This is a genomic window from Saccharopolyspora sp. NPDC050642, from assembly GCF_040654735.1.
Classification (GTDB): Bacteria; Actinomycetota; Actinomycetes; order Mycobacteriales; family Pseudonocardiaceae; genus Saccharopolyspora; species Saccharopolyspora elongata.
This window is the reverse complement of record NZ_JBFAIN010000029.1, coordinates 54,405-103,730: the sequence shown is the minus strand read 5'-3', so window position 1 is coordinate 103,730 and position 49,326 is coordinate 54,405. Positions and strand designations below refer to the sequence as shown.

At 69.4% G+C, this 49,326-nt stretch carries 51 protein-coding genes, 1 tRNA gene and 1 pseudogene (1 of these 53 cut by a window edge); 16 read left to right on the top strand and 37 right to left on the bottom strand.

Annotated elements, in window-relative coordinates; translation table 11 throughout:
- Positions 1 to 118 precede the first annotated feature (118 nt).
- The 7 genes from AB0H93_RS32495 to AB0H93_RS32465 form a co-directional block, all read right to left on the bottom strand.
- Positions 119 to 847 carry a hypothetical protein gene (locus AB0H93_RS32495; protein ID WP_358577852.1) on the bottom strand — a complete coding sequence of 243 codons (729 nt, stop codon included), beginning with the start codon at positions 845 to 847 and terminating at the stop codon, positions 119 to 121.
- A gap of 153 nt (positions 848 to 1,000) precedes the next feature.
- Entirely contained in the window at positions 1,001 to 1,777 is a 777-nt protein-coding gene (locus tag AB0H93_RS32490; protein WP_358577850.1) for a serine protease, read from the bottom strand.
- Between the two features lie 47 nt (positions 1,778 to 1,824).
- Positions 1,825 to 2,754 carry a hypothetical protein gene (locus tag AB0H93_RS32485; protein WP_358577848.1) on the bottom strand — a complete coding sequence of 310 codons (930 nt, stop codon included), beginning with the start codon at positions 2,752 to 2,754 and terminating at the stop codon, positions 1,825 to 1,827.
- 80 nt (positions 2,755 to 2,834) lie between these two features.
- Complete coding sequence (locus AB0H93_RS32480; protein WP_358577846.1) at positions 2,835 to 3,704, bottom strand: ABC transporter permease subunit; 870 nt, start codon at positions 3,702 to 3,704, stop codon at positions 2,835 to 2,837.
- The gene (locus tag AB0H93_RS32475) at positions 3,701 to 4,576 is read right to left on the bottom strand and encodes an ABC transporter ATP-binding protein (protein WP_358577843.1); all 876 of its coding nucleotides are present in this window, start codon (positions 4,574 to 4,576) and stop codon (positions 3,701 to 3,703) included. Before AB0H93_RS32475 ends, AB0H93_RS32480 begins: the two co-directional genes overlap by 4 nt.
- Positions 4,573 to 4,965, bottom strand: coding sequence for a GntR family transcriptional regulator (locus AB0H93_RS32470; protein WP_358577841.1), 393 nt, complete (start codon positions 4,963 to 4,965; stop codon positions 4,573 to 4,575). Before AB0H93_RS32470 ends, AB0H93_RS32475 begins: the two co-directional genes overlap by 4 nt.
- A gap of 193 nt (positions 4,966 to 5,158) precedes the next feature.
- On the bottom strand, positions 5,159 to 5,788 hold the full coding sequence (locus AB0H93_RS32465) for a helix-turn-helix domain-containing protein (RefSeq protein WP_358577839.1): 630 nt from the start codon (positions 5,786 to 5,788) through the stop codon (positions 5,159 to 5,161).
- Positions 5,789 to 5,915: 127 nt separating this feature from the next.
- Between AB0H93_RS32465 and AB0H93_RS32460 the strand changes: the two genes are divergently transcribed.
- Positions 5,916 to 7,133: an MFS transporter gene (locus tag AB0H93_RS32460; RefSeq protein WP_358577837.1), complete on the top strand. Its 1,218-nt coding sequence runs from the start codon at positions 5,916 to 5,918 to the stop codon at positions 7,131 to 7,133.
- A 102-nt stretch (positions 7,134 to 7,235) separates the two neighbouring features.
- Here the strand turns inward: AB0H93_RS32460 and clpB are convergent, their stop codons facing one another.
- Complete coding sequence (gene clpB, locus AB0H93_RS32455; protein WP_358577834.1) at positions 7,236 to 9,818, bottom strand: ATP-dependent chaperone ClpB; 2,583 nt, start codon at positions 9,816 to 9,818, stop codon at positions 7,236 to 7,238.
- Between the two features lie 199 nt (positions 9,819 to 10,017).
- Here clpB and AB0H93_RS32450 point away from each other — a divergent pair, with 199 nt between their 5' ends.
- Positions 10,018 to 11,580, top strand: coding sequence for an alanine/glycine:cation symporter family protein (locus tag AB0H93_RS32450; RefSeq protein ID WP_358577832.1), 1,563 nt, complete (start codon positions 10,018 to 10,020; stop codon positions 11,578 to 11,580).
- A gap of 162 nt (positions 11,581 to 11,742) precedes the next feature.
- On the opposite strand, the gene AB0H93_RS32445 is transcribed toward AB0H93_RS32450, so the two are convergent.
- From AB0H93_RS32445 to AB0H93_RS32425, 5 genes are all read right to left on the bottom strand, one after another.
- Positions 11,743 to 12,594: a YceI family protein gene (locus AB0H93_RS32445; RefSeq protein WP_358577830.1), complete on the bottom strand. Its 852-nt coding sequence runs from the start codon at positions 12,592 to 12,594 to the stop codon at positions 11,743 to 11,745.
- A gap of 163 nt (positions 12,595 to 12,757) precedes the next feature.
- Positions 12,758 to 15,373 carry an MFS transporter gene (locus tag AB0H93_RS32440; RefSeq protein WP_358577827.1) on the bottom strand — a complete coding sequence of 872 codons (2,616 nt, stop codon included), beginning with the start codon at positions 15,371 to 15,373 and terminating at the stop codon, positions 12,758 to 12,760.
- The gene (locus AB0H93_RS32435; RefSeq protein ID WP_358577825.1) at positions 15,370 to 15,864 is read right to left on the bottom strand and encodes a MarR family transcriptional regulator; all 495 of its coding nucleotides are present in this window, start codon (positions 15,862 to 15,864) and stop codon (positions 15,370 to 15,372) included. Before AB0H93_RS32435 ends, AB0H93_RS32440 begins: the two co-directional genes overlap by 4 nt.
- Positions 15,865 to 16,030: 166 nt before the next feature.
- Entirely contained in the window at positions 16,031 to 16,513 is a 483-nt protein-coding gene (locus tag AB0H93_RS32430; RefSeq protein WP_358577823.1) for a MarR family transcriptional regulator, read from the bottom strand.
- 150 nt (positions 16,514 to 16,663) lie between these two features.
- Positions 16,664 to 17,467 carry a pyridoxamine 5'-phosphate oxidase family protein gene (locus tag AB0H93_RS32425; RefSeq protein WP_358577821.1) on the bottom strand — a complete coding sequence of 268 codons (804 nt, stop codon included), beginning with the start codon at positions 17,465 to 17,467 and terminating at the stop codon, positions 16,664 to 16,666.
- Between the two features lie 301 nt (positions 17,468 to 17,768).
- On the opposite strand from AB0H93_RS32425, the gene AB0H93_RS32420 reads away from it, so the two are divergent.
- A complete protein-coding gene (locus AB0H93_RS32420) occupies positions 17,769 to 18,872 on the top strand; it encodes an FAD-binding oxidoreductase (protein WP_358577817.1) in 1,104 nt (367 codons plus the stop codon).
- 184 nt (positions 18,873 to 19,056) lie between these two features.
- Here the strand turns inward: AB0H93_RS32420 and AB0H93_RS32415 are convergent, their stop codons facing one another.
- The 5 genes from AB0H93_RS32415 to AB0H93_RS32395 form a co-directional block, all read right to left on the bottom strand.
- Entirely contained in the window at positions 19,057 to 19,509 is a 453-nt protein-coding gene (locus AB0H93_RS32415; protein WP_093263994.1) for a helix-turn-helix transcriptional regulator, read from the bottom strand.
- Between the two features lie 2 nt (positions 19,510 to 19,511).
- Positions 19,512 to 20,687, bottom strand: coding sequence for a molecular chaperone DnaJ (dnaJ, locus tag AB0H93_RS32410; protein WP_358577815.1), 1,176 nt, complete (start codon positions 20,685 to 20,687; stop codon positions 19,512 to 19,514).
- Between the two features lie 25 nt (positions 20,688 to 20,712).
- Positions 20,713 to 21,423, bottom strand: a complete 711-nt coding sequence (gene grpE, locus AB0H93_RS32405; RefSeq protein ID WP_358577868.1) for a nucleotide exchange factor GrpE — start codon at positions 21,421 to 21,423, stop codon at positions 20,713 to 20,715.
- Positions 21,424 to 21,440: 17 nt separating this feature from the next.
- Entirely contained in the window at positions 21,441 to 23,312 is a 1,872-nt protein-coding gene (gene dnaK / locus AB0H93_RS32400; RefSeq protein WP_358577813.1) for a molecular chaperone DnaK, read from the bottom strand.
- Between the two features lie 270 nt (positions 23,313 to 23,582).
- A complete protein-coding gene (locus AB0H93_RS32395) occupies positions 23,583 to 24,542 on the bottom strand; it encodes a DUF4097 family beta strand repeat-containing protein (protein WP_358577811.1) in 960 nt (319 codons plus the stop codon).
- A 248-nt stretch (positions 24,543 to 24,790) separates the two neighbouring features.
- Here AB0H93_RS32395 and AB0H93_RS32390 point away from each other — a divergent pair, with 248 nt between their 5' ends.
- Entirely contained in the window at positions 24,791 to 25,462 is a 672-nt protein-coding gene (locus tag AB0H93_RS32390) for a DUF4232 domain-containing protein (RefSeq protein WP_358577809.1), read from the top strand.
- 87 nt (positions 25,463 to 25,549) lie between these two features.
- Here AB0H93_RS32390 and AB0H93_RS32385 read toward each other — a convergent pair whose 3' ends face one another.
- From AB0H93_RS32385 to AB0H93_RS32370, 4 genes are all read right to left on the bottom strand, one after another.
- Positions 25,550 to 26,071, bottom strand: a complete 522-nt coding sequence (locus AB0H93_RS32385; RefSeq protein ID WP_358577806.1) for an O-acetyl-ADP-ribose deacetylase — start codon at positions 26,069 to 26,071, stop codon at positions 25,550 to 25,552.
- Positions 26,072 to 26,169: 98 nt separating this feature from the next.
- Positions 26,170 to 26,790 (bottom strand): TetR family transcriptional regulator, encoded by a 621-nt coding sequence (locus AB0H93_RS32380; protein ID WP_358577804.1) that lies wholly within the window; start codon positions 26,788 to 26,790, stop codon positions 26,170 to 26,172.
- Positions 26,787 to 27,110 carry a multidrug efflux SMR transporter gene (locus AB0H93_RS32375; protein ID WP_358577802.1) on the bottom strand — a complete coding sequence of 108 codons (324 nt, stop codon included), beginning with the start codon at positions 27,108 to 27,110 and terminating at the stop codon, positions 26,787 to 26,789. The genes AB0H93_RS32380 and AB0H93_RS32375 overlap by 4 nt, the downstream gene beginning before the upstream one ends.
- A gap of 80 nt (positions 27,111 to 27,190) precedes the next feature.
- Positions 27,191 to 27,628 carry a DUF1707 domain-containing protein gene (locus AB0H93_RS32370; RefSeq protein WP_358577800.1) on the bottom strand — a complete coding sequence of 146 codons (438 nt, stop codon included), beginning with the start codon at positions 27,626 to 27,628 and terminating at the stop codon, positions 27,191 to 27,193.
- A 398-nt stretch (positions 27,629 to 28,026) separates the two neighbouring features.
- Between AB0H93_RS32370 and AB0H93_RS32365 the strand changes: the two genes are divergently transcribed.
- The 6 genes from AB0H93_RS32365 (at position 28,027) to AB0H93_RS32340 (ending at position 33,286) form a co-directional block, all read left to right on the top strand.
- Complete coding sequence (locus AB0H93_RS32365; RefSeq protein WP_358577798.1) at positions 28,027 to 30,255, top strand: (Fe-S)-binding protein; 2,229 nt, start codon at positions 28,027 to 28,029, stop codon at positions 30,253 to 30,255.
- A 181-nt stretch (positions 30,256 to 30,436) separates the two neighbouring features.
- On the top strand, positions 30,437 to 30,892 hold the full coding sequence (locus AB0H93_RS32360) for a YbaB/EbfC family nucleoid-associated protein (protein WP_358577795.1): 456 nt from the start codon (positions 30,437 to 30,439) through the stop codon (positions 30,890 to 30,892).
- Positions 30,893 to 30,894: 2 nt separating this feature from the next.
- Positions 30,895 to 31,212, top strand: a complete 318-nt coding sequence (locus AB0H93_RS32355) for a type VII secretion target (RefSeq protein ID WP_358577792.1) — start codon at positions 30,895 to 30,897, stop codon at positions 31,210 to 31,212.
- Positions 31,209 to 31,910, top strand: coding sequence for a hypothetical protein (locus tag AB0H93_RS32350; protein WP_358577790.1), 702 nt, complete (start codon positions 31,209 to 31,211; stop codon positions 31,908 to 31,910). The genes AB0H93_RS32355 and AB0H93_RS32350 overlap by 4 nt, the downstream gene beginning before the upstream one ends.
- A 6-nt stretch (positions 31,911 to 31,916) precedes the next feature.
- On the top strand, positions 31,917 to 32,687 hold the full coding sequence (locus AB0H93_RS32345; RefSeq protein WP_358577788.1) for an EndoU domain-containing protein: 771 nt from the start codon (positions 31,917 to 31,919) through the stop codon (positions 32,685 to 32,687).
- A gap of 5 nt (positions 32,688 to 32,692) precedes the next feature.
- Entirely contained in the window at positions 32,693 to 33,286 is a 594-nt protein-coding gene (locus tag AB0H93_RS32340; protein ID WP_358577865.1) for a hypothetical protein, read from the top strand.
- An 81-nt stretch (positions 33,287 to 33,367) separates the two neighbouring features.
- Here the strand turns inward: AB0H93_RS32340 and AB0H93_RS32335 are convergent, their stop codons facing one another.
- The gene (locus tag AB0H93_RS32335; protein ID WP_358577785.1) at positions 33,368 to 34,573 is read right to left on the bottom strand and encodes an MFS transporter; all 1,206 of its coding nucleotides are present in this window, start codon (positions 34,571 to 34,573) and stop codon (positions 33,368 to 33,370) included.
- Positions 34,574 to 34,769: 196 nt separating this feature from the next.
- Here AB0H93_RS32335 and AB0H93_RS32330 point away from each other — a divergent pair, with 196 nt between their 5' ends.
- Positions 34,770 to 35,354: a TetR/AcrR family transcriptional regulator gene (locus AB0H93_RS32330; protein WP_132481953.1), complete on the top strand. Its 585-nt coding sequence runs from the start codon at positions 34,770 to 34,772 to the stop codon at positions 35,352 to 35,354.
- A gap of 14 nt (positions 35,355 to 35,368) precedes the next feature.
- Here AB0H93_RS32330 and AB0H93_RS32325 read toward each other — a convergent pair whose 3' ends face one another.
- The 3 genes from AB0H93_RS32325 to AB0H93_RS32315 form a co-directional block, all read right to left on the bottom strand.
- Positions 35,369 to 36,124 (bottom strand): hypothetical protein, encoded by a 756-nt coding sequence (locus tag AB0H93_RS32325; RefSeq protein ID WP_358577781.1) that lies wholly within the window; start codon positions 36,122 to 36,124, stop codon positions 35,369 to 35,371.
- Positions 36,125 to 36,220: 96 nt separating this feature from the next.
- Positions 36,221 to 37,369, bottom strand: a complete 1,149-nt coding sequence (locus AB0H93_RS32320; protein WP_358577778.1) for an epoxide hydrolase family protein — start codon at positions 37,367 to 37,369, stop codon at positions 36,221 to 36,223.
- Between the two features lie 123 nt (positions 37,370 to 37,492).
- Entirely contained in the window at positions 37,493 to 38,902 is a 1,410-nt protein-coding gene (locus tag AB0H93_RS32315) for a sugar porter family MFS transporter (RefSeq protein WP_358577775.1), read from the bottom strand.
- Positions 38,903 to 39,172: 270 nt separating this feature from the next.
- Here AB0H93_RS32315 and AB0H93_RS32310 point away from each other — a divergent pair.
- Positions 39,173 to 39,373 (top strand): annotated as a pseudogene (locus AB0H93_RS32310) (isochorismatase family protein); the annotation flags it as partial.
- Here AB0H93_RS32310 and dcd read toward each other — a convergent pair.
- Entirely contained in the window at positions 39,342 to 39,923 is a 582-nt protein-coding gene (dcd, locus tag AB0H93_RS32305; RefSeq protein ID WP_358577772.1) for a dCTP deaminase, read from the bottom strand. The pseudogene AB0H93_RS32310 and the gene dcd overlap by 32 nt on opposite strands.
- An 87-nt stretch (positions 39,924 to 40,010) precedes the next feature.
- Here dcd and AB0H93_RS32300 point away from each other — a divergent pair.
- Positions 40,011 to 40,081, top strand: a tRNA-Gly gene (locus AB0H93_RS32300).
- A 321-nt stretch (positions 40,082 to 40,402) separates the two neighbouring features.
- Here the strand turns inward: AB0H93_RS32300 and AB0H93_RS32295 are convergent.
- The 7 genes from AB0H93_RS32295 to AB0H93_RS32265 all read right to left on the bottom strand — a co-directional run bounded on the left by AB0H93_RS32295 (position 40,403) and on the right by AB0H93_RS32265 (position 44,554).
- Positions 40,403 to 40,879, bottom strand: a complete 477-nt coding sequence (locus AB0H93_RS32295) for a redoxin domain-containing protein (protein ID WP_358577769.1) — start codon at positions 40,877 to 40,879, stop codon at positions 40,403 to 40,405.
- 112 nt (positions 40,880 to 40,991) lie between these two features.
- A complete protein-coding gene (locus AB0H93_RS32290) occupies positions 40,992 to 41,546 on the bottom strand; it encodes a sigma-70 family RNA polymerase sigma factor (protein WP_358577766.1) in 555 nt (184 codons plus the stop codon).
- A gap of 423 nt (positions 41,547 to 41,969) precedes the next feature.
- On the bottom strand, positions 41,970 to 42,131 hold the full coding sequence (locus AB0H93_RS32285; protein WP_358577763.1) for a hypothetical protein: 162 nt from the start codon (positions 42,129 to 42,131) through the stop codon (positions 41,970 to 41,972).
- Positions 42,132 to 42,134: 3 nt separating this feature from the next.
- A complete protein-coding gene (locus AB0H93_RS32280; protein ID WP_358577760.1) occupies positions 42,135 to 42,497 on the bottom strand; it encodes a hypothetical protein in 363 nt (120 codons plus the stop codon).
- 149 nt (positions 42,498 to 42,646) lie between these two features.
- The gene (locus AB0H93_RS32275; RefSeq protein ID WP_358577757.1) at positions 42,647 to 43,429 is read right to left on the bottom strand and encodes a DUF1963 domain-containing protein; all 783 of its coding nucleotides are present in this window, start codon (positions 43,427 to 43,429) and stop codon (positions 42,647 to 42,649) included.
- Positions 43,430 to 43,631: 202 nt separating this feature from the next.
- Complete coding sequence (locus AB0H93_RS32270) at positions 43,632 to 43,970, bottom strand: tRNA-binding protein (RefSeq protein ID WP_358577755.1); 339 nt, start codon at positions 43,968 to 43,970, stop codon at positions 43,632 to 43,634.
- Between the two features lie 182 nt (positions 43,971 to 44,152).
- A complete protein-coding gene (locus tag AB0H93_RS32265) occupies positions 44,153 to 44,554 on the bottom strand; it encodes an SSI family serine proteinase inhibitor (RefSeq protein ID WP_358577752.1) in 402 nt (133 codons plus the stop codon).
- A gap of 219 nt (positions 44,555 to 44,773) precedes the next feature.
- Between AB0H93_RS32265 and sigJ the strand changes: the two genes are divergently transcribed.
- Positions 44,774 to 45,661, top strand: a complete 888-nt coding sequence (gene sigJ, locus AB0H93_RS32260) for an RNA polymerase sigma factor SigJ (protein ID WP_358577749.1) — start codon at positions 44,774 to 44,776, stop codon at positions 45,659 to 45,661.
- Positions 45,662 to 45,708: 47 nt separating this feature from the next.
- On the top strand, positions 45,709 to 46,146 hold the full coding sequence (locus AB0H93_RS32255) for a carboxymuconolactone decarboxylase family protein (protein ID WP_358577746.1): 438 nt from the start codon (positions 45,709 to 45,711) through the stop codon (positions 46,144 to 46,146).
- A gap of 61 nt (positions 46,147 to 46,207) precedes the next feature.
- Here the strand turns inward: AB0H93_RS32255 and AB0H93_RS32250 are convergent, their stop codons facing one another.
- The 3 genes from AB0H93_RS32250 to AB0H93_RS32240 form a co-directional block, all read right to left on the bottom strand.
- Positions 46,208 to 46,708, bottom strand: coding sequence for a DinB family protein (locus AB0H93_RS32250; protein ID WP_358577743.1), 501 nt, complete (start codon positions 46,706 to 46,708; stop codon positions 46,208 to 46,210).
- Positions 46,709 to 46,723: 15 nt separating this feature from the next.
- A complete protein-coding gene (locus AB0H93_RS32245) occupies positions 46,724 to 47,644 on the bottom strand; it encodes an LCP family protein (protein ID WP_358577741.1) in 921 nt (306 codons plus the stop codon).
- A gap of 338 nt (positions 47,645 to 47,982) precedes the next feature.
- Positions 47,983 to 48,165: a hypothetical protein gene (locus AB0H93_RS32240; protein WP_358577739.1), complete on the bottom strand. Its 183-nt coding sequence runs from the start codon at positions 48,163 to 48,165 to the stop codon at positions 47,983 to 47,985.
- 408 nt (positions 48,166 to 48,573) lie between these two features.
- Here AB0H93_RS32240 and AB0H93_RS32235 point away from each other — a divergent pair, with 408 nt between their 5' ends.
- Positions 48,574 to 49,326, top strand: the 5' portion of a protein-coding gene (locus tag AB0H93_RS32235; protein ID WP_358577737.1) for a serine hydrolase domain-containing protein. Its footprint extends 378 nt past the window's final position; only the first 753 of its 1,131 coding nucleotides appear in the window; its start codon is at positions 48,574 to 48,576; its stop codon lies off the right edge, out of view.

Here is a 49,326-nt window from a genome sequence, read left to right as displayed (position 1 = left end):
GCCAGCCCCGGCAAAATCGGCGACATCGTCCAAGCCGCACTCGTCCTCACCCACCACGAACACGGCTACACATAACCCCCACTGAGATCACCTCAATGGAAATTGCGGACTCCCGAAGTCAGCGCGAGCGTTCCGACGGCTCCGGCTCGGCGTCGACGAGTTCGTCGTCCTCCACCGCGGCGTTGGCGCCGTCGCCCTCGTTCGGGTCGGTGTCGAAGGGGTCGATCAGGTCGGCGAGTTCGCCGAGGTCGCGCAGCAGCCGCTCCAGGCGCGCCGGGTCGGCGTCGTCGGGGTGCAGCGCCGCGAGCACCCAGTCGTTCTCCAGCCACACCACCGTGACGTCGTGGCCGATCTCCTCGGTGGCGTCCACCAGGTCCGGCGTCACCAGCGGCCGGGCCGCCGCCACCTCGGTGACGAACGCGTACCGCGAGCCGACCGGGCCGAGCAGGTCCAGCTCGGAGTCCTGCGGCACCGGGACGTCGGGCAGCCACAGCTCGATGGTGGCCGGGGCGGACCGGCGGCAGCGGATGGCGGCCAGCACCGCGGCCGCCTTGCCGTTGACGTCGAGGTCGAGGACGTACACCTGGCGCCGCCCGTCGGCGGTGAACGTGGACCCGGCCACCACGTCGGTGGCCGTCACGCCGCCGAACTGGGCCAGCACGCCGCGCTCCCACCTGGTCGGCAGGACCTGGTCCACCTCGGCGAACTGCCAGCCGCGCAGCGCGGCCCAACGGCGTCGCTCGCGGTTGTTCGACGCGCGCTGGGATCGGTCGGCGATCAGCAGCACGACGCCCGCACCGATGGCGACGACGGCGATGACGAACCAGAGCCACGCAGGTATGCCCACACAGCGCAGGGTAGTCCGATCATCGCCGAACACGAAGATCACCTGGGCATCCGGTGCGGAACCGCTCCATCGGCTGATATTGACCTGGGAAAACACGTCACGGAGAGGTGCGGCCGGGGCGACGTGCACCGGCCGCACCTCCGATCAGGTGGTTCAGCCGCCGATCGTCTGGCCGATCCAGTCCCGGACCGCGACCGGGTCGGCGAAGATGTCCGGCTCGCCGCCGCAGACCGCCTCCTCCGCAGTGCCGCCGAACCGGCTCGTGATGCCGATCTGCTCCCAGCGCCCGGCCGCGTCGCGGATCAGCGCCGGACCGCCGGAGTCGCCCTGGCAGACGGAGTCGCCGGTGGCGGGCGGCCGAACGCAGGCGTCGACGCTGCCGTCGGTCTTGGCGCACTCGGCGTCGTCGCCCACCTCGGCGTCGTACTGCTTCAGCTGGCGCGGGAAGGCCGGGACCTCGCCGCAGTCGAACTCGCTGCACTCCCGGCCCCAGCCGATCAGCCGGGTGTCCTTGCCCGGCACCTGCTCGGCGTCCGCGATCCGCACCGTCGGCAGGTCGACGGGCCGGTCGAGCTTCAGCAGCGCGAAGTCGTACTGCGCCAGGTACTCCTTCTTGTACTGCGGGTGCAGGACCTTCTCGGTGATCCGGCGCTCCTCGCCGCCGGTGGTGCGGTCCGGGCTGCCGACGCGCGCCGTCAGCTGCCCCGCGTCGAACGAGTCGACGCAGTGCCCGGCGGTCAGCAGCCAGCCGTCGTCTATCAGCGTCGCTCCGCAGTGGAACCTGGGCTCGTCCGGCACCTGCAGCGACGCCATGAACGGGTACTGCTCGTCCGCCGGAGCGCCACCGACGATCGCGCCGGCGCTACCGGCGGTCGCGATCCCGACCAGCGCCGCGCCGAAGGCGGCAGCGAGCAACTTGGTGATGCGCATGGTTTTTCCTCTCGATTCGGTGAAGGTCCCGAGCGAAGCCCGGAAGATCAGATCGCCTTGCGGCGCAACAGCCAGCAGGTCAGCGCGATGCACGCCGCGGCGAGCACGAGGAACACCCCGGCGTCGACGAACTGGAGCGTCCAGAACCGGCTGCCGGGCTGGACGAGCACGATTTGGGTGTAACCGGCCGCGCTGAGCTGGTCGATCTCGGCCGTGCCGATGGAGTTCGGCGCATGCGGAACGCCGCTGGCCCGGAGCGCCCCGAAGATGTCGAGCTCCTCGCCTTCCGGGCTCCGGTAGACGAACTCGGTCACCCAGCCGCGCGGCCCCCGGTAGTACTCGTCGGTCGTGAGGCGCTGCGGCGACATGTAGTGCGGTCGCAGCCACGCCACGACGGGCAGGAAGACGGCCAGGAAACCGACCAGCGACAACGCCATCCCGACGAGGAGGTGCTTGGTCACCGTTCCGGCCAGGACGCCGAGCGCGAAACCGAACACGCACGTCGCGGGGAAGGACGGCAGCACCATGCCGAAGGCGTCGAACCAGCTCCACTCCGGCACGGCCGGCTGGAAGTACCACACGTACGCCGCCGAGAACACGGTGCTGAGCACGGCAATCGCGCCGCCGAGCAGGAACACCTTGCTGAACAGCCAGTGCTCGCGGGAGATCCCCTGCGTCCAGGCGTAGCGGAAGGTTCGCTGCTCGATCTCCCGCGTCAGCATCGGCGCGCCCAGGAACGCGCCGATCAGCGCCGGCAGCACGGGAAGCAGTGTCCCCTGCAGGCTGCTCAGCAGGCTGAGGGACGAAGTCCACTCACCGCAGTCGATCCCGATACCGATGCAGTCGACCAACTCGGCCTGTCCCAGCGAATCCCGCATTCCGTTGCCCAGCAACAGGAACCACGCGGCGAAACCGAGCAGGACCGCGCCGACCAGGGCGACCATCAACCGATGTTGCCGCCAGGTCAACCAGATCATTCGTACCTCCGGTTTTGGGGGTTTTTCCGGGCAGCATCGGTCGGGGCGCGATTCGCGCCCTCGTCTCGCCCGGAATCAGGTCAGCTGAATTTGCGGCGCAGCCAGTAGAAGGCCAGCGCCAGACAAGCGATGGTCAACGCGAGGTAGATCCCCGCTTCGATGAACTGGAAGGACCAGAAGCGGTCCGCCGGGTGGTAGGTGACGATGCTGACCGGCGCGGGTTCGCCTTCTCCCCAGACCGCCGAGCTCCCGGTCCCTCCCGAGCTGTCGCGGAAAACCGCACCGAGGTAGTACACATCGTTGAGCACGTCCTCGGATCCGGACTGCCCGTCGACCGGTTCGAGCGGCCGGGCGAGGGTCATCGGCTCCATGTAGTTCGGCCGCAGCAGCCAGGCCATCACCACGAAGACGGCGCCGCCGCCGAACAGGGTCGCGGCCATCGCGGGCACCGTCCGCTTGAGCAGCGTTCCGGCGGCGACTCCCAGCGCGAAGGTGAACAGGCAACTCATCGGGAACGCCGGGACCGACTGGTTGAAGAACTTGAACCAGCCCATCTCGGGAACCATCGGCGCGAACCAGCTCATGTGCACGAGGGAGAAGGTCGTGCTGAGCACCAGAACCGCGGCCCCGACCAGGAGCACCTTGCCGCACAGCCAATGACTCCGCGAGACGCCCTGGGTCCACGCGTAGCGGAACGTGTTCTGCTCCAGCTCCCTGGACACCAGCGGAGCACCCGCGAACATGCCGACCAGCAGCGGCAGCGGCAGCAGGAAGCTGCTGACGTCCTCGCCGAACTTGACCAGGCGCGAGAACCCGTACGCCGCGGTGTAAACCGTCGAGGCATCGGCGCCGAGCGAGCCGGAGAAGAGGTAGATCGCCGCCACGCCGAGGAAGACGACGGCGAATCCGGCCAGCCCGAGCCGGTGCTGCCGCCAGGTCAACCAGGTCATGCGGCGGCCTCCCGGATGCGCTGCGGCGCCGAAGCCGTCAGGTAGTGCATGACGAGCGTTTCCAGGTCGACGCGCTGCACGTCCCACGCAGAGCCGGGAGCCGGGGGATTCCCGCGCACCAGCAGGGAAACCCGGTCCTCGCGCTCCTCCCGGTGCACGATCTCGCCGGTCACGCCCGCCGCCGCGCCCTTCGGTCCGATCAGGACGTGGTGCTGCTCCAGCAGGTCGTCGATGTCCTCGGAGAGCTTGACCTGGCCGTGGTCCAGCACGATCAGGTGGTCGCAGAGCCGCTCCAGCTCGGAGACCACGTGCGAGGACAGGACCACGGTGCAGTCCCAGGTGGCCTTCGTCTCCATCAGGACGCTCATCAGCTCCCGCCTGGCCAGCGGGTCGAGGCTGGCCACCGGCTCGTCGAGGATGAGCAGCTCGGGCTTCTTCGCCAGCGCCACCGCCAGCGCGACCTGCGCCCGCTGGCCGCCGGAGAGCCCGCCGATCCGGCTCTCCAGCGGGATGTTCAGCTCGGCGAGGCGGTCCAGCGCGATCTGCTCGTCCCAGCGCTTGTTCAGCATCCGCCCGGCCTTGAGCATCTCGCGCACCTTGAAGTTCCGGTACAGCGAGTGCTCCTGGTCGAGGTAGGCCACGCGGTCCAGCACGGTGCCGGGGCCGACGCGCTCGCCGAGCAGCGTCAGCTCGCCCTCCGTCGGCGCGAGCAGGCCGACCATCAGGTTCAGCAGCGTGGACTTGCCCGCGCCGTTCGGGCCGACGAGGCCGACGACCCGGCCCGCAGGCACCTGCAGCGAGCAGTTCCGCAGGCCCCACTTGCGGCCGTACCGCTTGCCGAGGCCGGTCGCCGTCATGGCGGTTTCAGTCATTGGTTCCCCTCAGGACAGAAGTCGTGCAGCACCGTCGCGATCAGCGCGGAGATGCCTTCGGAATCCATGCCGGCCCGGTACGCCCCGGTCAGCCACCGCTCCAGGCCGGCGCGCAGCTCGGCCTGCTCCTCCGCGGGCAGTCCGGTCAGGCCCCGTTCGATGAAGGTGCCCGCCCCGGGACGGCCCTTGGCCAGTCCCTTGTGCTCCAGCTCGCGGTACGCCTTCAACACCGTGTTCGGGTTGATGACGAGGTTCTTCGCGACTTCCTTGACGGTGGGCAGGCGGTCGCCGACCTGCAGCTGCCCGAGCCGGAGGGCGTGCTCGACCTGATGCACGAGCTGCCGGTAGGGCGGCACCCCGGTACCGCTGTCGACGCGGAACTCGATCAAGCACTTCCCCTATCACTCTATTAACCTACGATCATAGGATAACTATCGGCCGATCTAGGTCAAGCGGAACCCCGAAAATGCCCCTGAACAGCGAAAAGCGCCCCAGCTGAACGCTGAGGCGCGGGATGCCCGTCCGGGCTAGGTGATGTTTTGCCCGGTCGGAAACAGGCTTTGGCGGCCGGTCGTTCGGCGGTCAGGACATGGCGAAGTTGTCGCAGAGGGCCTGCCACTCCGCCCGGTCCGGCGGCGGCCCCGGCAGCTCCGCGCCTCCCGCGCGCAGGCCTTCGAGCACCAGGGCCAGGTAGCGCGCGCGGAACTCGGCCCGCCGGGCCTCGCTCGTCGGCAGCGCCGGGTTGAGGTGCTTGAGCAGCAGCAGGATGTCCGTCCAGTCCACGTCCGCGCGCAGCTCGCCCGCCCGCTTCGCGGCGTCGACCAGGGCCTCGATCTCCCTCGCGACGCCCTGCTGCAGCTCGCGGAACTCCGCGGAATAGGTGTGCTGCTGGTCCATCGGCGGCAGCACGGTGCCGATCCCGGAGCCCTCCCGCAGGCAGCGGCGCATGAACCGGACCAGGGCCTGCCACGGGTCGGATTCCTCGGCGCGAGCCGATTCCGCCTCGCCGATGATCCGCCGGAACGCGGTGATGCGGACCTGCTCGACCAGCTCCTGCTTGCTCGGGTAGCGCCGGTACACGCTCGCCACCCCGACTCCCGCGCGCTTGGCGACCTCCGACATCGGCGCCGCGAAGCCCTGCGCGGCGAACACCTCGCGCGCGGCGGCGATGACCTGGTCGTCGTATCGCGCGGACCTGTCCGGTGTGGGCATGGCCACAGCATACGCGGGCAGCGGAATGATCCATTCCGCTGCCGGGTTGGACCGGACCGGAATCACTCATTCCGCTGCGGCCCGCTGCGAGCAGGGCGATCCGCGGCCGTTGGAAGCAGAGGAAGGCATGACCACAACGGAGCTCGTCCAGCCCCGCAGCGGAACCCTCGGCCGCGGCGCGCTGTCCCGGCCCGCGTCGTTCTGGTTCATCGGCGGGGTGTACGCCCTGTTCCTGATGGCCTCCACCGCGCCGTCCCCGATGTACTCGATCTACCAGCAGCGATGGCACTTCACCACCACGGTGCTCACCGAGGTCTTCGCCGTCTACGCGGTCCTCATCCTGCTCGCGCTGGTGCTCTTCGGTTCGCTGTCCGACCACATCGGCCGCAGGCCGGTGCTGCTGACCGGGCTGGTGCTGGAGATCGCCTCGATGCTGGTGCTCGCGATCGCGCCGAGCGTCGGCTGGCTGCTGGTTGGCCGGGCGCTGCAGGGCCTGGCCACCGGGATCGCGACCAGCGCGATCAGCGGCGCCCTGCTGGACTTCCAGCGCCCGGGCACCAACCGCGGATCGCTGATCAACGGCGTCGCCGCCGGGCTCGGCATGGCGCTCGGCTCGCTGCTGGCGGGCGCTCTGGTGCAGTTCGTGCCCGGGCCCACGCTGACCAGCTACCTGCTGCTGATCCTCGGCTTCCTGCTCGCGATCCCGGGCGTGCTGCTGATGCCGGAGCCGGTCGCGCGCCGCAGCGCGCTGCGCGAGGTGCTGCGCCCGCAGCGGCCGACCGTGCCGGCCGGGAAGGGCGCGACGTTCGCGCTGATGGCGACGACGCTGCTGGCCTCGTGGATCGTCGGCGGCATGTTCATGTCCCTCGGGCCGTCGGTGGCCAAGGGGCTGGTCAGCGGAAACTCCTACCTGGTGGGCGGTTTGGCGGTCGCGGCGCTGGCCGGGTTCGGCGGGCTCGCGCAGCTTCTGCTGGGCGGCTGGGAGGCGCGGCGCGCGGTGCGGGTCGGCGCGCCGCTGATGCTCGTCGGGCTCGCCGGGGTTGCGGCGGCCGCGCTCGGGCAGAGCGCCGTGGTGTTCTTCGTCGGCTCGGCGGTGCTCGGCACCGGCTGGGGCCTGGTGTTCATGGGCGGATTCCGGATGCTGACCGGCTTGGCGGCCCCGGAGCACCGGGCGGGCACCGCGGCGCTGATCTACGTCGTGGCGTACCTGTCGGCCAGCGTCCCCAGCGTCGCCCTGGGCTTCCTCAGCACGGCCTACGGCCTGACCGCGGCGACGCTGGTCTTCACCGCGACGGCCGCCGTCTTCGTCACCGTCGCGGCCCTCTCCACCTTCGCCCGCCACTGACCCCAGTTTCAATTGAAACTGCGGAAAACCCTGGCACCCTGGGGGTGCAGTTTCAATTGAAACTGCACACCCAGGGGTTCGGTCAGGGCCCGTGGGGCGAGGTCAGGCGGCTTCGACCGTGAGGGACTCGTTGTCGTCCGCGGTGTCGACGCGGATCTTGTCGCCCTCCCGGATCTCGCCGGCCAGGAGCTTCCGCGCGAGCTGGTCGCCGATCGCCGACTGGACCAGGCGGCGCAGCGGGCGCGCGCCGTAGACCGGGTCGAAACCGTTGAGCGCCAACCAGTCCCGCGCCGCGGGCTGGACGTCCAGGGTCAGCCGGCGCTGGGCCAGCCGCTGGGCCAGCCGGTCCACCTGGATGTCCACGATGGACGTCAGCTCGTCCGTGGTCAGCGAGTGGAAGACCACCACGTCGTCCAGCCGGTTCAGGAACTCCGGCTTGAAGTGCCCGCGCACCACCGACCGCACCGCCTCGTCGCGCTCCGGGTCGGTGAGGTTCGGGTCGGCGATCGCCTGCGAGCCGAGGTTCGAGGTCAGCACCAGGATGGTGTTGCGGAAGTCCACCGTGCGGCCCTGGCCGTCGGTGAGCCGCCCGTCGTCGAGCACCTGCAGCAGCACGTCGAAGACGTCCTGGTGGGCCTTCTCCACCTCGTCGAACAGCACCACCGAGTACGGGCGCCTGCGCACCGACTCGGTCAGCTGCCCGCCCTGGTCGTAGCCGACGTACCCGGGCGGCGCGCCGACCAGCCGGGCCACCGAGTGCTTCTCGGCGTACTCGCTCATGTCGATGCGGATCATCGCCCGCTCGTCCTCGAACAGGAACCCGGCCAGCGCCTTGGCCAGCTCGGTCTTGCCGACGCCGGTCGGCCCGAGGAACAGGAACGAGCCCGTCGGCCGGTCCGGGTCGGCGACGCCAGCGCGCGTCCGGCGCACCGCGTCGGACACCGCGCGGACCGCCTCGGACTGCCCGACGACGCGCGACTCCAGCGCGTCCTCCATCCGCAGCAGCTTGGCGGTCTCGCCCTCCAGCAGGCGGCCGGCCGGGATGCCGGTCCACGCGCTGACCACGTCGGCGACGTCGTCCGCGGTGACCTCCTCCTGCAGCATCGCCTTGCGCTCGGACTGCGTCTGCGCGGCCGCTTCGAGTTCCTTCTCCAGCTTCGGGATCCGGCCGTAGCGCAGCTCGGCGGCCTTGCCCAGGTCGCCGTCCCGCTCGGCGCGGTCGGACTCGCCGCGCAGCTGCTCCAGCTGCGTCTTCAGGTCGCGGACCTTGTCGATGGACTCCTTCTCCTGCTGCCAGCGCGCGGTCAGCTCGGAGAGCTTCTCGCGACGGTCGGCCAGTTCCGCGCGCAGCGCGGCGAGCCGCTCCAACGAGGCCGGGTCGTCCTCTTTGGACAGCGCCATCTCCTCGATCTCCAGCCGCCGCACCGCGCGCTCGACCTCGTCGATCTCCACCGGCCGGGAGTCGATCTCCATGCGCAGCCGGGACGCGGCCTCGTCGACCAGGTCGATGGCCTTGTCCGGCAGGAACCGGGCGGTGATGTAGCGGTCGGACAGGGTGGCCGCGGCGACCAGCGCGCCGTCGGTGATCCGCACGCCGTGGTGCACCTCGTAGCGCTCCTTGAGGCCGCGCAGGATCGCGACGGTGTCCTCCGGGCTCGGCTCGCCGACCAGCACCTGCTGGAACCTGCGCTCCAGCGCCGCATCGGTCTCGATGTGCTCGCGGTACTCGTCGAGCGTGGTCGCGCCGACCATGCGCAGCTCGCCACGAGCCAGCATCGGCTTGATCATGTTGCCCGCGTCCATCGCGCCCTCGCCGGAGGCACCGGCGCCGACGATGGTGTGCAGCTCGTCGATGAAGGTGACGACCTGCCCGGCCGAGTCGGTGATCTCCTTGAGCACCGCCTTGAGCCGCTCCTCGAACTCGCCGCGGTACTTCGCGCCCGCCACCATCGAGCCGAGGTCCAGCGCCACGACCCGCTTGCCGCGCAACGATTCCGGCACGTCACCGGCGACGATGCGCTGGGCCAGGCCCTCCACGATCGCGGTCTTGCCGACGCCGGGCTCGCCGATGAGCACCGGGTTGTTCTTGGTGCGGCGGGACAGCACCTGCACGACGCGCCGGATCTCGGCGTCCCGGCCGATCACCGGGTCGAGCTCGCCCTGACGGGCGCGGGCGGTGAGGTCCTGGCCGTACTTCTCCAGCGCCTTGTAGGTGCCCTCGGGGTCCGGGCTGGTGACGCGAGCCGAGCCGCGCACCTTGCCGAACGCGTCGGTCAGCGCCTCCGGCGTCGCGCCGTGCCTGCGCAGCAGGTCGGCGACCCGGCCACCTTCGGCAGCGAGCCCGACCAGCAGGTGCTCGGTGGACACGTACTCGTCGCCCATCTCCGTCGCCAGCCGCTGGGCGTGCGTCAGCGCCTTGACCGCGTCACGGGAGAGCTGCGGAGCGGACAAGGTGCTACCACTAGCGGTCGGCAGCTTGTTGACGAGCTGCTCCAGCTCGCGCCGCACGTCCGCCGGGTCGGCTCCGACGGCGGTCAGCAGCGGCGCGGTCAGCCCGTCGCCCTGGGCGAGCAGTGCGCCGAGCAGGTGACCGGGGTCGACGTCCGGGTTGCCGGCCACCGTTGCGGCCTGCACCGCGGAGGAGATCGCCTGCTGGGTCTTCGTCGTCGGGTTGAACGCGTCCATTCCTCACCTCGTGGCCGGGGGCGGCTGCTTCGGGTCGTGTGCATCCATCATGTTACCCGGACAACGTGAGGAAAGTTGAGCGAGTTCCGCTCAAGAATCGTCAGCTGGCTCACTTTCGAGCACGCCCGGATGTCGATTTGGACGAAATGTCACACAAAGTGCTTGATTGCGTGATTTCACCCGATTTAGCTACACGGCCATGACCCACAGCACATCGCCGCCGGACGGACAGCTCGTCCTGGCAGCCGAGTCCGGTGCCCTGGCCGGCATCGAGAACGCGATCAACAGCGTGTTCAACCCGATCTCCGAGGGCTTCTCCGACATCGTCTTCGGCGAGATCACCGTCTTCGGCGTGACGTTCCCGTGGATCGTGGCCTGGCTGGTCATCGCCGCCGCGCTGTTCACGGTCGTCTTCGGCTTCATCCAGTTCCGCGCGTTCAAGCTCTCCATCGACCTGGTCCGGGGCAAGTACACCGACCCGAAGGAACCGGGCGAGATCAACCACTTCCAGGCGCTGGCCTCGGCGCTGTCGGGCACCGTCGGGCTCGGCAACATCGCCGGCGTCGGCGTGGCGGTGACCATCGGCGGCGCGGGCGCGACGTTCTGGATGATCGTCTGCGGCCTGCTCGGCATGGCCACCAAGTTCGTCGAGTGCACGCTGGGCGTGAAGTACCGGGAGATCGCCGCGGACGGCACCGTCTCCGGCGGCCCCATGCACTACCTGCGCAAGGGCATCCCGGAGCGGATCCCGGGCGCGTTCGGCGCGGCGCTGGGCAAGGTGCTCGCCGTGCTGGCGGCCGTGATGATCCTGTTCTTCGCCATCGCCGGCGGCAACATGTTCCAGGCCAACCAGACCTTCGCGCAGCTGCGCGACGTCACCGGCGGCGACACCGGCTGGCTCGGCTCCGACGGCGCGGCCCTGGTCTTCGGCATCCTGCTCGCGGTCGTCATCGGCGCCGTGATCATCGGCGGGATCAAGTCCATCGGCGCCGTCACCAGCCGCCTGGTCCCGGCGATGGCCGTCATCTACGTGACCGCGTGCCTGATCGTCATCGGCGTCAACTTCGACGCGGTGCCCGCCGCGGTCGGCGAGATCATCTCCGGCGCGTTCACCCCGGAGGCCGGGTTCGGCGGCATGATCGGCGTGCTGATCGTCGGCTTCCAGCGCGCCGCCTTCTCCAACGAGGCGGGGCTCGGCTCGGCACCCATCGCGCACTCCGCGGTGCGCACCAAGCATCCAGCCACCGAGGGCCTGGTCGCGCTGCTGGAGCCGTTCATCGACACGGTGATCGTGTGCACCATGACGGCGCTGACCATCGTCATCGCCAAGACGCAGTTCTGGGTGGACGCCCAGCAGCAGGTGCTGGCCGGCGGCGAAACCCCGGACGGCGTCACGGTCACCTCGGAGTCCTTCGCCACGGTGCTGCCGTGGTTCCCCTACGTCCTCACGCTGGCCGTCGCGATGTTCGCCATCTCCACGATCATCACCTGGGGCTACTACGGCCAGCGGGCGTGGCTGTTCCTCTTCGGCAGCGGCAAGACCAGCGAGCGCGTCTACAACGTCGTGTTCTGCCTGTTCACCGTCGTCGGCTCGGTGCTGACGCTGGGCAGCGTGCTGAACTTCGCCGACGCGGTGCTGTTCGCGCTGGCGCTGTTCAACATCATCGGGCTGTACATCATGATCCCGGTGGTGAAGCGGGAACTGGCGTCCTACCGGGAGAAGCTGCGCACCGGCGAGGTCCGCAAGTTCGAAAAGGTCTGACGCACCCCACGTCCCCGACCTCGAGGTTCGAGGGTCCGCAATTTCCATTGAAATTGCGGAAGTTGTCCACAACCTCCGGCGTGTCGCGTGCCCGACACGCCGGAGGTCCGCAATTTCAATGGAAATCGAAGGTCCGATTTCCATTGAAATTGCGGTGAGAACTCAGTCCTCGCGGACGGCCTGGATGTCGATCTCGACCTTCAGGGTGGTGCCGATCGCGGCGATCCCCGTTTGCAGGGCCTGGTTGAACGTCATCGCGAAGTCCTCGCGGCGCAGCTGGGTGGTCGCCGTCGCCGAGGCCCGGGTCCCGCCCCACGGGTCCGGGCCCACGCCGGCGAACCGGGTGTCCAGCCGCACCGGCCGGGTCACCCCGCACAGCGTCAGCTCGCCGTCGAGGTCCCAGCGGTCGCCGCCGCGCGGGCGCAGCCCGGTGGACCGGAAGGTGATCTCGGGATGCCGCTCCACGTCCAGGAAGTCCGCGCTGCGCAGGTGGTCGTCGCGCATCCCGTTGGCCGTGTCGATGCCGGCCGCGGCGATCCGTACATCCACTGTGGACGATTCCACCGGGTTGCCGATGCGCACCTCGCCGCCGAACTCGTTGAAGCGGCCGTGGATGCTGCTGATCCCCAGGTGCTTGGCGGTGACCTGGATCGACGAGTGCACCGGGTCGATCCGCCACAGCCCGGGCGACGGCAGGTCGGCCCCGCCGACCCGGCGCAGCTCGACCTCTCCGAGAGTGGCCGCCGTCCCGTCGTGCACCAGCGTGGTCCGGGCGAGCGGCTCGTGCCCGACCGCCGTGACGATCGCGGTGTAGGCGCCGGCCCGCAGCCCGGCGGCGACCACCGAGCCCTGCGCGTCGCCCTGCACCCTCGCGACCTGCGTGCCGGTGCCGTCGATGACGGTCAGCACCGCTTCTGGCACCGGCCAGCCGTCGCCGCCGCGCACCGTCGCGGTGACCGCCCCCGATGCGGCGGCGACACCGGGCGCTTCGGCCTGTCGTTGGCCGAGATCCATCTAGAACATCTCCTCCGTGGCTTGCGGATCGCCGGCCGCTCGCGAGCGGGAGTTCCGGCAAGAACTCCCGCTCACGACCAGGCGTAGCCCGATCCGCGCGCTCTCGCTCGGGTCGTGAGTGGTCGCTCCGGTAAGAACTGGCACGACCACTCACGACCGATGGTCAGTCGCCCTGCGGGTAGCCGAGTTCGACGTCGTGGGTGCTCTGCTCGCCCGACAGCCGCAGCGAGGTGGCGATCGGCGGGTAGCCGGTCGCGATCACCGTGTACTCGCCGTCCGGCAGGTCGGTGAAGGTGTAGTTGCCGTCGATGTCGGTGGTCGCCGCGCCGACGACCGTGCCGCCGGAATCCAGCAGCGTCACCCGCGCATCCGCGACCGCGACACCGAGGTTGGCCGACCGGACCACGCCGATGAGCTGCGCGCCGGACTGCAACGCGACGTCCAGTGCGGACTGATCGCCGTCGGTCACGGTGACCGAGTTCGCCACCGGCCGGTAGCCGGGCGCGGTGACGGTCAGCGCGTAGGAGCCGCCGACGAGGTCCGCGAACAGGTAGTGCCCGTCCGGCCCGGTGCCCGCGCTGGCGACCACCTCGCCGCGGACGTCGGTGAGCACCACCATCGCCCCGGCGACGCCCTGGCCACCGACGTGCACCAGGCCGGTCAGCCGCCCGGCGCCGAGCAGCTGCACGTCGTGGCGCACCGGGCGGTCGCCGACCACGACCATCGACGCCGTCGGCTGGTAGCTGCCGCCGGAGGCGATCAGCACGTAGGTGCCGCCGTGGCCGACCGCGAGCTGGAACTGCCCGTCCTGGTCGGTGCGGGCGCGTTCGACCTGCCGCCCGTTGGCGTCGGTGAGGGTGAGCACGACGCCGGAGACCGGGGTGCCGACCGAGTCCTGGACGGTGCCGTGCACGAACAGCCCGCCGCCGTCGACCGGGGTCGTCAACTCGCCCGCCAGGTGCTTGCCGTTGGTCGCGTAGCGACGCGGCGCAACCGGCTCTGACCAGGCATCCGAGTGACCGTCCACAGAGTTGTCCACAGGCTCGGCGGCCAGCTGCGCGGGCCGCGACCCGACGCCCCCAACCTGGGCAGAGCCGTTCGTCGCGGGACGCGCCACGGCCGAGTTGTCCACAGGCCGGGTGAGGTTGTCCACAGCGTCGTCGTGCGCGGTCACGGCTGCCGCCTCCCTTTCCTCGTGACTGTCGATCGTGGTGCGCAGCGGGGTCTCCCGGATGAAGATCACCGCGAGGAAGGTGACCACCGCGATGCACGCGGAGACGAAGAAGATGTCGCCGATCGCGTCGCCGTAGGCCGCCCGCACGATGGTCTGCACGGGTTCCGGCAGGTGGTCGACGTCGAGCGAGCCGCCGCCCGAGCCGGCCGCCTTCGGCACGCCGGGGATCTTCGCCAGGCCCTGCATGATGTAGTCCGACACCTGGGTGGCCAGCACCGCGCCCAGCACCGAGACGCCCGCCGAGCCGCCGAGGGTCCGGAAGAACGTCACGACCGAGGTCACCGACCCCATGTCCTTGCCGCTGGTGGTGTTCTGCACCGCCAGCACCAGGTTCTGCATCAGCATGCCGACGCCGACGCCCATCAGGAACAGGTAGACCCCGACCAGCACCAGGTTCGTCTCGTGGTCCAAGGTGCTCAGCAGCCACATCGACGCGATCATCACGATCGAGCCGATCACCAGGAACGGTTTGATCTTGCCGGTGACCCTGGAGATGATCTGCCCGGACACGGTCGAGGAGATGAACAGGCCGCCGACCATCGGCAGCGTCATCAGCCCCGCCGTGGTCGGCGTGAAGCTGCGCGCGATCTGGAAGTACTGGCCCAGGAACACCGAGCCGCCGAACATCGCGGTGCCGACCGCGACGGTGCCGATGGTGGACAGCGTGACCGTCGGGTTGCGGAACATCCGCAGCGGCACGATCGGCTCGCTGACCTTGGTCTCGATGATCACCGCGATGATCAGGGCGAGCAGGCCGCCGCCGACGTAGGTCGCGGTCTCCACCGACCACCACTCGAACTGCTTGCCGGCCAGCGAGACCCACACCAGCAGCAGGCTCACGCCGCCGACCAGGAACAGCGCGCCGAACCAGTCGATCTTCACCGGCCGCTTGATGACCGGCAGCTTCAGCGTGCGGCCCAGCACGATGAACGCGATCACCGCGATCGGCACGGTCACCCAGAAGCACCAGCGCCAGCCCAGCCACGAGGTGTCCACGATCAGGCCGCCGACCAGCGGGCCGCTGACCGTGGCGACCGCGAAGGTGGCGCCGATGTAGCCGCTGTAGCGGCCGCGGTCGCGCGGCGAGACCATCGCCGCGATCACGACCTGGATCAGCGCCTGCAGGCCGCCCATGCCGATGCCCTGCAGGGCCCGGAAGCCGATGAGCGTCTCCATGGACTGCGCGAAACCGCCGAGCACCGAGCCGACCGTGAAGATCGTGATGGCCAGCTGGTAGAGCAGCTTCTTGCTGAACAGGTCGGAGAGCTTGCCCCAGATCGGGGTGGATGCGGTCGAGGTGAGCAGCATCGCCGTGACGACCCAGGTGTACTGCCCCTGGGTGCCGTCGAGGTCGGCGATGATCCGGGGCAGCGCGTTCGACACGATCGTCGAGCTGAGGATGGCGACCAGCAGCGCCAGCATCAGGCCCGACATCGCCTCGAGGATCTGCCGATGCGTCATCGACGATCCCGCGGCGGGCTCGTCGCGCCCGTCCCGGCGGGCCGGCGCTGTGGCGTCCGGCGCCGTCTCCGTCGAGGTGGTCATCGAGTTCCTTCCTTGGTCACGGGGCCGGTGAGGCAGGCCCCGTCGTTGAACGTGTTGCGACGGATGTCGTCCATCGCTTCCCCCAGCAGTCCGGCGAGTTGGCGCACCTTGGCGTCGTCCCAGTGGGCCAGCGCCTCGCCGATCCATTCCGCCTTCCGGCGTTCCAGCTCTGCCACCGCGCGTTCCCCCTCGGCCGTGGCGCGCAGCAGCGCTACTCGCCGGTCGGCGGGGTCGGGGCGACGGGTGATCAGGCCGGCTTGCTCCAGCTGCCCGACCTGGCGGCTCACCACTGACGCGTCGACGATCCGGTGGTGGGCGAGGTCGGAGGCCCGGCACTCACCGCGGAAGACGAGTTCGGTGAGCAGCCCGGCGGCGGCGTAGGGCACCTGTTCCGCCGTGAACTGCCCTCGCTGCATGGCCACCTGCTTGAGGCCGAGCATCGCTCGAAGCGGTCGGAGCAGCTCGGCGCAGGTCTCGAGTGTCGGTCCCATGAGCCCAATCCTTTAGTTGCTGCACGCAACTATAAACGCATTTAGTTGCACCACACAACTTGTCCCCGCTGTGACGCCACCCACCGCCCACACGACCAGCGGAAAACGAAGGGCGCCCCCGGCCGGAAAGATCGGCCGGGGGCGCCCCTGATCTGGAAGAACGAGCTCACATCATGCCGTTGAGCTTCCCCAACAGGCGGGCCAGCTCCTTGAGGTCCTGGGTGGTCCAGCTGGCGAACTGGCCGTGCAGGTGCTTGCGGCGCTCCTCGCGCACCTGGGCCAGCCGCTCGCGACCCAGGTCGGAGAGCTGGATGCGGCGGGCCCGGCCGTCGTCCGGATCCGGCACCCGCTCCAGCAGGTCCAGGTCCACCAGCGTGGCGATCTGCCTGCTCACCGTGGACTTGTCCAGCCCGGTGCGATCCGCGACGTCCATGCCGCGCAGCGGCCCGGCGTCGTCGACCATCAGCAGCAGGCTGTACGAGGCCGGGTCCAGGTCGGGGTGCACGTGCGCGGCCACGGCGGTCGACAGGTTCCGGGCGCGGCGGAACATCATCACCAGCTCGCGCTCGACGGATTCCGCCGCGGTGCGCCGGTCGACACCCTCCTCGCGCACCCCGCCGATAGGCCCGCGCGCCTCGTCCTCGATCACAGCTCTCCCGCCCGCACCGCCGACGAACGTGGCGGCACCACCCGTCGGCCCGCTCCTCGCGAGGTCAACGCTAGTCCGTTTCGCCCCACTTTAAGTGCACGTCTCGAACACATTTCGCGTGGCAGTGCGGGCGGACCGCGCGGGCCGGGCTCAGCAGTCGCGGCTGCCCACCGGTTCGGGCCGGTGCCACGGCCGGGGCATGCCCTTGGACTCGAAGTAGTCGCCGCCCTTGCGCTTGACGTCGTCGGTGCCCCAGCTGCGCGTGCGCAGCACCGGCACCATCCGCGGGATGTGCTTGCGGCAGTGGATGTAGGCCTCCTCGACCTGCACCACCACCCAGCGCTCCGGCGTGCGGCCGCGGTCGAACTCGGCGGGCAGCGCCGGGTAGATCGAGCGCAGGTCGGCGTCCTCGACGATGCGGGCCTTGCCGTTGATGTGCAGGCCGATCAGGTCGGTGACGAAGTCCACCAGCAGGATCCCGATGTGCGGGTTCTCGCTGATGTTGCCCAGGCTGGCCAGCACGCCGTTGCCCCGGTACTCCGGGTAGCACAGGTGCCGGTCGTCCAGGACCTCCATGAAGCCGGGCGGCCCGGCGCGGAGGCTGGAGTCGCACTCGCCGCGCGAGTCGGAGGTGGCCACGAACGCCATCTCCATCCGCCCGATGAACTCCTTCATCTGCGGGTTCAGGTGGTCCAGCACCTGGTCGTCGTAGAACTTCCGGGCGCGCTTCTCGGTGCCGTAGGCGCGTTGCAGCAGGTGTTCGCCGGCAGAGCCGGGCAGGGGGACGGGCCGCTCCTCGACGAACGGGTCGCGCGGCGGAGCGGCCGCCGGGCGGTGGTGCTGGAGCGGGGTCACGACCTGCCAGGCATCGTTCGGGGGCGGCGGGTCGGACAGCTCCAGGTCGAGCAGCGCCGCATCGGCCGTTCCGGTCGGCGTCGGGTGATCGGGGGTCACGCGGGTCACCGTGTCACGCCTCCCTCTTCCGTCACAACGGTGGATACTAGGTTCCCCCAACAGGTCGATGCACGATCTACAAGATGTAGTTGAAAAGCACTCAAAAGTGGCATCAAGGCAGACGCGTCGCTAGGCACGAGTTAGGGTCCTTCCTGTGTCGGGGGACGCTTGGAAGTAGTGGTGTGCCTGCCTTGGGTACGACCGCCAACGTGGAGAAACGCCCCGAACCATGACAGCGAACGCCGTACTGAGCCCCGGACCACCCCCGAACAACGAGCCGTCGAACTCCGGTGTGAGCAAGATGGTCCGTCTGATCCGCGAGAGCTTCGCCGTCGTCGAGCCGCACACCGACGAGGTGTCCAGGTTCTTCTACGGCATGCTCTTCAGCCTCTCGCCGGCCACCCGCGACCTGTTCGCGGTCAACATGGAAGTGCAGCGCAGCCGCCTGCTGCGGGCGCTCGTGCACGTCATCCAGATGGTCGACAAGCCCGACGAGCTGCTGCCGTTCCTGCACCAGCTCGGCCGCGACCACCGCAAGTTCGGCGTGGTCGCCGCCCACTACGAGGCGGTCGGCACCGCGCTGCTCGCCGCGATCAAGAAGTACGCCGGCGACGCCTGGACCGACAGCGTCGAGCGCGCCTGGGCCGAGGCGTACACCGTGATGGCCTCCGCGATGACCGAGGCGGCGGCCGCCGACGACGGCCCCGCCTGGTACACCGGCCAGATCGTCCACCACGAGCGGCTGAGCTGGGACGTCGCGGTGCTCCGCGTCCAGTCCGACCACCCGGTGCCGTACCAGCCCGGGCAGTACGTGAGCGTCGAGGTGCCGCAGCGGCCCCGGCTGTGGCGCTACCTGACCCCGGCCAACGCGCCGAACGACGACGGGATCATGGAATTCCACGTCCGGTCCGTGGAGGGCGGCTGGGTCAGCCGGGCGCTGGTCGGCCACGCCCGCCCCGGCGACCAGTGGCGGATCGGCTCGCCGATGGGCCGGCTGACCGTGGACCGGGAGAACACCCCGGACGTGCTGATGATCGCCGGCGGCACCGGGCTGACCCCGATGCGCGCGATCATCGACGACCTCGCGCAGTACGGCGAGAACCCGCGCGTGCAGCTGTTCTACGGCGGCCGGACCCGCGAGGACCTCTACGACCTGGAGAACCTGCAGCGCATCGCGATGCACAACCCGTGGCTGACGATCACGCCGGTGCTGGAGGACGAGCCGGGCGTCTCTGGCGCCGAGCACGGCACGCTCGCCGAGGCGGTGACCCGCTACGGCGCGTGGAAGGACTGGGACGTCCTGGTCAGCGGCTCGCCGGGGATGATCCGGGCGACGGTCTCGAGCATGCTCGTGGCGGGAACCTCGCTCGACCACATCCGCTACGACCCGTTCACCCTGGACTGACCGAACGACCCGGGGTGGGGCCGGCTTCGATGGCCGGACCCCACCCCGGGTCGTTCGATTTCAATGGAAGTTGCGGACCTGCGGCGTGTCGGACCCCGACACGCCGGGGACTGTGGACAACTCCCGCAATTTCAATGGAAATCAGACCTTCGATTTCCATTGAAATTGCGGTGGAACCCGGAGCTCAGCGGCGCTTGCGGTCTGGTTTCCAGACGACTAGGGCCGTCTCCTGGCGGATCGGGACCAGGTCCCGGCGGTAGGAGGCGTGCACCGCCGCCGCGGCTTGTTCCGCCGCCGCGTGCGCCGCCGCCACCTCCTCGGCCAGCTCCTGAACCTTCGCGCGGAGCGCGTCGACCTCGTTCTCCAGGTCGATGATCCGCTTGATGCCCGCCAGGTTCACGCCCTCCTCCTGGGAGAGGCGCTGCACCTCGCGGAGCAGGGCGATGTCGCGCAACGAGTAGCGGCGGCCGCCCGCCGGGGTTCGCCCGGGCGAGACCAGGCCCAGCCGGTCGTAGCTGCGCAGGGTCTGCGCGTGCAGCCCGGACAGCTGTGCGGCCACCGAGATCACGAACATCGGCGTGTCCTCGTTGGCCCCTGGCGGGAACCCGAAGCCCGGATCGGTGGGGCGACCGGCCATGACTACCTCCCGAGCAGCTCGTTCAGGTCGCGGCGCGGATCGTGGTCGGCGGTCGCTTCCGCGTAGTCCGCCAGCGCCTCGGTCGCCTTCTCGTCCAACTTGGACGGAACCGCGACCTGCAGCGTCACCAGGAGATCTCCGCTGCTGCCGTCCTTCTTGCCCACGCCCTTGCCGCGCACCCGGAAGGTGCGGCCGCTGCCGGTCCCGGCCGGGACCTTCAGCGAGACCTTCCCGTCCAGGGTCGGCACGGTCAACGTAGTGCCCAGCGCCAGCTCGGGGAAGGTGACCGGCACCGTGATCGTCAGGTCATCACCGGAACGTCCGAACACCCGGTGCGAGTTGACGTGCACCACGACGTACAGATCGCCGGAGGCGGCGCCCTGCCGACCGGGTTCGCCCTGACCCGCCAGCCTGATCCGCTGCCCGTCGGACACCCCGGCGGGGATCCGCACCGTCAGCGTCCGGCTGCGGGTGCTGACGCCCTCGCCGCGGCAGTCCGGGCACGGGTCGTCGATCAGCTGGCCGCGGCCCCGGCAGTCCGGGCACGGCTCGCTGAACGCGAACGCGCCCTGGTTCCGCGTCACCAGCCCGGTACCGGTGCAGGTGGCGCAGGCGCGCGGCCGGGTGCCCGGCTTGGCGCCCGAACCGTGGCAGGTCGGGCAGCTCACCGGGCTGGACAGCCGTAGCGGAACCGTGGCCCCGCGCACCGCTTCGGCGAAGTCGATGCGCACCTCGGTCTCCACGTCGGCGCCGCGCCGCGGCCGGTGGGCCGTGCCGGCGCCGGAACGGCGGTTGCCGAACAGGCCGCCGAACAGGTCGCCGAGCCCGCTGCCACCGGCACCGCCACCGGCGCCCCCGAAGAGGTCTCCGATGTCGAAGCCGCCGCCACCCGGGCTGCCGAAACCGCCGAAGCCGCCCTGGCCGCCGCCGAACGTGCCGCTGCCGAACAGCTTCCGGGCCTCGTCGTACTGCTTGCGCTTGTCCGTGTCGGACAGCACGCCGTAGGCCTCGGAGACGGCCTTGAACTTGGCTTCGGCCTGGGCGTTCCCGGGGTTGGCGTCCGGATGGTTCTCCCGGGCCAGCTTCCGGTACGCCTTCTTGATCTCGTCGGCCGAAGCCGTGGAGGAGACGCCCAGTTCGGCGTAGAAATCCTTCTCAAGCCATTCCCTGGCGCTCACCGGGCGCTCCTCCCTCCGTTCCCGATCAACCCTGCTCGGCTTGCTTCTCGTCGGCCGCCTGCTCGGCGGATCCGGCGGGCTCGGCGGCCGGCTCGTGATCGGTCACCGCGACCATCGCGGGGCGCAGCACCCGGTCGGCGAACCGGTAGCCGCGGCGCAGCACGACCGTGACGGTCGGGCCGCTGACGTCCGGGGAGGTGCTGTGCTGCACCGCCTCGTGCACCGACGGGTCGAACTCGTCGCCTTCGGCGCCGAACGCCTCCAGCCCGGCCGAGTTCAACGCCGTGATCAGCTTGTCCGCCACGGCCTTGAAGGCGCCGTTGAGGTCGCCGTGGGCCTCCGCGCGCTCGAGGTCGTCGAGCACCGTCAGCAGGTCGCCGGCCACCGACGCCTTCGCGGCGGCGATCACCGATTCGCGGTCGCGTTCCACCCGCTTGCGGTAGTTCGCGTACTCCGCGGTGACCCGCTTGAGATCGGCGGTGAGCTCGTCGACCTGCTTCTGCAGTCCGGCCTGCTCGCCAGCCGCCTGCTCGCCCGCGGGCTGCTCGGCGGTCGGCTCCGCGGCCTCCTGCGCGGCGCCCTTGACGATCTCCTCGTCGAGGGTGCCGGAGATGCTTTCGGCCACCTGCGCCTCTTCTCCGTTCGGAGCAGGCGTCCGGCGCTGGCCGGTCACGGGGTCGATGCGCCGCCGATCCCGGACCACCACCGGCTCCTGCTCGCCTTCGTTGCGCGACATTTCCGGCCTGTCCGCGGTCACTTCTTCTTCTCGTCCTCGTCGTCGACGATCTCCGCGTCCACCACGTCGTCGTCCTTCGACGCACCGGCCCCGGCGGCACCGGCACCGGCAGCACCGGCGTCACCCGCACCGGCCGCGGCGTTGGCACCGGCGTCGGCGTACAGCGCCTGGCCGAGGGCCTGCGACTCGGTGGCGAGCTTCTCCACCGCGGCGGAGATGGCGGGCACGTCGTCGCCCTTGAGCGCCTCGTTGACCTCGCCGATCGCGGCCTTCACCTTGTCCTTGACGTCGGCGGGCAGCTTCTCGTCGTTCTCCTTGAGGACCTTGTCGGTCTGGTAGACCAGCGTCTCGGCCTGGTTGCGGGCCTCGGCCTCTTCGCGACGCTTCTTGTCCTCGTCGGCGTGCGCCTCGGCGTCCTTGACCATCCGGTCGATGTCGTCCTTCGGCAGCGCGGAGCCGCCGGTGATCGTCATCGACTGCTCCTTGCCGGTGCCCAGGTCCTTGGCGGAGACGTGCACGATGCCGTTGGCGTCGATGTCGAAGGTGACCTCGATCTGCGGCATGCCGCGCGGCGCCGGCGGGAGACCGGTCAGCTCGAACATGCCGAGCTTCTTGTTGTGCGCGGCGATCTCGCGCTCGCCCTGGAAGACCTGGATCTGCACCGACGGCTGGTTGTCGTCCGCGGTGGTGAAGGTCTCGGAGCGCTTGGTCGGGATCGTGGTGTTGCGCTCGATCAGCTTGGTCATGATGCCGCCCTTGGTCTCGATGCCCAGGGACAACGGGGTGACGTCGAGCAGCAGGACGTCCTTGACCTCACCGCGCAGCACGCCGGCCTGCAGGGCGGCGCCGACGGCGACGACCTCGTCCGGGTTGACGCCCTTGTTCGGCTCACGACCGTTGGTCAGGTCCTTGACCAGGTCGCTGACCGCGGGCATCCGGGTGGAACCGCCGACCAGCACCACGTGGTCGATGTCGTCCAGCTTCACGCCGGCGTCGCGGATGACCGCCTCGAACGGCTTGCGGCAGCGCTCCAGCAGGTCGGAGGTGATGCGCTGGAACTCGGCGCGGGACAGCGTCTCGTCCAGGAACAGCGGGTTCTTGTCCGCGTCGACCGTGATGTACGGCAGGTTGATGCCCGCGGTGGAGGAGCTGGACAGCTCGATCTTGGCCTTCTCGGCGGCTTCCTTGATCCGCTGCATGGCCATCCGGTCCTTGGTCAGGTCGATGCCCGACGAGGACTTGAACTTGTCGACCAGCCACTCGACGATCCGCTCGTCCCAGTCGTCACCACCGAGGTGGTTGTCACCGCTGGTGGCGCGGACCTCGACGACGCCCTCGCCGATCTCCAGCAGCGAGACGTCGAAGGTGCCGCCACCGAGGTCGAAGACCAGGATGGTCTGTTCCTTCTCGCCCTTGTCCAGGCCGTAGGCCAGCGCCGCCGCGGTGGGCTCGTTGACGATGCGCAGCACGTTGAGGCCGGCGATCTGGCCGGCTTCCTTCGTGGCCTGCCGCTGGGCGTCCTCGAAGTAGGCCGGGACGGTGATCACCGCGTCGGTGACGTCCTCGCCCAGGTACGCCTCGGCGTCGCGCTTGAGCTTCATCAGCACGCGGGCGCTGATCTCCTGCGACGTGTAGGGCTTGTCGTCGATCTGGACCTTCCAGTCGGTGCCCATGTGCCGCTTGACCGACCGGATGGTGCGGTCCACGTTGGTGACGGCCTGGTTCTTCGCGGGCTGACCGGTGAGGATCTCGCCGTTCTTCGCGAAGGCCACGATGGACGGGGTGGTCCGCGAGCCCTCGGAGTTGGCGATCACCGTCGGTTCACCGCCCTCCAGGACGGAAACGACGGAGTTGGTCGTCCCCAGGTCGATGCCGACCGCTCGCGCCATGCTCAATTCCTCCCGACTTGAAACCTGCGCCCAAGCGCCATCCCCGGCACTTGAGCCTTGCTCACTCAAGTTTTACCCACTGCGCATCATCACCGTCAATCCGGATTGAGCGCGGGTCACTCAAGCTTTCTGCCAGCACAACGGCTGACCAGGCACGGGAGTTCCCGGGCGTGACATGGCCGACACCTCGTCGTGATCGAATCGGCCGGTACCGGGCATGGGCGAACGCCGACACGTCGCCTTGTCGACATGTCGGCGCCGGGGGAGGGGTCAGGCCGACCGGACGGTGATGCCCCCGCTGCCGGTCGACAGCGTCAGGCGCTTCGCGGCCGCCGGGTCCTGCACGACGCCCACGTCGACGCCGCCGGAGCCGGTCTCCGCGTCGACGCGGTAGTGGTCGCCGGGCACGGTCAGCTCGATGCCGCCGCTGCCGGTGGACGCCTCGACGGTCTGCGGGCCGGTCAGCCGCAGCTCGACGCTGCCGGACTCGGCCTTCGCGACGATGTCCGCACCGCGCAGGTCCTCCCCCATGATGCCGCCGCTGCCGCTCTCGACCGCGACCCGGCCGCCGATCCCCGCCAACGTGATCTCGCCGGAGCCCGTGATCGCGTCGACCGAGCCGCCGACCTGGGTCGCCGACACCCCGCCGGAGCCGGTGCTCATCCTGACCTCACCGCTGACCTCGGCCAACGTGATCTCGCCGGAGCCGGTCTCCGCGTCGACCGGACCGTTCACCCGGGCCACCGAAACCCCGCCGGAGCCGGTGCGCACGGCGACCGGGCCGCCGATGTCGGCGATCGTCATCTCGCCGGAATCGGTCTCCGCCTGCACCGACCGCATGCTGGCCACGTTCAGCCCGCCGGAGCCGAGGTTGCCCTGCACGGGCACCGAGACCGGCAGCGTGACCTGGTAGTCGACGGAGCAGTTCCAGCCGCAGTCGGTCGGCAGCACCAGTGCGCCGCCCTCGACGCGGTGCTCGATCTCGTCGGTGGTGTCGCTGCTGCCCCAGAACAGGCCTTCCCAGCGGTGCACGCGCTGCACGATCTCGCCGCGGCCGCCGGGCGCGTGGCGCACCTCGACCTCGCCGCTGCCGCCTGCGAGCTCGACGCGGTCGATCCCGTCCAACGCGGTGGTGCGCTCCTGCACGGACGACTTCGGCCACCAGAACAGTGCCGCTCCCCCGATCAGCACCAGCGCCGCGCCGCCCACCGCGAGTCCCACCCGAGCCATCGTGATCCCCCTGAATCCGCTTTGTCGCGCCCACGAAATTACGCACAACGCCCGGCCCACGCCTCAGGGACACCCCCGAAACACCCCGGAACTCTCCCGAAGACGACGTTCGTCGGCGGCCGCGCAACTTTCGGCTTCCACCATTCGGCGGCGCTCCCTCGCCTGTGACGCGGCGCACCCGACGCAACCCGTTGCGCGCCAACGCGTCTCCTGATCGGGCGCAGCGAACGAAGCAAGGAGATGCACCAGTGTTCAAGAACTCTCGGGGTATTCGGGTCGGCATGTTCGTCGCGGGCGCTTGCGTCCTCGCCGCCACGACGGCCTGCAGCCCGCAGCAATCCGCTCCGCAGCCGGGCACTCCGGACGCGGTCGCATCGAGCTCCGCCGGGTCGGACCAGGGCGAGCCGGGCGGCAACTCGTCGCCGGTTGCCGCGAACACCCAGGGCTCCAGCGGATCGGCCGGCTCCAGCACTCGCCAGGACTGCGGCGTTGACGTCCTGAAGCTGACGATCGGCGAATCCGACGGCGCCGCCGGGCACATCTACGCGCCGCTCCAGTTCACCAACACCGGCCCGACCACCTGCACGCTCTCCTCCGCGCCCGGCGTCTCCTACGTCGGCAGCGGCGGCCGCCAGATCGGCGAGCCGGCCAAGCGCGTGATCAAGGACCGGCCGGTCATCAGCCTGGCACCGGGCGACACGGCGTCCGCGCCGTTCCTGTTCAGCCCGGTCGCGCACATGACCCCGGAGGACTGCGGCGCCGAGGCCGCCGAGGGCCTGCGGGTGTACCCGCCGAACAGCAAGGCGGCGATGTTCCTGCCGCTGCCCAACGCGATGGGCTGCACGACGTTCACCCAGGACGCCGACTACGCCAAGGTCGGCGTCGTCCAAGCAGGCCCGAACAACACCGTCATCGGCTGAGCCGGTCGGGCTCGTGAGCGTTTTGGATCGCCAGTGCACTCCGGAACGGTCACGAGCTTTCGGTGTCCGTCCACTTGGGACCGTCGGTCAGGCGCCGAAGACCTCGTCGTAGGCGGACTCGAAAGCGGCGAGGGACTTCGCGTCGAAGAGCACGAAGCGCACCTCGGCGACGTCGGTCTCGGCATCGCGCACCGTGTGCAAGGCGATCCGCGCCGCTTCGTCGAGCGGGTACCGGTAGACGCCGGTGGAGATCGCCGGGAAGGCGACCACCTCGGCGCCGAGTTCGTCGGCGACCCGCAGGGATTCCCGGAAGCACGACGCCAGCAGCCCGGACCGGTCCGTCGCGGCGGTATAGGTTGGCCCGACGGTGTGGATCACCCAGCGCGCCGGGAGCTCGCCGGCGGTGGTCGCGACAGCCTGCCCCGTCGGCAGGCCGTCCGGGTACCGGCTCGCGCGGAGCAGCCGGCATTCCTGGAGGATCGCCGGGCCGCCGCGCCGGTGGATCGCGCCGTCCACGCCGCCTCCCCCGAGCAGCGACGAGTTCGCCGCGTTCACGACGGCGTCGACGTCCTGCTCGGTGATATCGCCCCTGACCAGAGTGACCAGCATGCGAGGAGTGTGCGCCGCCCCCTCGAAGCCCGCTCACCGCGTCGACCGCAGTTTCAATTGAAACTGGACCTTTGATTTCAGGGCGAGCAACACGACCTTCAGCTGATCAGCCGCGCGTCCCGCAGGTAGTCCACCGGCTGCAGGAGGAAGCGCACCGTCGGTTCGAGCTCGTCGGCGGTGGGCGGCTCGTCGGCGATGAGCGCCTGCATGAGCAGGCCGTCGATCCCGGCGAACAGCGCCCGGATCACCGGCTCGTCGCCGCCCGCGCCGCCGTTGAGGAAACCGGTGGCGACCTCGATCCAGCGGCGGGCCGCCGGGCGCAGCGCCGGGCGGCGGGCGGCGAGCAGGTAGAGCTCGTACTCGCCCAGGGTTCGTTCGCGCTGGTCGCGCACCATCGCCGCCAGCGCCTCGGCGATCACCCGCGGCCAGTCCGAGTTCTCCCGGACCTGCCCGCTCAGCCGGTCGATCTCGTTGATCAGGGTTTCGCAGCTCTCCAGCAGCGTGGCCACCAGCAGGTCGTCGATGCCCGCGAAGTAGTAGGCGATCGACGCGGGCGGCACCCCGGCCTCGCGGGCGATGTTGCGGTGGCTCACCGCGGCGACGCCGTCGCGGGCGACGACCCGCAGCGTCGCGTCGATGATCGCGCGGCGACGGCGCTCACCCTTGAGACGGCGACCGTCGGTCTCCGCCTCCTCGGGGGTGCGCCGCGGCGACGTCAATGCGCGCCGCCCAGTTCGAGCGCCAGCACTCCGCCGATGACCAACGCGATGCCGGCGACCTGCACCGCCGTGATGCCCTCGCCGAGGAACACCGCGCCGATGATCGCCACCAGCGCCACCCCGGCCCCGGCCCAGATCGCGTAGGCGACGCTGACCGGCAGGCCGAGCTTGAGCACGGCGCTGAGCGCGCTGAAGGCCACCAGGTAGCCGACCACGACCAGGATCGACGGGACGGTCCTGCTGAAGCCCTCGGACAGCTTCAGCGAGACCGTGGCGAGCACCTCGCTCAAGATCGCCACCGCCAGCAGCAGGTAGGCCACGCTTCCTCCCCGAAAAACTTGTACGAGTGCCCTACTTTTTCAGCATACGGACGGCCGATCACGCGTGCACGCGGTTTTCCCTAGTCGTCCGAGCCCTTGTGCTTCTTGCCGCCGCTGTCGCCGGAGATCATCGAGGCGACGTTGATCGCGGCCCAGATGCCCATCGGGATCATCGGCCAGAAGAACTTCGGCTCACCGGAGCTGATCGAGGTCACCACCCAGATCGCGATGAGGATGAAGGAGACGCCCGCCCAGTCGCGCCACTCCTTGATCAGGTTGCGCCTCTGCCGCTCGCGCTTGGCGACCTCCGGCGACGGCTTCGCGGGCACCGGCTCCGGCAGGTCGGCCACCAGCGGCTGCAACTGGCCGAGCGTCGTCGCCGCGTACGCCTTCTGCAGGCGGTCGTCGTACTCGGTGATGGTGAGGCGGCCTTCGTCCTGCGCCGCGCGCAACCGCTGCGCGATCGCCTCCCGATCAGCGTCCGATGCGCGCATCGCTTCGCCGCCCGACCCACCCATGCCGATCCCCCTGCTTCGACGCCACCCGCTGAATTGACCGAACAGATCGTTCGCCCGATCGAATACGTGGCGAAAATCGCACCACGGCCGCAATTCTGCCGCGATTGGCCGCGGCGGTGCCCGGGACGCGGTGAAATCGTGATGCGACCTCGCACACGTCTAACAGGAACAACTCCCGAAACGCCCACAACGGCATCGCGCCCCCAGGGGACCGGATGATCGCCCTCGGGGCACGCAAGACCGAAACAACTTGGACGACTGCACAACTAGTTTTTCGTCCAGTGGTCTCGCAGAATCACCGTCTGTTCCCGACATGAGCGGCGGCAGTATAGTTACCGGTGAGTAACACGGCGTACGCTGCTCACACCACCGCCCCCGGAGGAAAGGCACCCGAACCAATGGGCGCTGTACAGATCACGCTCGGCGGGATCGCTGTCGTGCTCGGCATCGTCGCTTGGGGCATGTTCGCCGCGACGATCGCCAAGTTCGTGCGCATCATCCGCCTCGGGCAGCCGGACGGTACCCGAAACGGCCCCGTCATGGCCCGCCTGGCCACCATGGTCAAGGAGTTCGCCGCCCACACGCGGATGAACAAGTTCCGCAACGTCGGGATCTGGCACTGGCTGGTCATGTGGGGCTTCCTGATCGGCTCCCTGGCGCTGTTCGAGGCCTACGGCGAGGTCTTCGTACCGACCTGGGGCTGGCCGATCCTGGACGACCTCGCGATCTTCCACCTCCTGATGGAGATCCTCGGCGTCGGCACCGTGGTCGGCATCCTGGTGCTGATCGTGATCCGCCAGCGCAACCACCCGCGCCGCGCCGGCCGGGTCTCCCGCTTCCAGGGCTCGAACTTCGCCTGGGCCTACTTCATCGAGGCCGTGGTCCTGATCGAGGGCGTGGGCATCCTCGGCGTCCGCGCCGCGAAGTCCGCGCTGGGCGTGCACGAGATGCCGCTGTGGGCGGAGTTCGCCTCCGGCCCGATCGGCTCCCTGCTGCCCGCCAGCCCGAACCTCGTCTCGTTCTTCGCCTTCATCAAGCTGATGAGCGCCACGATCTGGCTGATCGTGATCTCCAGGACCATGACGATGGGCATCGCCTGGCACCGGTTCAGCGCGTTCTTCAACATCTACTTCAAGCGCGAGGCCGACGGTGGTGTCGCGCTGGGCGCGGTGAAGCCGATGATGTCGGCGGGCAAGCCGCTGGACTTCGAGGAGGCCGACCCGGACACCGACGTCTTCGGTGCGGGCAAGATCGAGGACTTCTCCTGGAAGGGCTGGCTGGACTTCACCACCTGCACGGAGTGCGGTCGGTGCCAGTCCCAGTGCCCGGCGTGGAACACCGGGAAGCCGTTGTCGCCGAAGCTGCTGATCACCTCGCTGCGGGATCACGCGTATGCGAAGGCGCCGTACCTGCTGGCCGGTGGCCGCAAGGACATGGCCGGTGACGAGGTCGGCATCACCGGCGACGACGCCGAGGCCAAGCTGGCGGGCATCAACGTGCTCGCGCTGGCCGAGGCGGAGCGCCCGCTGATCGGCGGCCCCGAGGAAATGGGCGTCATCGACCCGGACGTGCTGTGGTCCTGCACCAGCTGCGGGGCGTGCGTGGAGCAGTGCCCGGTGGACATCGAGCACGTGGACCACATCGTCGACATGCGCCGCTACCAGGTGATGATCGAGTCGAACTTCCCGACCGAGCTGGGCGGGATGTTCAAGAACCTGGAGAACAAGGGCAACCCGTGGGGCCAGAACGCCAAGGACCGGTTGGCGTGGACCGAGGGCCTGGACTTCGAGGTGCCGGTGTTCGACGGCGAGCTCGCCGACGACGTGGAGTACTTGTTCTGGGTCGGGTGCGCGGGGGCGTTCGAGGACCGGGCGAAGAAGACCACGCGGGCGGTGGCGGAGCTGCTGCACCTGGCCGGGGTGTCCTACACGGTGCTGGGGCCGGAGGAGTCCTGCACCGGTGACCCGGCCCGTCGGGCGGGCAACGAGTTCATCTTCCAGATGCTGGCGCAGCAGAACGTCGAGGTCCTCAACAGCGTGTTCGAGGGCCGCGAACGCGGCAAGCGGAAGATCGTCGCCACCTGTGCGCACTGCTTCAACAGCCTGGCGAACGAGTACTCGGAGCTGGGCGGGGACTTCGAGGTGGTGCACCACACCCAGCTGCTGAACCGGCTGGTGCGGGAGAAGCGGCTGGTGCCGGTGGCGCCGGTGGCCGAGGACGTCACCTACCACGACCCCTGCTACCTGGGGCGGCACAACAAGGTCTACACGCCGCCGCGTGACCTGGTCGGGGCGTCGGGGGCGACGTTCCGGGAGATGCCGCGGCACGCGGACCGCTCGATGTGCTGCGGCGCGGGCGGGGCGCGGATGTGGATGGAAGAGCGCATCGGCAAGCGCATCAACGTCGAACGCGTCGACGAGGCGCTCGGGACCGCGCCGACGAAGATCGCCACCGGCTGCCCGTTCTGCAAGGTGATGCTCTCCGACGGCCTCACCGCCCGCCAGAGCGAGAAGGTCGCCTCCGAGTCCGTCGAGGTCGTCGACGTCGCGCAGCTGCTGCTGTCGGCGGTCAAACGCGGCGAGACGTCCACATCGGACACGGCAGACGCGGCGCCCACCGGTAGCTGAGTCCTCCAAGACGAAGGGCACTTCCCGTCGATTCGATCGGCGGGAAGTGCCCTTCGTCCTTTCCGGCTCGGCATCGAGAAACGCGTGATGCCAACCACTTTCGAACGCGAGCCGACTGCGCCGCCGCCGCGCTGTTTAAACTCCCCCGGAGCAATGCGCCACTTGGCGGAATCGGAGAAACATGGACGGCAACATCCTCGATCCGGACGGCGCACGCGAGCGCCTGGCCGCCTGGAAGGGCCGGATCGACAAGCTGGCCGCGGACACCCAGACGATGAGCGACCGGCTGCAGCAGGTCCGCGCCACCGCGAGCGACCCGAACGGGCTGGCGGAGGTCACGGTCGACTCGACCGGCGCGCTCGTGGGCCTGCAGCTGACCAGCCGGATCCAGCGGGTGGCGCCGGACGTCGTCGCGCAGGCGATCATGGCCACGCTCGGCGTCGCGAAGAACAAGCTGGCCGACCAGTCCCAGGAGATCATCGCGGACACGGTGGGCACCGAATCGCCCGCGGCGCGGGCGATCGCGGACAGCGTGGAACGGCACCTGCGCACCGGTCCGGCTCCGGAACCCGCCGCCCCCGACGCCGAGGACTACGACGAGGGCTACGAGATCAACACCCACCGCGAGCGGTGGTGAGCATGGGCGACGGGTACAACGTCAACATCGAGCAGCTGCGCTCGCACGCGGCCAACGTGGACGCGATCAAGGACCGGTTCGCCGCGGTGAAGTCCGCCAGCGCGAACATCGTGCAGGACGACCAGGCGTACGGGCTGCTGTGCGGCTGGATCTCCGGCGTCCTTGAGGGCCGGCACACCAAGCAGGACGAGCTGATCGCGTACGTGGAGGAGAACCTCTCGCTCCTCTCCGAGGAGCTGCGCGCCAGCGGCGACGACTACCAAGCCCTCGACGAGGAGCACGCCGGCCTGATCCGTTCGAGCGGCGGGGAAATGCCATGACCGACAAGTCACTGGTCGCCCCGGTCGGGTCGTCCCGCGAGGCGTGGACCGGCGCCGGGCTCGCGGACAGCATCGAGGGCCTGGCCGACGCGATCAAGTCCGAGGGCTGGGTCGACGACGCGCTGGCCGGCGCGGGCCTGGCGGTCGAGGTCGCGGCGAGCGCGCTGGACCCGATCAGCGCGCTGCTGTCCAACGGCCTGGGCTGGGCCATGGAGTACTTCGAGCCGCTGCGGGAGATGCTCGACGAGCTGACCGGCGCGCCGGACGTGGTCCAGTCCCAGGCCAAGACCTGGAACAACATGGCCACCGAGCTGGGCGCCATGGCCACCGATCTCGAAGCGCACCTCAAGGACGACCTGCCCGACTGGACCGGCGCGGCCTCGGACGCCTACCGCGGCATGATGGCCAACAACGTCGAGGCCATCGGGGGCCTGGCCGCGATCTCGGCAGCGATGGCGGCGGCCACCGAAGGCGCGGGCGGCCTGGTGGAGCAGACCCGCGAGATCGTCCGCGACCTGATCGCCGACCTGGTGGCCAGGGTGATCGTGTGGGCGGTGGAGGCCGTCTTCGTGGTGACGATCCCGGTCGTCGCCGCGCAGATCGCCGCGGCGGTGGTCAAGTGGGCCGCGCGGATCCTCACCTACACCACGTCGCTGATCACCAGCCTCACCAACCTCACCAAGCTCCTCGACGAGTAGGCGTCCATGGCGAAACCCAAGAATCCGCACGGGGACGGCGGAGACGGTGGCACCACCGGAAAACCCCCGCAGAAGCACGGCAGCATCGACGCGGGCAAGGGCATCTCCAGCGCGCAGCAGGCCACCGCCCAAGCCGCGCAGAACGGCCGCCCGGGAGGCTCCGGCGGCAAGCAGCCGAACAACCCCACCAACCCGCCGTCGAACAAGCCCACTCCGCCGCCCAAGCCGACCGCCCCGCCCAAAGCGGACGACATCCACCACAGCGACGCCTCCGAGGCGCACATCGTCGGGGGCGACGGTGGCCGGCAGGGCGGCCACATCGCGGGCACCGGGCTCTCGAAGAAGACCGAGTTCCCCCAGAGCTGGGATGGGCCGAAGATCCTCGACGCGTCGCACCAGGTCACGCAGCAGGGGCCGCCGGCGAAGGGCCCGTACCTGACCAAGGACGTCAACGGCAACAAGGTGTGGGCCTACGACTACACCGGCACGGTCGACGGCGTCACCGTCAAGACGACCGTGCTCGCCGACGGCGAAATCCGCACCGCGTACCCGCCGAACAGCGCCGACCCCGGCGTGATCACCAACCCGCCCGCACCGAACCCGCAGCCGAAGGGCGTGCCGGTGAGCGACCCGCCTCGTTACAGTCACCCCGACGTCGGCGGTGACGGCAGCTGGACGTGGGAGGGCCCGAAGGGCGACAAGATAGTCAGGGTCGTCCAGGACGCCGAGGGCAACGTGACCAGGACCGAACTCGGCGACTACCAGAAGAAGAAGTGAGCGCCATGGATGTGAAGACCTACGCCGCGGTCACCGACGTGTGCGCGCGGCTCGCGGGCCGACTGTCCGACGACACCCTGGGAGTCGTGCGCGACCAGTACGCCGCCGGCGAGTCGGACCTGGCCGAATCGACGCTCCTGCTCAACCTGGCGGGCGAGGGCGTCGGCATCACCCGCGAGGAGCAGGACCTGATCCGCGCCACCCTGGACGACCCGGGCAACCCGGACCTGGACGACGTGCCGGTCATCGACGCGGTTCCGCCGCTGCAGTACCGCTTCAGCCCGGCCGGCCCCGCGGACGCGCCCGACCCGAGCCGAGCGGACATCGTCCTGTCGACGGACGCCCCGCGCCACGGCGGTCACCGCCTGCGCCGCGCCTGGCGCGAGCCGCTCGCGGGAGCCCAGGACGCGGCGGCGTGGGTGTACGTACTGCAGGTGGCCGAAGGCACGGACGAGCTCAGCGCGTACGCGGGCCTGTCCTCGCGGCTGTGGGTGGCGCTGAAGGAGAAGTGGCCGCTGGAGGTGGTGGTGGAGGGCAAGCAGCTGCCGCAGTACCAGGCGGCAGCCCTGACCGCCGCCCACCAGATCTGGCCCGCCTGACCACCCGGAAGGCCGCCACGGGGTCGTGAGCGTTTTGCGTTGCCATAGCAGCACGAACCGCTCACGGTCCCGTTCGCGATCTCACCGCTCGGCTTCCCGCCCAGGAACATTCTGCTCAGGCTGGTGCTCGGCGACTTGCCGGTGGATGAGCGCCGCCGTCCGGCGAGGCCCCGCGCCGAGGGTCGCCATCGCGACGGCAGCCGCGAGCAACAGCACCGCCCGGAGGCTCCACAGGTCGGCGAGCGCCCCGAACAACACCGGTCCGATGATGGCGCCGACCCCGAGGAACAGGACCGTCGCGGTGAATCCGACGGCCGGCCGGTCCGGGAAGACGCGGTAGCTCCAGACCGCGAGGAGGCCCGACGTGGCCATGAAGGCGAAGCCGTAGGCGATCGCGGAGATCCCGATCGCGGGCCACCAGCCCGGGGCTGCGGCGATCAGGGCGGTCGCGACGCCGAGCGCGCTGAACAGCAGTGCGTGGGACCGCCGCAGTCCGAGCCGGGCGAAGACCCGCCCGGCGCCGATGGCCGTGATTCCGGCGATTCCGAGCAGGGTCCAGAACACCAAGCCCGCGGTCGCCTCCGCGGCTCCTGATATCGCGGCCACCGCGAACGTCCAGTACACCGCGCCGACGACGCCGTAGGACAGCGCCGTCGAGTAGAGCGCGGCCGTGCCCGGACGCAGGAAGAACCGCAACGACGTGCGGCCCGCCATGCGCGGTGCGGGTTTCGTGCCGCGCAGCAGCCACGCGTTGCAGGCGGTGGCGAGCACCGCGATGCCGCAGAACGCAGTCCAAGCCCCGCGCCACGTGCCGACTCCGGACAGCGCGAGACCCCCGGCCGCGGTGATCGCGAACGCGGTTCCGCTCGGGATCGCGGCGAGCAAGGCGGGGCGGCGGGCGGGGGCGACCAGCTGATCGACGGCGTCGGAGTACGGGGACCAGGCGAAACCGGAGCTGGCCCCGGCCACGGTCACGCCGGCGAGCAGCTGCCACGGCTGCTCCGCCAGCACTACCAACGCCATTCCCAGTGCGGCCGATACCCCGGCGGCGATCACCAGCGGCCGCGGCCCCAGCCGATCGGCGAGCATTCCGACGGCGCCCAGCGCGAGCGCGTAGCCGAGGTAGGCGCCGCTGGCGATCGCCCCGGACGCTCCCACCGAAAGGCCGAACACCTCGCGGATCTGGGGTTCGAACAATCCGTACCCGTAGCGGGCGAAGCCGTAGGACACGCCGATCATGGCGATCGCGGCACCGCCCAGCCGCCACTCGGCCGACCCGGCGTTCACGAAGAATCCTTGCGCCCGGGAGTCGGGCGCACCCCGTGGCGAATGCCGTGACCTGCGTGCATTCCAGAGCCGAAGTCGCGGATGAACGAGCCCAGCCGCCGCAGCACCCGTGCCATGAATCCCCCTCTACACTGATCTGTGAAGTTCGATCCGAACCGTAAGGTACACAGACCTGTGAACACAAGGGGGTCGGCCGATGTCCGCGACCGCAGGCGATGAGGTGCGCCTGACACCGGGCGCCAAGCGCATCCTCGACGTCGCAGCCGAGCTGTTCTACTCGCGAGGAATCAACGCCGTCGGCGTCGACACCATCGCGGCCGAATCCGGTGTCACCAAGCGGACCCTCTACGACCGCTTCGGGTCGAAGGACGGCCTGCTCGTGACCTATCTGAAGGCGCGCGACCGGCGCTGGCGCGAGCTCGTCGAAGCCCGCCTGGACGCCGAGGCCGACCCGGTCCGGCGCGCGCTGGTGCCGTTCGACGTGCTCCCCGAATGGCTCCCGCAGAGCAGCAGGGGATGTAGCTTCGTCAACGCCTTCGCCGAACTCCCCGAGCCCGACCACCCGGGGCGACAGCTGATCGTCGCCGAGAAGCAGTGGCTCCGAGACCTGTTCCGCGACCTGCTCGCCGAAGCCGGCGCCAAGAACCCGGAGGATCTCGCCGTGCAGCTGCTGAGCCTGCACGAGGGCGCCATCGTGAGCTACTCGATCGCCGGCGAATCCTCAGCCGCATCGATCACCCGCGCCGCCGCCGAAGCGCTCGTGCGGCAGGCGCTCGGCTGACGCGGAAAAGGCCGTCACAGGCAGATGTTCAGCGTGTAGCCGTAGTGGTAGCGGAGTCCGTCGGAACTCGCCGGGCAGCCGACTGGGAGCAGCTCGCCGCTGAGCGGCGGGATGTCGACCGCGCCCCAATCCGTGGCGCCGTCGACGCACACCTCGTCGAGGCTGATCGAGCTCCCGCGTTCGCCCGAGACGACGGGCACGAGCGTGAAGCCCTTCTGACCGTCGACGCGCCGGAACCAGTGGTCGCAGGCCCAGCGCAGCTCGTCGGCATCGGTGGCGACCAGTTCTTCGTAGAACCCGGAAGAGCCGCTGACCGAATCGAGCTCGACGAGGTAGTAGCTGTAGGCGTCCCCCTGCGGCTCCGAGTCCTCGCCGTCTACCACTTCCCGCAGCACGGCCAGGCCGGCGCGGGCGCCCGGGTCGTCCGGATCAGCGGCCAGGACCCGGCCGTACAGCTCCGCCGCCTCGTCGCCGCGAGCGGCGATTGCCTCATCGACGTCGTCGTCCTCGTCCAGTGCGGAATCCGTCTGCTGCATGAAGTCGATCTGCTGGACGAGGCGTGCCGCCAGCAGGTTGGCCGCGACGCGGTCACCCCGGTCCGCGGCCAGCGCGGCGCGCAACCAAGGCTCCCCGGGCCAGTATTCCTTGAAGTCGTCTGCCTCCGCTGCCACCGGCAGGATGCAGCTGAGCCGGCCGAACTCCCGCGCGGCAGCGGCATCCCCCGCTTCGGCTTCGGCCCGGAGCCGCGAAAACCGTTCTTCCATCTCCACAAGCCGGAATCGTAGGGCCCGAATCCCGCCCGCCGGTTCGGGTCGTGAGTGTTTTTGGTTGCTATAGCAGCACAAAACACTCACGACCCCGGTACGTCAGCCGCGCAACGACGCGAAGAACTCCTGGACGTCGCGGACGTACAGGTCCGGCTGCTCCATCGCCGGGAACGTTCCGCCGCGGCCGTACTCCGTCCAGCGCACGATGTTGTTGATGCGCTCCGCGAACGGGCGGACCGGCGCGAGGATGTCCTTCGGGAACACCGCGACGCCGTGCGGCACGGTGCCGTTCTGCAGCTCCGCGATGACGCCTTCCTCTTCCGCCTTCGAGGAGTTGTCCGGAGTCTCCACAAAGGACCGAGCCGCCGAACCCGCCGTGTTGGTGAGCCAGTACAGCATCACCGTCGTCAGGATGCGGTCGCGATCGATGGCGTCCTCCGGGGTGTCCTCGCAGTCGGTCCACTCCTTGAGCACGCCGACGATCCAGCCCAGCAGCCCGATCGGCGAGTCCGCCAGCGAGTACGCCAACGCCTGCGGCTTCGTCGACTGGATCAGCTTGTAGCCGTACAGCTCGTCGGTGTAGCGCTGCCACGCGCCCATCCGCGCGTGGTCGGCCTCGGTGAGCCCGGCCATCTCCGCCGGATCGCCGCCCGGGAACGTGATCATCCCGTTGGTGTGCAGGCCGATCACGTTGTCCGGCGCGAGGATCGCCAGCTCGCGGGAGATCCACGTGCCCCAGTCGCCGCCCTGCAGGCCGTACCGCTCGTAGCCGAGCCGGCTCATCAGCTCGGCCCAGGCCCGCGCGACCCGGCCGGCGCCCCAGCCGACCGAGCGCGTCGGCCCGGACAGGCCGTATCCCGGCAGCGACGGGATGACCAGGTGGAACGACTCGCCGAGCGGCCCGATGACGTCCAGGTACTCGGCGATCGAACTGGGCCAGCCGTGCGTGATCAGCAGCGGCAGCGCGTCCGGCCGGGACGACCGGACGTGCAGGAAGTGGATGTTCTCGCCGTCGATTTCGGTGGTGTACTGCGGGAATTCGTTCAGCCGCGCCTCCTGCGCCCGCCAGTCGTAGCCGCTGCGCCAGTACTCCGCCAACTCCCGCAGGTAGCCCAGCGGCGGGCCGTAGCTCCAGCCCTGCCCGGGCACCTCGTCGGCCCAGCGGACGCGGGCCAGCCGCGCCCGGAGGTCGTCCAGGTCGTGCTGCGGGATGTCGAGGCGGAACCGGGTGATGTCGCGAGAGGCCATGCACGCTCCTTCGTACGTTGTACGGTACTAGATACGCGCAACGCCCCGGCTTTGTTCCCGAACCCGCGGAAAAAATTTCGAGGGGCGCCCCCACCGGGGACGCCCCTCGAACATCGGACCAGGTCAGCTGCCCATTTCCTCCAACGAGCGCCCCTTGGTCTCCTTCAGGTACTTCACCACGAACACCACCGAGATCAGCGCGAACGCGGCGTAGATGAAGTAGGTGACCGGCAGGTTCCAGTCCCGCATGCTCGGGAAGCTCACCGTCACCAGCCAGTTCGCGATCCAGTTCGTAGCGGTGCCGACCGCCAGTGCGGCGGCCCGGATGCGCGCCGGGAACATCTCGCCCAGCAGCACCCACATCACCACGCCCCACGAGGCGGCGAAGAACAACACGAAAGCGCTCGCCGACACCAGCGCGACAGCACCCCACTGGAACGGCAGGTGCGCCTCCTCGCCGACGACCTCGGCGAAGCTGAACGCCCACCCGGTCACGGCCAGCGACACGGCCATCCCGAGCGAACCGATCACCAGCAGCGGCTTGCGGCCGATCTTGTCGACCAGCGCGATCGCGACGAACGTGCCGACGATGTTCACGATCGACGTGAACAGGCTCAGCAGCAGGGAACTGCTCTCGTCGATGCCCACCGAGTGCCACAGCGACGACGAGTAGTAGAAGATGATGTTGATCCCGACGAACTGCTGCAACGCCGCGATGGCCATCCCGACCCACACGATCGGCAGCACCCCGAACCGGCCCCGCAGATCGCTCAGCCGCGGCTTGCGCTCGCCGCCCAGCGCCGCCTTGATCTCGGCGACCTTCGCGTCCGGATCACCGGAGTCGACCTGCGCCAGGATCTCCCGCGCCCGGTCGACCTTGCCGACCGCGACCAGGTACCGCGGCGACTCGGGAATCGTCGAAGCCACCACCAGGTAGATCACCGCGGGGATCGCGGCCACCCCGAGCATCCACTGCCAGGCCTGCAACGGCCCGAGCATCCCGGAAGCGCTGCCCCCGGCGGCCTGCGCCAGGGCGTAGTTGACCAGCTGCGAAACGGCGATCCCCAGCACGATCGCCAACTGCTGCAAGGACCCCAACCGCCCGCGGTACGCGGCGGGCGCGACCTCGGCGATGTAGGCGGGCGCGATCACCGACGCGATGCCGATGGCGACGCCGCCGACGACCCGCCAGATGGCGAGGTCCCAGATCGCGAAGGGCACGGCCGAAGCGACGGCGCTGATGATGAACAGGACCGCGGCCAGCTGCATGACCCGGATCCGGCCGACCCGGTCGGCCAACCCGCCGGCGATCCCGGCGCCCACCGCGGAACCCAGCAGCGCCGAGGAAACGGTCAGGCCGGTCAACGCGGAACCGACGTTGAAGTGCTGCTGGATGGCGTCCACGCCGCCGTTGATCACCGAGGTGTCGTAGCCGAAGAGGAACCCGCCGAGCGCCGCGGCCCCGGCGATCATCACGACGTGCCCGAGGTTCTCGTTGGCAGTGCCCGAGGCGCGCGACTGCAATGCGGACATCGAGTACTCCTGCTGCCCGCTCGCCGACCCCGCCCCGTTGCGGGATCGTTCCAGAACGCCGGGCGAGGGGGATCGTAAATTCTGAATCCCCATCTTGCTTACTCGATTCAGGGTGAACTAGCTCACTGTCACCACAACCCGGGACAACGCGACACGAAACAGACACCACCAGGGAAAATGCCACCCGGCGCGTGTCGAGATGATTACCTGTCGTGATCACGTGTCAACTCAGGAGCCCCGACATGGACACGCCGGAGAGGCACGGTCACCAACGTCTGCTGCGAATCCTCGGCCCGCGACGCGAGCACCCTGGGCTTGCGCGTGATCATGGTCGCGGACGCCAACGCGGCAGGCCGCGACGCGGACCACAACGCCACGCTGCACACCATCTACCGGTCGTTCGGCGATGTTCGCGCGACCGCCGAGGCGGTGGCGATGCTCAGCGACGGGTGTCGGTGCGCCGGAAGTTGAGGTACGCCCGCGACGGCGTCGGCCCGCGCTGCCCCTGGTAGCGCGACCCCGCCTCCTTCGAGCCGTACGGGAAGTCCGCGGGGCTCGACAACCGGAACAGGCACAGCTGACCGATCTTCATCCCCGGCCACAACGTGATCGGCAGATTGGCCACGTTGGACAGTTCGAGGGTGATGTGCCCGGTGAACCCGGGGTCGATGAACCCGGCGGTGGAGTGCGTCAGCAACCCCAGCCGGCCCAACGAAGACTTGCCCTCCAGCCGGCCGGCCAGATCATCGGGCAACCGCACCGACTCGAAGGTCGACCCGAGCACGAACTCGCCCGGGTGCAGCACGAACGGATCGTCGTCGGGCGTCTCCACCAGCGACGTCAGCTCGTCCTGCTGCTTCGACGGATCGATGTGGGTGTACCGGGTGTTGTCGAAGACCCGGAAGAAGCGATCCAGCCGGACGTCGATGCTCGACGGCTGGATCATGGCGGCTTCGAACGGATCAAGTTCGAGGCGGCCTTCATCGAGCTCTTTGCGCAGGTCCCGGTCACTCAGCAACACGCCCCCAGCGTATCGGCAACCCGGTGATGATCTTCGCGCCCCACCGTGTTAGGCTGACGGAGCTCGTCGGGAGAGCCGATGAGGTACGCGGATGTAGTTCAATGGTAGAACATCAGCTTCCCAAGCTGAGAACGCGGGTTCGATTCCCGTCATCCGCTCGGAGCTGGGAGCCCTGTGTCCACGGAATTCGTGGACACAGGGCTCCTCGCCTTTACATGGGGGGCCGAGCCCCCCAAACCCCCCCACGGCGCGGTGGTCACCCTTTGCCGGCTCCTTTCGGATAGAGCGTTCCCGGCCTGCTCACCGACCAGCCTTTTCGTTACCCATCAATTCGGCTGCCGGACCAGCGCACCGCCGCGCCTAATGCTCAAAATGCTGGTCAGCACGAACCAACTGCGCAGCCCGCAACGCCGACCCCGAGTTCGGACCTACCGGTACGGGACTCTATGGCGCCACCCGGTGTTGGGTGCCACCTCGGGTTAACCGAGCGGACCGGTGGTCGGCAGGTCGTTGATGGCCTTGGCGATGCCTTTCTTGTCGTAGCTGTTGGTGGGCATGGTCGCCACATGGGTGTGGCGCACGACTCCGTCCCGGTCGATCAGCAGGCTGCCGGACTGCTGGATGGCACCGAACAACTTCTTCATCAGCCCGACGGCCTCGTGCGGCGTGCCGCGCTGGCCGGTAACCACACGAAACGGCAGCTCGCGCTTCGCTTGCCAGGCCGCTGCTTCGGCTCGACCTTCAGGGACCGCAACCAGGACGCGCACGTTGGCAGCCGTCAGATCGGCGGCACGCCCGGCGAGGTCTTTGACGTGGCTGTTGCAGACGGGACAGGTAGTCGAGCGCATGAAGTAGAGCAGCACGTTGTCCGTGCCGTGGTAGTCCGCGAGGCGGACGGCATGCCCGGCGGTGTCCTCCAGTGCGATGTCAGGGGCGGTGGATCCGGTTTCGAGCATGGGGGCTCCTCGTGAGGTGTGACCGCTCGGGTACCGAGCGACTCGGTCGGCGGACGTGCAGCGACAGAAGTTCGGGAATGGATCGGGTGGCGAGGCACAACACCGCGGATGGCTATCGATCGTGTTGCTCGAGGAGGCTCGGGTCTTGCAGCAACTGGCGGACCGTCGCCCGGGCCCGATGCAGACGGGACTTCATCGCGGGCGTGCTCAGGCCGAGCGCGGCGGCGACTGCCCGGCCCGAATAGCCCTGGATGTCCCGCATGATCAGGACGCGACGCTGGTCCGCGGGCAACTCGGCGACCGCTGCAGCAACCCGTTGCGCCTCCAGCCGTTGCATGACGTCGTCCTCCGCCGAAACCATCGTGCCGAGAGGCACTAGGACGTCGCCGCGCAACGCCCGGCGGACCCGGCGCAGGCATTCATTGCGCACGATCCGAAACATCCACGACACGAGCGCACCGGAGGCCCGCAGAGTGCCGATCTTGCGGTACAGAATGATCAGCGCTTCCTGCACGGAGTCCTCCGCGTCCTCCGGCGAAGCACACAGAGAGCGCGCGAAGCGCTGCACGTGCGGGTGCGAATCCGACACCAGGGCAGCGACGGCGACAGGATCCCCGCCCTGTGCGGCAACGATCAAAGACTCCCGGGGCCAACTGGCCTCAGCCATGTCTAGCTCCCCACCCACGCGGGACCGGCCTGGACTACGACGACACTCACGGCAACCTCCTCCAGCGCCGGGCGTGTCCCGGCCCTTACAAGAGTCGGTACGTGGGTCAAAGGATTCAGCCCCTGCGAGTGATCGCCATCACACGACGCCATTCGCGTCGATGCCGACCTGCCAGTCCGTGCCCGTGGACACGACGGCCACCCCCAGCCGCCGATCGAAACCGGCGATGCCCCGGATAGCCCAACGGACAGGGCTCCCAGCGGCAGTCGTCCGACTGTCCGCCTGATTCCCAAGCTGAGAACGCGGGTTCGATTCCCGTCATCCGCTCGGAGCTGGGAGCCTTGTAATCGACGAATTCGGCGCAACATCAAGGCCGGAAGACAGCGCTGGAAGTGAAGCACCGTCCTTGGCCGCGAGGCCGGTTCAGTCCATGAGGTCAGCTGCCTCCAGGAATCCGAAGATCGCCGCGAGGCCGAAGATCACCAACAGCCCGATCCCGACCGGCCCGCAGCCTGCGGCCTTCCCCAGCCGAGCCAGCGCCACGCCGCCCACGACGATGATGAGCAGGAACAGCATTCCGGCCACGGTTCACCCTTTCCTGGACGGCAGCAGCAAGCCGATCACGACGATCGCGCAGACCGCAGCGACGATGCCCGCCGTCGGGTTTTCCAACCCGAGGACGAGCACGGTGACGACAGCTCCGACGATGATTAGGGCCCGGATGGTGGACGCGGTCCTGCGCCTGCGCTGCGCGGCTACATCAGCCGCCATCCGCGCCCGCATGTAGGCCATGTACTCGGCGTCGAACGAGGCCTCTTCGTCGGTTTTCGGTGATTTCCAATTGATCGTGTAGTCGCCGCTGACACGACCGATCTGTGACACCGGCCCTTCGAAGGTTCCCCCAGAAATCTCGTTCTCGACGCTCTCGTCCTCGTCGCGACCGTCCCCCATGTTCCGAGGCTAGGCCTTCCGGCCGTCGCACGAATCCGCTCATCAGCTCAACTTCGCGCAGGCGAGTGTCCAGCGAGCTCAGACCTGACGGTGGCGTGCGGGTCATGGCGGCCGTTCACGCGCCGGCCACCGCCCGACCGCCGACCGAGTCAGCAGTTGCGTGTGTTGTTCTCGGCTTTGGTGAAGTCGCCCTTTTCGTATGCTCCGGCCGGGATCGTGAAGTACTGGATTGCTGCTTCTCCCCAGCTCCAGGCCTCGTCTTCCGCTAGTTGGAGCAGGTGGACGTGGGGCTCTTCTCTCCGCATCACGCTTGAGGCGTGAGACAGGCCTGGCCAGCCGAAGGCTCGATGACCTTCTGCGCTGTTCCCGTCGATTTCCTCGAATTCCGTGAGGATCAGCGATTCCGCTCCGTAGTGCACGCGCTCGTCGAACTCGACGTCTTCGTCCCGCACGTCCCAGCAGTCCGGGAGCATCGTCACCTCGACCGCCCGGACCGGGCGTCGCGGGTAACTCGTCGCCCGTTCCGGCGCCGTGGTTTCCACTGCTTTGGCCGGATCTGCCAGCACCACCCGGCATGCTTCGGTGCTGTCGCGTTTCAGGTGTTGGTAGGCCTCGTAGGGCAGGTTCGGGTCGAGCAGGAAGAAGTTGAGCAGGCCCCGGACCGGTGGCGCTTGGTCTCCTAGCCACGGCACCAGCTCGTCGAGATCCAGGACCGCGTACAGCGACAGCGGAATTCCCTCGTAGGCCGGCCATTCCTCGCCCGGCTCCAGCAACGCTGAGCCGCCGATGCGGCAGTGGCCGGCCGGTTCGTCATCGCCCACCGGTTCGAGGCGGAACCCGCGCCTCGCCAAGCTCGCGAACTGCCGGCCTGCCGCATCCCCGAGTCGCTCGATGCACAACCGCCGCATCTCGTCCGCGTCTTCGAACTCCATGCCCGAATCACAGCACAACCGGCCGACCAGCGGTCCCCTCACCTGCTACGGGGTTGATCGTCGCACCTTGGGCATGGAGCGCGAGGAGGTTGCTTCCTCGGCGTTCTTCGCCTGGTCGGCTTGTTGCCCTGTTGTGTTACTCGTGAGTAGGTTTGGTCTTCTGTGGGCTCGGCGGGTTGCCCGGGACGCCGGGGTGGCCCGGTCAGAGGAGGCGGGTGCCGTTGGGGACCTGGTGGTCGAAGCCCGCTAGGACCACGCTGTTCTGCTCGTCGTGGGCTCCCGTTACCAGTACTTCGGACTTCACTCCAGCGATTCGCTTCGGCTCGAAGTTGCACACGCACAACACCTGGCGGCCGATCAGGTCTTCCGGTTCGTAGTGGTCCGTGATCTGCGCGCTCGACGTCTTCCACCCGATTTCTTCGCCGAGGTCGACCGTCAGCACGTATGCCGGTTTGCGCGCCTTCTCGTTCGGCTTCGCCTGCACGATCGTGCCCACGCGCAGTTCTACCTTCTCGAAGTCCGCCCACTCGATCAGCGACATCCCGCACCCTCCTTTTTAGACGGACAGCAGCGTACTCCGGTCGTTCGACGCGACCGGAGTACGTGCGTCGATTCGGCAGCCGCTACCCGCCTGTCGAATTGGACCTCGGGGCGGCAACGCGGCCAGCGAGCCCGAGGGCGTCCGGCCGGATCGCTGGCTGACCAAGGACTTCGGCTAGCGGCTCAGAAGTCGAAGACGACCCCGGTCTCGACCGTGAGGACGCAGCTGTTCGGGTAGGTCTCGGTGAAGCTCACCGACCGCCCGCGCCAGTTCCCCTCCAGCTTCGCCGTGACCGGCTCGTACTGGAGGGTGCAGGCCATCGCCGGCTTCGCCGTCATCAGGCGGAAATCCGCCCCGACCGCGTCCAGGTCGCTGCACGCCTTCGCCGCGTTCTTGTGCGTGCCGCCCGCCGGGTGGCAGGTCAGGACCGCGTTGCCGAGCGCCGCTCCGCGGCCGTTGTCCAGCGAAAGCCGGACCGTGCTGGGGGTTTCGCCCTGGGCCGGGGCCACCGCCGCGACCGTCGCCATCGTTCCGGCGGTCAGGGCAGTGGCGAGCAGGACGCGACGGGTGAGTTTGGCCAACAACTTCCGCAACCTTTCGATCAGAACTGTGCGCGAGCGCGCTGGGCATCGGGGAGTGCAGGCCGAGGTGCGCCTACCCAATAAGATCCGGGAAGTTTCCGGATGAACGTCCGCCGCAGCGGATGCGGAGAACATTACTGGACTACTTGGCGTAATAATCATTAGACCAAAAGAGTTAATGATTGAATTTTTACGGGTAAGGCTCAGTTCAGGAGGATCTGCATGGGTGGCGGACGCGGCGAGCGGTTGGGGGCGGAGTGGCAGGAGCACCGGCCTGCCGTCTTCGGCGTGGCCTACCGGCTGCTCGGCAGCGTCGCCGATGCCGAGGACGTCGTGCAGGACGTGTGGTTGCGGGCCGCCGCGGCGGACCTGGGCGGCGTCGACGACCTGCGGGCCTGGCTGGTCACCGTCGCCGCGCGGCGGTCGTACGACATCCTCAAGTCCGCCCGGGTGCAGCGGGAGAGCTACTTCGGGCCGTGGTTGCCGGAACCCCTGCTGACCGGGCCGGATGCCGCCGAGCCGGTGCTCGTCGACGAGTCGGTCGGCTCCGCGATGCTGCTGATCATGGAGGAGCTGAGCCCGCCGGAGCGGGTGGCCCTCGTGCTGCACGACGTGTTCGGGTTGGAGTTCGCGCGGATCGCCGAGGTGCTGGGCGGCTCGGTGCCCGCCGCCCGGAAGCTGGCCTCGCGGGCGCGGCACCGGGTCGCCGAGGCGAGGGGCAGCGCGCCGGACGTGCCGCGCGCCGAGCTGGATCGCCTGGTCATCGCGTTCCGCGCCGCCTACGAGACCGGGGACCTCGCCGCGCTGGTCGAGCTGATGCATCCCGATGCCGTCTACCTCACCGACGGCGGCGGGCAGGTCAGCGCGGCCCGCGTGCCCATACTCGGCGGTCGGCGCATCGCCGAGGTCCTGGTCCGGGTGGGTCGCCGGTGGCGGGCCGACCGCATCGACATCGTCGAGATCGGCGGCGAGCCGGCGCTGGTGCTCCACCGCGAAGGCGGGATCCACTCCGTCGACACGTTCGGGTTCGCCGATGGCCGGATCGTCGCCTATCGGCGGGTGCTCAACCCGCGGAAGCTCGCCCACCTCAAGGCGGTCACATCCGAGTAGGCCCGCTCGTCTCCCTGGTGACAGCCCAGAACCACAGGGAGACAACGATGGCACGTCTGAACCTCGGCGAAGCAGCACCGGAGCCCTACAAGGGCTTCAAGGACGCCGACGCCGCGCTCCGCAAGGGGCCGCTGGACGACAAGGTGCGGGAGCTGGTCAAGATCCGGGTTTCGCAGATCAACGGCTGCGTCTTCTGCGTCGACATGCACGGCCGGGAGGCGCGCCGGATCGGCGAGACCGAGGACCGGCTCCTCCAGCTGGCCGTGTGGCAGGAGTCGGAGCTCTACGACGAGCGGGAGCGGGCCGCGCTGGGCTACGCCGAGGCGGCCACCCGCCGCGAGCACATCGGCGACGACCAGTGGGAGGCGCTGCGCAAGGCGTTCCCGGACGAGGCCGAGCTCGGTCACCTGGTCGCCCAGGTCGCGCTGATCAACGCGCTGAACCTCATCGGTGTCCCGCTGCAGATGAAGCCGCCGCGCCGCTGAGGCCGCGGGAGACCCGTGTGCACTTTCTGCTGATACAGCAACAGAAAGTGTACACGGCCCTTCACTCGCCGGTCGGTCCGCCGGCCTGTTCCACGACGATGTCGAGCTGGCCCAGGTGACGGGCGTATTCCTGGACGAGGTGCAGCAGCACCCTTTCCAGGGTCGCCGGTTCCGCGCCCTTCCAGCGCGGTCCCGGCTCGCCCGCCTTCTCCAGGGGCGTGATCGCCACGACTTCGGAGGTTCGCCGTCCCTGGTCGCGGAGGGCCGCCACCAGATCGTCGCGGGTTTCCTCCGGGGCCACGTGCCAGCGGCCGTTCGTCCTGTCACCCCACGGGTTTTCGAACCGACGACCCTCGAATCCCCATTCGATCCAGCGCCTTTCGGCGAAGGTCAGGTGCTTGACCAGTTCCAGCGGCGTCCACCCCGACGGGACCCGGCTGGATCGCAGCTCCGCATCCGGCAGGGCCGCCACCTTGTCGATCACGCTGCCCCGGAAGAAGTCGAGGTAGCGGAGGAGCACCTCGCCGCGCGAGGCCGCGGGATCCGTGGGTTCCGGGAACATCCGACGAGTATGCGCTCAGTCGACGATCAGGTCCTCCGGGACGGGCTGGTCGGCGTTCACGGTCTCGAAGAGTTCGGTGGCCTTCTTCTTGTCCCAGCTCTTCGCGGTGCCGTCGGTCACCGGGACCGTCGTCGTCACCACGGCGCCCGAGGAGATGCCGCGCATCGCCCACGCCAGCGACAGCAGGTCGCTCGGGCCGTCGTCGCTGGTCATCGTCATCGCCTGGGCGCCCGCGTCCGCCAGTGCGTAGGTGGCGAACGGGTTGATCAGGGTGGTCGCGCTGGACGCCTCCTGCGCCAGGGCGCCGATGAACTTGCGCTGGTTCGCGACCCGGTCCAGGTCCGAACGCGGGGTCGCATCGCTGTAGCGCATGCGGACGAAGGTCAGGGCGTTCGCGCCGTCCAAGCGCTGGCAGCCCGCCTGCAGCGTCTGGCCGGTCTTGGTGTCGTGCATCTCCTGGTCCAGGCACATCTCGACGCCGCCGACCGCCTCGACGATCTCCGCGAACCCGCCGAAGCCGATCTCGGCGTAGTGGTCGATGCGCAGGCCCGTGGCCTGCTCCACCGTCTGCGCCAGCAGCTGCGGGCCGCCTTCCGCGAAGGCCGCGTTGATCATCGCCCGCCCGTGGCCGGGGACCGGCACCCGCGAGTCGCGCGGGAGGCTGATCAGCGTCGGGGCCGTGGAGTTGTCCGGCAGGTGCGCGATCATGATCGTGTCCGTGCGCCGGCCCTCCGCATCGCCGACGTGCAGCCCGGCCGCCGTCTCCGGATCCAGCCCCTCGCGGCTGTCCGAGCCCACGATCAGCCAGTTCGTGCCCGCGCCCGCCGCCGGGCGGCCCGGGTAGTCCGGGAAGGCGTCGACCCGCCGGATCGAGGAGTCGACGTGGAACCACAGCCAGGCCCCGAACACCACCGGTAACAGCACCAGGACCACCACGACCGCGAAGATCTTGCGGCCCCTCCGGCGTGGTCTTCCGGCACCGCGATTCGTCGCGTCCCAGTCATTCCGGAACCGATAGGTGTTCATATCCGAGAAGACGTTCCGCTCGCCGGGAAGTTGCTCCTGCCCACAAAAAAGGACGCCCCGTGGCCAAGGCCTCCATCCGTGATCGAAGCCCCTTGCCTTCGCATCGCTTCGTCAGTCGTCCAGCCGGACCGCGACGATGACGCGGCCTTTCGCGTCGCGCCGGGCGACCGTCAGGCCGAGCCTCCGCCCCGCTCAGCCTGCTCGACGCCCACCGGATCAAGCGGTCCACTTAGGACCGAACGATCCGGTCACTCCTCCATCCGCTGCCGCCACCACGCCTCGGCATGCCATTCGCTCAGGGCAGGCGCCCGCGGACGCCGGATGGTGCGCCGTCGGAACTCCTCGTCCAGCGGAGCCAACACCCGGCGGAGCTCGGCTCGGGCCCTGGGAGACAGCCTCGGCATCACGCGTTCCAGCTCGTCACGCGCCATGACCGGACTGCCGGGTGAGTCGTACGACGGGATGTAGCGCCAACGGCCCGGCCGCCGCACGAATCTCCGGTACCGGTCGAGCGGGTGGGAAACCAGGATGAGCCAGAAAAACCTGCGAGCCTCGACCCGGTCGAGTTCCGACCAGGGCCCACGCCCGGCCCCGCGAATCCGGCCCGCCGGCCGCATTCCGGGAATGTGCGCTCGTTCGGCGCGCAACGCGTCCGGCGACCTACGCGGCATCGCCCTTTCGGTGAACCGTCATGCCGAAATCATGGCACAAGTCCTTCCGGTGACGCTCCGAGCAGCTGCGGCATTGGTGAAAGCCCTGAGCCGAACTCCGGGATCTGCCCGATACCCGCGCGCGGCGCCGATCCCTAGCGTGTCGGCAGGTCAAAGATCGGAGTCGACATGCGCACTTCCAAGCCTGGCAGGCGAATAACCGCGGCGGCGACCCTCGCCCTCCTGCTCACCGCCACGACGACCGCGCCTGCGCTGGCCGCGACCGGGCACCAAGACGTCCAGCGCGCGCTGGACGTGCTCACCGCGCAGGACGGTGTGCCCGGAGCGCAGGTCACCGCGCACGACCGAACCGGGCCGAGCCGGTCGGTGCGCAGCGGCGTCGGCGACGTGAGCACCGGCCTGCCGTTCCCGGAGGACGGGCAGTTCCGCGCCGGCAGCATCACCAAGTCGTTCGTCGCGACCGTCGTGCTGCAACTGGTCGCCGACGGCCAGGTCGAACTGGACGCACCGGTCGAGCGGTACCTGCCGGGCGTGATCGCCGGGAACGGCAACGACGGCAACGCGATCACCGTGCGCCAGCTGCTGCAGCACACCAGCGGGCTTTACGACTACCTCCAGGACTTCCTCGACGTCGACCCCGAACAGCTGCGCCACCGCGGCGCCGACCCGGCCGAACTGGTCGGCATCGCGATGCAGCACCAGCCGCTGTTCCCGCCGGGCGCGAAGTGGTCCTACTCCAACACCAACTACGTCCTGGCCGGAATGCTGGTCGAACGGGTCACCGGGCACAGCATCCACGCCGAGATCGCCGCGCGGATCACCGGGCCGCTCGGCCTGCACGACACGTACCTGCCGAAGCGCGGCGACGAGATCCTCCCGACGCCGCATCCGAGGGGTTACGCACCGGCACCCGCAGGGCTG

Bases quoted from the DNA above. Each gene is read 5' to 3' on its own strand.
- AB0H93_RS32490 (WP_358577850.1), bottom strand. From the start codon at position 1,777: ATGCGCATCACCAAGTTGCTCGCTGCCGCCTTCGGCGCGGCGCTGGTC.
- AB0H93_RS32485 (WP_358577848.1), bottom strand. From the start codon at position 2,754: ATGATCTGGTTGACCTGGCGGCAACATCGGTTGATGGTCGCCCTGGTC.
- AB0H93_RS32480 (WP_358577846.1), bottom strand. From the start codon at position 3,704: ATGACCTGGTTGACCTGGCGGCAGCACCGGCTCGGGCTGGCCGGATTC.
- AB0H93_RS32475 (WP_358577843.1), bottom strand. From the start codon at position 4,576: ATGACTGAAACCGCCATGACGGCGACCGGCCTCGGCAAGCGGTACGGC.
- AB0H93_RS32465 (WP_358577839.1), bottom strand. From the start codon at position 5,788: ATGCCCACACCGGACAGGTCCGCGCGATACGACGACCAGGTCATCGCC.
- AB0H93_RS32460 (WP_358577837.1), top strand. From the start codon at position 5,916: ATGACCACAACGGAGCTCGTCCAGCCCCGCAGCGGAACCCTCGGCCGC.
- clpB (WP_358577834.1), bottom strand. From the start codon at position 9,818: ATGGACGCGTTCAACCCGACGACGAAGACCCAGCAGGCGATCTCCTCC.
- AB0H93_RS32450 (WP_358577832.1), top strand. From the start codon at position 10,018: ATGACCCACAGCACATCGCCGCCGGACGGACAGCTCGTCCTGGCAGCC.
- AB0H93_RS32445 (WP_358577830.1), bottom strand. From the start codon at position 12,594: ATGGATCTCGGCCAACGACAGGCCGAAGCGCCCGGTGTCGCCGCCGCA.
- AB0H93_RS32440 (WP_358577827.1), bottom strand. From the start codon at position 15,373: ATGACCACCTCGACGGAGACGGCGCCGGACGCCACAGCGCCGGCCCGC.
- AB0H93_RS32435 (WP_358577825.1), bottom strand. From the start codon at position 15,864: ATGGGACCGACACTCGAGACCTGCGCCGAGCTGCTCCGACCGCTTCGA.
- AB0H93_RS32420 (WP_358577817.1), top strand. From the start codon at position 17,769: ATGGTCCGTCTGATCCGCGAGAGCTTCGCCGTCGTCGAGCCGCACACC.
- AB0H93_RS32415 (WP_093263994.1), bottom strand. From the start codon at position 19,509: ATGGCCGGTCGCCCCACCGATCCGGGCTTCGGGTTCCCGCCAGGGGCC.
- grpE (WP_358577868.1), bottom strand. From the start codon at position 21,423: ATGTCGCGCAACGAAGGCGAGCAGGAGCCGGTGGTGGTCCGGGATCGG.
- dnaK (WP_358577813.1), bottom strand. From the start codon at position 23,312: ATGGCGCGAGCGGTCGGCATCGACCTGGGGACGACCAACTCCGTCGTT.
- AB0H93_RS32395 (WP_358577811.1), bottom strand. From the start codon at position 24,542: ATGGCTCGGGTGGGACTCGCGGTGGGCGGCGCGGCGCTGGTGCTGATC.
- AB0H93_RS32385 (WP_358577806.1), bottom strand. From the start codon at position 26,071: ATGCTGGTCACTCTGGTCAGGGGCGATATCACCGAGCAGGACGTCGAC.
- AB0H93_RS32370 (WP_358577800.1), bottom strand. From the start codon at position 27,628: ATGGGTGGGTCGGGCGGCGAAGCGATGCGCGCATCGGACGCTGATCGG.
- AB0H93_RS32365 (WP_358577798.1), top strand. From the start codon at position 28,027: ATGGGCGCTGTACAGATCACGCTCGGCGGGATCGCTGTCGTGCTCGGC.
- AB0H93_RS32360 (WP_358577795.1), top strand. From the start codon at position 30,437: ATGGACGGCAACATCCTCGATCCGGACGGCGCACGCGAGCGCCTGGCC.
- AB0H93_RS32355 (WP_358577792.1), top strand. From the start codon at position 30,895: ATGGGCGACGGGTACAACGTCAACATCGAGCAGCTGCGCTCGCACGCG.
- AB0H93_RS32350 (WP_358577790.1), top strand. From the start codon at position 31,209: ATGACCGACAAGTCACTGGTCGCCCCGGTCGGGTCGTCCCGCGAGGCG.
- AB0H93_RS32345 (WP_358577788.1), top strand. From the start codon at position 31,917: ATGGCGAAACCCAAGAATCCGCACGGGGACGGCGGAGACGGTGGCACC.
- AB0H93_RS32340 (WP_358577865.1), top strand. From the start codon at position 32,693: ATGGATGTGAAGACCTACGCCGCGGTCACCGACGTGTGCGCGCGGCTC.
- AB0H93_RS32330 (WP_132481953.1), top strand. From the start codon at position 34,770: ATGTCCGCGACCGCAGGCGATGAGGTGCGCCTGACACCGGGCGCCAAG.
- AB0H93_RS32320 (WP_358577778.1), bottom strand. From the start codon at position 37,369: ATGGCCTCTCGCGACATCACCCGGTTCCGCCTCGACATCCCGCAGCAC.
- AB0H93_RS32315 (WP_358577775.1), bottom strand. From the start codon at position 38,902: ATGTCCGCATTGCAGTCGCGCGCCTCGGGCACTGCCAACGAGAACCTC.
- AB0H93_RS32295 (WP_358577769.1), bottom strand. From the start codon at position 40,879: ATGCTCGAAACCGGATCCACCGCCCCTGACATCGCACTGGAGGACACC.
- AB0H93_RS32290 (WP_358577766.1), bottom strand. From the start codon at position 41,546: ATGGCTGAGGCCAGTTGGCCCCGGGAGTCTTTGATCGTTGCCGCACAG.
- AB0H93_RS32280 (WP_358577760.1), bottom strand. From the start codon at position 42,497: ATGGGGGACGGTCGCGACGAGGACGAGAGCGTCGAGAACGAGATTTCT.
- AB0H93_RS32275 (WP_358577757.1), bottom strand. From the start codon at position 43,429: ATGGAGTTCGAAGACGCGGACGAGATGCGGCGGTTGTGCATCGAGCGA.
- AB0H93_RS32270 (WP_358577755.1), bottom strand. From the start codon at position 43,970: ATGTCGCTGATCGAGTGGGCGGACTTCGAGAAGGTAGAACTGCGCGTG.
- sigJ (WP_358577749.1), top strand. From the start codon at position 44,774: ATGGGTGGCGGACGCGGCGAGCGGTTGGGGGCGGAGTGGCAGGAGCAC.
- AB0H93_RS32255 (WP_358577746.1), top strand. From the start codon at position 45,709: ATGGCACGTCTGAACCTCGGCGAAGCAGCACCGGAGCCCTACAAGGGC.
- AB0H93_RS32250 (WP_358577743.1), bottom strand. From the start codon at position 46,708: ATGTTCCCGGAACCCACGGATCCCGCGGCCTCGCGCGGCGAGGTGCTC.
- AB0H93_RS32240 (WP_358577739.1), bottom strand. From the start codon at position 48,165: ATGGCGCGTGACGAGCTGGAACGCGTGATGCCGAGGCTGTCTCCCAGG.